Annotated in this window: 70 protein-coding genes and 1 rRNA gene (1 of these 71 only partly in view); 48 read left to right on the top strand and 23 right to left on the bottom strand. The window is 49.8% G+C overall.

From position 1 onward, the window contains the following. Window positions 1-330, top strand: the final stretch of a protein-coding gene (locus tag L4D19_RS13750; protein WP_428452925.1) for a DUF1338 domain-containing protein. The gene continues 465 nt to the left of window position 1, outside the view; only the last 330 of its 795 coding nucleotides appear in the window; the start codon falls outside the window, past its left edge; the stop codon is at window positions 328-330. Window positions 331-406: 76 nt separating this feature from the next. Here the strand turns inward: L4D19_RS13750 and L4D19_RS13745 are convergent, their stop codons facing one another. Both L4D19_RS13745 and crp read right to left on the bottom strand, forming a co-directional pair. After that, window positions 407-601: a hypothetical protein gene (locus L4D19_RS13745; RefSeq protein ID WP_160657743.1), complete on the bottom strand. Its 195-nt coding sequence runs from the start codon at window positions 599-601 to the stop codon at window positions 407-409. Between the two features lie 248 nt (window positions 602-849). Then, window positions 850-1,482, bottom strand: coding sequence for a cAMP-activated global transcriptional regulator CRP (gene crp / locus L4D19_RS13740; RefSeq protein WP_036801200.1), 633 nt, complete (start codon window positions 1,480-1,482; stop codon window positions 850-852). A gap of 272 nt (window positions 1,483-1,754) precedes the next feature. Between crp and L4D19_RS13735 the strand changes: the two genes are divergently transcribed. Next, on the top strand, window positions 1,755-2,159 hold the full coding sequence (locus L4D19_RS13735) for an OsmC family protein (protein WP_428452924.1): 405 nt from the start codon (window positions 1,755-1,757) through the stop codon (window positions 2,157-2,159). A gap of 90 nt (window positions 2,160-2,249) precedes the next feature. Here L4D19_RS13735 and L4D19_RS13730 read toward each other — a convergent pair whose 3' ends face one another. The 4 genes from L4D19_RS13730 to L4D19_RS13715 form a co-directional block, all read right to left on the bottom strand. Next, a complete protein-coding gene (locus L4D19_RS13730) occupies window positions 2,250-3,119 on the bottom strand; it encodes a phosphoribulokinase (RefSeq protein WP_160657704.1) in 870 nt (289 codons plus the stop codon). A 130-nt stretch (window positions 3,120-3,249) separates the two neighbouring features. Continuing rightward, the gene (locus tag L4D19_RS13725) at window positions 3,250-3,468 is read right to left on the bottom strand and encodes a YheU family protein (RefSeq protein WP_160657706.1); all 219 of its coding nucleotides are present in this window, start codon (window positions 3,466-3,468) and stop codon (window positions 3,250-3,252) included. A 119-nt stretch (window positions 3,469-3,587) separates the two neighbouring features. Beyond that, window positions 3,588-4,559: a hydrolase gene (locus tag L4D19_RS13720; protein WP_428452923.1), complete on the bottom strand. Its 972-nt coding sequence runs from the start codon at window positions 4,557-4,559 to the stop codon at window positions 3,588-3,590. Between the two features lie 19 nt (window positions 4,560-4,578). Beyond that, a complete protein-coding gene (locus tag L4D19_RS13715) occupies window positions 4,579-5,979 on the bottom strand; it encodes an aminotransferase-like domain-containing protein (RefSeq protein ID WP_428452922.1) in 1,401 nt (466 codons plus the stop codon). 127 nt (window positions 5,980-6,106) lie between these two features. Here L4D19_RS13715 and L4D19_RS13710 point away from each other — a divergent pair, with 127 nt between their 5' ends. Next, a complete protein-coding gene (locus L4D19_RS13710) occupies window positions 6,107-6,706 on the top strand; it encodes a LysE family translocator (RefSeq protein ID WP_428452921.1) in 600 nt (199 codons plus the stop codon). Window positions 6,707-6,721: 15 nt separating this feature from the next. Here L4D19_RS13710 and L4D19_RS13705 read toward each other — a convergent pair whose 3' ends face one another. Next, on the bottom strand, window positions 6,722-7,186 hold the full coding sequence (locus L4D19_RS13705) for a TIGR02444 family protein (protein WP_428452920.1): 465 nt from the start codon (window positions 7,184-7,186) through the stop codon (window positions 6,722-6,724). A gap of 2 nt (window positions 7,187-7,188) precedes the next feature. Then, complete coding sequence (locus L4D19_RS13700; protein WP_428452919.1) at window positions 7,189-9,114, bottom strand: ABC transporter ATP-binding protein; 1,926 nt, start codon at window positions 9,112-9,114, stop codon at window positions 7,189-7,191. A 238-nt stretch (window positions 9,115-9,352) separates the two neighbouring features. Here L4D19_RS13700 and kefG point away from each other — a divergent pair, with 238 nt between their 5' ends. From kefG to slyD, 4 genes are all read left to right on the top strand, one after another. Then, window positions 9,353-9,922, top strand: a complete 570-nt coding sequence (gene kefG, locus L4D19_RS13695) for a glutathione-regulated potassium-efflux system ancillary protein KefG (protein WP_428452918.1) — start codon at window positions 9,353-9,355, stop codon at window positions 9,920-9,922. Next, window positions 9,912-11,714, top strand: coding sequence for a glutathione-regulated potassium-efflux system protein KefB (gene kefB, locus L4D19_RS13690; protein WP_075762935.1), 1,803 nt, complete (start codon window positions 9,912-9,914; stop codon window positions 11,712-11,714). The genes kefG and kefB overlap by 11 nt, the downstream gene beginning before the upstream one ends. A 53-nt stretch (window positions 11,715-11,767) precedes the next feature. Further along, on the top strand, window positions 11,768-11,977 hold the full coding sequence (locus L4D19_RS13685) for a YheV family putative zinc ribbon protein (protein ID WP_075763042.1): 210 nt from the start codon (window positions 11,768-11,770) through the stop codon (window positions 11,975-11,977). Window positions 11,978-12,112: 135 nt separating this feature from the next. Next, a complete protein-coding gene (slyD, locus tag L4D19_RS13680; RefSeq protein ID WP_428452917.1) occupies window positions 12,113-12,688 on the top strand; it encodes a peptidylprolyl isomerase in 576 nt (191 codons plus the stop codon). Window positions 12,689-12,748: 60 nt separating this feature from the next. On the opposite strand, the gene L4D19_RS13675 is transcribed toward slyD, so the two are convergent. Continuing rightward, complete coding sequence (locus L4D19_RS13675) at window positions 12,749-12,970, bottom strand: SlyX family protein (RefSeq protein WP_160657721.1); 222 nt, start codon at window positions 12,968-12,970, stop codon at window positions 12,749-12,751. A gap of 19 nt (window positions 12,971-12,989) precedes the next feature. Continuing rightward, the gene (locus L4D19_RS13670) at window positions 12,990-13,967 is read right to left on the bottom strand and encodes a WD40 repeat domain-containing protein (RefSeq protein WP_428452916.1); all 978 of its coding nucleotides are present in this window, start codon (window positions 13,965-13,967) and stop codon (window positions 12,990-12,992) included. Window positions 13,968-14,162: 195 nt separating this feature from the next. Here L4D19_RS13670 and fkpA point away from each other — a divergent pair, with 195 nt between their 5' ends. The 39 genes from fkpA to L4D19_RS13475 all read left to right on the top strand — a co-directional run bounded on the left by fkpA (window position 14,163) and on the right by L4D19_RS13475 (window position 37,206). Further along, a complete protein-coding gene (fkpA, locus tag L4D19_RS13665; RefSeq protein ID WP_428452915.1) occupies window positions 14,163-14,966 on the top strand; it encodes an FKBP-type peptidyl-prolyl cis-trans isomerase in 804 nt (267 codons plus the stop codon). 237 nt (window positions 14,967-15,203) lie between these two features. Continuing rightward, window positions 15,204-15,926 (top strand): PAS domain-containing protein, encoded by a 723-nt coding sequence (locus L4D19_RS13660; RefSeq protein ID WP_160657748.1) that lies wholly within the window; start codon window positions 15,204-15,206, stop codon window positions 15,924-15,926. Beyond that, the gene (gene tusD, locus L4D19_RS13655; RefSeq protein ID WP_428452914.1) at window positions 15,923-16,315 is read left to right on the top strand and encodes a sulfurtransferase complex subunit TusD; all 393 of its coding nucleotides are present in this window, start codon (window positions 15,923-15,925) and stop codon (window positions 16,313-16,315) included. The genes L4D19_RS13660 and tusD overlap by 4 nt, the downstream gene beginning before the upstream one ends. Window positions 16,316-16,338: 23 nt before the next feature. Beyond that, a complete protein-coding gene (gene tusC / locus L4D19_RS13650) occupies window positions 16,339-16,695 on the top strand; it encodes a sulfurtransferase complex subunit TusC (protein WP_428452913.1) in 357 nt (118 codons plus the stop codon). 7 nt (window positions 16,696-16,702) lie between these two features. Continuing rightward, window positions 16,703-16,996 (top strand): sulfurtransferase complex subunit TusB, encoded by a 294-nt coding sequence (gene tusB / locus L4D19_RS13645; protein WP_428452912.1) that lies wholly within the window; start codon window positions 16,703-16,705, stop codon window positions 16,994-16,996. 178 nt (window positions 16,997-17,174) lie between these two features. Then, a complete protein-coding gene (gene rpsL / locus L4D19_RS13640) occupies window positions 17,175-17,549 on the top strand; it encodes a 30S ribosomal protein S12 (RefSeq protein WP_004399892.1) in 375 nt (124 codons plus the stop codon). 95 nt (window positions 17,550-17,644) lie between these two features. Then, on the top strand, window positions 17,645-18,115 hold the full coding sequence (gene rpsG, locus L4D19_RS13635) for a 30S ribosomal protein S7 (RefSeq protein ID WP_428452911.1): 471 nt from the start codon (window positions 17,645-17,647) through the stop codon (window positions 18,113-18,115). A gap of 78 nt (window positions 18,116-18,193) precedes the next feature. Further along, window positions 18,194-20,290, top strand: coding sequence for an elongation factor G (gene fusA, locus L4D19_RS13630; protein ID WP_428452910.1), 2,097 nt, complete (start codon window positions 18,194-18,196; stop codon window positions 20,288-20,290). 101 nt (window positions 20,291-20,391) lie between these two features. Continuing rightward, on the top strand, window positions 20,392-21,576 hold the full coding sequence (gene tuf / locus L4D19_RS13625) for an elongation factor Tu (RefSeq protein ID WP_428452909.1): 1,185 nt from the start codon (window positions 20,392-20,394) through the stop codon (window positions 21,574-21,576). 248 nt (window positions 21,577-21,824) lie between these two features. Next, the gene (locus L4D19_RS13620) at window positions 21,825-22,016 is read left to right on the top strand and encodes a (2Fe-2S)-binding protein (protein ID WP_428452908.1); all 192 of its coding nucleotides are present in this window, start codon (window positions 21,825-21,827) and stop codon (window positions 22,014-22,016) included. A 489-nt stretch (window positions 22,017-22,505) separates the two neighbouring features. After that, window positions 22,506-22,817, top strand: coding sequence for a 30S ribosomal protein S10 (gene rpsJ / locus L4D19_RS13615; protein WP_002541412.1), 312 nt, complete (start codon window positions 22,506-22,508; stop codon window positions 22,815-22,817). A gap of 14 nt (window positions 22,818-22,831) precedes the next feature. Continuing rightward, window positions 22,832-23,461: a 50S ribosomal protein L3 gene (rplC, locus tag L4D19_RS13610; protein WP_075762925.1), complete on the top strand. Its 630-nt coding sequence runs from the start codon at window positions 22,832-22,834 to the stop codon at window positions 23,459-23,461. 16 nt (window positions 23,462-23,477) lie between these two features. Next, entirely contained in the window at window positions 23,478-24,080 is a 603-nt protein-coding gene (gene rplD, locus L4D19_RS13605) for a 50S ribosomal protein L4 (protein WP_128786456.1), read from the top strand. After that, window positions 24,077-24,379 (top strand): 50S ribosomal protein L23, encoded by a 303-nt coding sequence (rplW, locus tag L4D19_RS13600; RefSeq protein WP_075762923.1) that lies wholly within the window; start codon window positions 24,077-24,079, stop codon window positions 24,377-24,379. The genes rplD and rplW overlap by 4 nt, the downstream gene beginning before the upstream one ends. An 18-nt stretch (window positions 24,380-24,397) precedes the next feature. Next, complete coding sequence (rplB, locus tag L4D19_RS13595; RefSeq protein WP_428452907.1) at window positions 24,398-25,222, top strand: 50S ribosomal protein L2; 825 nt, start codon at window positions 24,398-24,400, stop codon at window positions 25,220-25,222. A gap of 18 nt (window positions 25,223-25,240) precedes the next feature. Continuing rightward, window positions 25,241-25,519, top strand: a complete 279-nt coding sequence (rpsS, locus tag L4D19_RS13590) for a 30S ribosomal protein S19 (protein WP_005302795.1) — start codon at window positions 25,241-25,243, stop codon at window positions 25,517-25,519. 10 nt (window positions 25,520-25,529) lie between these two features. Further along, window positions 25,530-25,862 carry a 50S ribosomal protein L22 gene (gene rplV, locus L4D19_RS13585; protein ID WP_428452906.1) on the top strand — a complete coding sequence of 111 codons (333 nt, stop codon included), beginning with the start codon at window positions 25,530-25,532 and terminating at the stop codon, window positions 25,860-25,862. A 19-nt stretch (window positions 25,863-25,881) separates the two neighbouring features. Next, complete coding sequence (rpsC, locus tag L4D19_RS13580) at window positions 25,882-26,571, top strand: 30S ribosomal protein S3 (RefSeq protein ID WP_128786454.1); 690 nt, start codon at window positions 25,882-25,884, stop codon at window positions 26,569-26,571. Window positions 26,572-26,582: 11 nt separating this feature from the next. Then, entirely contained in the window at window positions 26,583-26,993 is a 411-nt protein-coding gene (gene rplP, locus L4D19_RS13575; RefSeq protein ID WP_428452905.1) for a 50S ribosomal protein L16, read from the top strand. Further along, a complete protein-coding gene (gene rpmC, locus L4D19_RS13570) occupies window positions 26,993-27,184 on the top strand; it encodes a 50S ribosomal protein L29 (protein ID WP_007469134.1) in 192 nt (63 codons plus the stop codon). Before rplP ends, rpmC begins: the two co-directional genes overlap by 1 nt. Beyond that, window positions 27,184-27,438, top strand: a complete 255-nt coding sequence (gene rpsQ, locus L4D19_RS13565; protein WP_428452904.1) for a 30S ribosomal protein S17 — start codon at window positions 27,184-27,186, stop codon at window positions 27,436-27,438. The genes rpmC and rpsQ overlap by 1 nt, the downstream gene beginning before the upstream one ends. Before the next feature lie 163 nt (window positions 27,439-27,601). Then, window positions 27,602-27,973 (top strand): 50S ribosomal protein L14, encoded by a 372-nt coding sequence (gene rplN, locus L4D19_RS13560; RefSeq protein ID WP_075762918.1) that lies wholly within the window; start codon window positions 27,602-27,604, stop codon window positions 27,971-27,973. A gap of 11 nt (window positions 27,974-27,984) precedes the next feature. Beyond that, window positions 27,985-28,296 (top strand): 50S ribosomal protein L24, encoded by a 312-nt coding sequence (gene rplX / locus L4D19_RS13555; protein ID WP_075762917.1) that lies wholly within the window; start codon window positions 27,985-27,987, stop codon window positions 28,294-28,296. Window positions 28,297-28,313: 17 nt separating this feature from the next. Further along, window positions 28,314-28,853 carry a 50S ribosomal protein L5 gene (gene rplE, locus L4D19_RS13550; RefSeq protein ID WP_428452903.1) on the top strand — a complete coding sequence of 180 codons (540 nt, stop codon included), beginning with the start codon at window positions 28,314-28,316 and terminating at the stop codon, window positions 28,851-28,853. A 15-nt stretch (window positions 28,854-28,868) separates the two neighbouring features. Next, a complete protein-coding gene (gene rpsN, locus L4D19_RS13545) occupies window positions 28,869-29,174 on the top strand; it encodes a 30S ribosomal protein S14 (RefSeq protein ID WP_128786450.1) in 306 nt (101 codons plus the stop codon). A 35-nt stretch (window positions 29,175-29,209) separates the two neighbouring features. Beyond that, complete coding sequence (rpsH, locus tag L4D19_RS13540) at window positions 29,210-29,602, top strand: 30S ribosomal protein S8 (protein ID WP_075762914.1); 393 nt, start codon at window positions 29,210-29,212, stop codon at window positions 29,600-29,602. A gap of 12 nt (window positions 29,603-29,614) precedes the next feature. Next, a complete protein-coding gene (gene rplF, locus L4D19_RS13535) occupies window positions 29,615-30,148 on the top strand; it encodes a 50S ribosomal protein L6 (RefSeq protein ID WP_428452902.1) in 534 nt (177 codons plus the stop codon). Window positions 30,149-30,157: 9 nt separating this feature from the next. After that, window positions 30,158-30,511, top strand: coding sequence for a 50S ribosomal protein L18 (gene rplR / locus L4D19_RS13530; protein ID WP_068330631.1), 354 nt, complete (start codon window positions 30,158-30,160; stop codon window positions 30,509-30,511). A 12-nt stretch (window positions 30,512-30,523) separates the two neighbouring features. Next, window positions 30,524-31,021 (top strand): 30S ribosomal protein S5, encoded by a 498-nt coding sequence (gene rpsE / locus L4D19_RS13525; RefSeq protein WP_075762912.1) that lies wholly within the window; start codon window positions 30,524-30,526, stop codon window positions 31,019-31,021. A gap of 5 nt (window positions 31,022-31,026) precedes the next feature. Beyond that, entirely contained in the window at window positions 31,027-31,206 is a 180-nt protein-coding gene (rpmD, locus tag L4D19_RS13520) for a 50S ribosomal protein L30 (protein WP_005302823.1), read from the top strand. 5 nt (window positions 31,207-31,211) lie between these two features. Further along, window positions 31,212-31,646 (top strand): 50S ribosomal protein L15, encoded by a 435-nt coding sequence (rplO, locus tag L4D19_RS13515; RefSeq protein WP_075762911.1) that lies wholly within the window; start codon window positions 31,212-31,214, stop codon window positions 31,644-31,646. 22 nt (window positions 31,647-31,668) lie between these two features. Next, entirely contained in the window at window positions 31,669-32,994 is a 1,326-nt protein-coding gene (gene secY / locus L4D19_RS13510; protein WP_075762910.1) for a preprotein translocase subunit SecY, read from the top strand. A gap of 29 nt (window positions 32,995-33,023) precedes the next feature. After that, window positions 33,024-33,137, top strand: a complete 114-nt coding sequence (gene rpmJ, locus L4D19_RS13505) for a 50S ribosomal protein L36 (RefSeq protein ID WP_000868186.1) — start codon at window positions 33,024-33,026, stop codon at window positions 33,135-33,137. Between the two features lie 145 nt (window positions 33,138-33,282). Continuing rightward, window positions 33,283-33,639: a 30S ribosomal protein S13 gene (rpsM, locus tag L4D19_RS13500; RefSeq protein WP_075762909.1), complete on the top strand. Its 357-nt coding sequence runs from the start codon at window positions 33,283-33,285 to the stop codon at window positions 33,637-33,639. A gap of 19 nt (window positions 33,640-33,658) precedes the next feature. Continuing rightward, the gene (rpsK, locus tag L4D19_RS13495; RefSeq protein ID WP_005370963.1) at window positions 33,659-34,048 is read left to right on the top strand and encodes a 30S ribosomal protein S11; all 390 of its coding nucleotides are present in this window, start codon (window positions 33,659-33,661) and stop codon (window positions 34,046-34,048) included. A gap of 27 nt (window positions 34,049-34,075) precedes the next feature. Continuing rightward, complete coding sequence (rpsD, locus tag L4D19_RS13490) at window positions 34,076-34,696, top strand: 30S ribosomal protein S4 (RefSeq protein ID WP_428452901.1); 621 nt, start codon at window positions 34,076-34,078, stop codon at window positions 34,694-34,696. A 23-nt stretch (window positions 34,697-34,719) separates the two neighbouring features. Then, window positions 34,720-35,709 (top strand): DNA-directed RNA polymerase subunit alpha, encoded by a 990-nt coding sequence (locus tag L4D19_RS13485; RefSeq protein ID WP_075762907.1) that lies wholly within the window; start codon window positions 34,720-34,722, stop codon window positions 35,707-35,709. A 33-nt stretch (window positions 35,710-35,742) separates the two neighbouring features. Then, window positions 35,743-36,129 carry a 50S ribosomal protein L17 gene (gene rplQ / locus L4D19_RS13480; protein WP_428452900.1) on the top strand — a complete coding sequence of 129 codons (387 nt, stop codon included), beginning with the start codon at window positions 35,743-35,745 and terminating at the stop codon, window positions 36,127-36,129. 87 nt (window positions 36,130-36,216) lie between these two features. Then, window positions 36,217-37,206 carry a glycosyltransferase family 4 protein gene (locus L4D19_RS13475; RefSeq protein WP_428452899.1) on the top strand — a complete coding sequence of 330 codons (990 nt, stop codon included), beginning with the start codon at window positions 36,217-36,219 and terminating at the stop codon, window positions 37,204-37,206. Window position 37,207: 1 nt separating this feature from the next. Here L4D19_RS13475 and L4D19_RS13470 read toward each other — a convergent pair whose 3' ends face one another. The 13 genes from L4D19_RS13470 to L4D19_RS13410 all read right to left on the bottom strand — a co-directional run bounded on the left by L4D19_RS13470 (window position 37,208) and on the right by L4D19_RS13410 (window position 52,332). After that, window positions 37,208-38,683 (bottom strand): SpoIIE family protein phosphatase, encoded by a 1,476-nt coding sequence (locus tag L4D19_RS13470; protein ID WP_428452898.1) that lies wholly within the window; start codon window positions 38,681-38,683, stop codon window positions 37,208-37,210. Between the two features lie 18 nt (window positions 38,684-38,701). Further along, window positions 38,702-39,397 (bottom strand): P-loop NTPase family protein, encoded by a 696-nt coding sequence (locus L4D19_RS13465; RefSeq protein ID WP_428452897.1) that lies wholly within the window; start codon window positions 39,395-39,397, stop codon window positions 38,702-38,704. Further along, window positions 39,394-42,069 (bottom strand): SLBB domain-containing protein, encoded by a 2,676-nt coding sequence (locus tag L4D19_RS13460; protein WP_428452896.1) that lies wholly within the window; start codon window positions 42,067-42,069, stop codon window positions 39,394-39,396. Before L4D19_RS13460 ends, L4D19_RS13465 begins: the two co-directional genes overlap by 4 nt. Beyond that, window positions 42,066-42,845, bottom strand: a complete 780-nt coding sequence (locus tag L4D19_RS13455) for an OmpA family protein (RefSeq protein ID WP_428452895.1) — start codon at window positions 42,843-42,845, stop codon at window positions 42,066-42,068. The genes L4D19_RS13460 and L4D19_RS13455 overlap by 4 nt, the downstream gene beginning before the upstream one ends. Window positions 42,846-42,849: 4 nt before the next feature. Beyond that, window positions 42,850-43,158, bottom strand: coding sequence for an STAS domain-containing protein (locus L4D19_RS13450; protein WP_075762900.1), 309 nt, complete (start codon window positions 43,156-43,158; stop codon window positions 42,850-42,852). Window positions 43,159-43,219: 61 nt separating this feature from the next. After that, window positions 43,220-45,043: a sugar transferase gene (locus tag L4D19_RS13445; protein ID WP_428452894.1), complete on the bottom strand. Its 1,824-nt coding sequence runs from the start codon at window positions 45,041-45,043 to the stop codon at window positions 43,220-43,222. 12 nt (window positions 45,044-45,055) lie between these two features. Next, entirely contained in the window at window positions 45,056-46,132 is a 1,077-nt protein-coding gene (locus L4D19_RS13440; protein WP_428452893.1) for a glycosyltransferase, read from the bottom strand. Beyond that, entirely contained in the window at window positions 46,129-47,571 is a 1,443-nt protein-coding gene (locus tag L4D19_RS13435) for a Wzz/FepE/Etk N-terminal domain-containing protein (RefSeq protein ID WP_428452892.1), read from the bottom strand. Before L4D19_RS13435 ends, L4D19_RS13440 begins: the two co-directional genes overlap by 4 nt. A 2-nt stretch (window positions 47,572-47,573) precedes the next feature. Further along, a complete protein-coding gene (locus L4D19_RS13430; protein ID WP_428452891.1) occupies window positions 47,574-47,912 on the bottom strand; it encodes a hypothetical protein in 339 nt (112 codons plus the stop codon). Between the two features lie 67 nt (window positions 47,913-47,979). Beyond that, a complete protein-coding gene (locus L4D19_RS13425) occupies window positions 47,980-49,146 on the bottom strand; it encodes a glycosyltransferase family protein (RefSeq protein WP_428452890.1) in 1,167 nt (388 codons plus the stop codon). A 1-nt stretch (window position 49,147) separates the two neighbouring features. Further along, entirely contained in the window at window positions 49,148-49,843 is a 696-nt protein-coding gene (locus L4D19_RS13420) for an acyltransferase (protein ID WP_428452889.1), read from the bottom strand. Further along, on the bottom strand, window positions 49,827-51,116 hold the full coding sequence (locus L4D19_RS13415; RefSeq protein ID WP_428452888.1) for an O-antigen ligase family protein: 1,290 nt from the start codon (window positions 51,114-51,116) through the stop codon (window positions 49,827-49,829). Before L4D19_RS13415 ends, L4D19_RS13420 begins: the two co-directional genes overlap by 17 nt. Window positions 51,117-51,210: 94 nt before the next feature. After that, window positions 51,211-52,332, bottom strand: coding sequence for a glycosyltransferase (locus L4D19_RS13410; RefSeq protein WP_428452887.1), 1,122 nt, complete (start codon window positions 52,330-52,332; stop codon window positions 51,211-51,213). Window positions 52,333-52,456: 124 nt separating this feature from the next. On the opposite strand from L4D19_RS13410, the gene L4D19_RS13405 reads away from it, so the two are divergent. Both L4D19_RS13405 and L4D19_RS13400 read left to right on the top strand, forming a co-directional pair. Further along, a complete protein-coding gene (locus L4D19_RS13405) occupies window positions 52,457-53,407 on the top strand; it encodes a glycosyltransferase (RefSeq protein ID WP_428452886.1) in 951 nt (316 codons plus the stop codon). A 452-nt stretch (window positions 53,408-53,859) separates the two neighbouring features. Further along, a 16S ribosomal RNA gene (locus L4D19_RS13400) occupies window positions 53,860-54,147 on the top strand; the annotation flags it as partial.

Here is a 54,147-nt window from a genome sequence, read left to right as displayed (position 1 = left end):
GCGGCGCATGGTTTCGGTGCTAACCACTTTACCGTCAGCATTAATCAGCTGGAGCAGTTCACCGAAATCCAGGAAGTGAATCACCTGCTACGTCACAACGGTTTTGCGATCAATGAGTCAGGCGGGGAAGTCAAGGGTAGTCCGGAGGTGATGTTGGAGCAGTCTTCAACAATGGCCGATCGGGTGCCGGTGAACTTTTCGGATGGCGTACGCGAGGTGCCGGGTGGTTTCTATGAGTTTGCCAAACGTTATTCGACGGCTGATGGTGAACTGTACCGGGGATTTGTCGAGGCCTCGGCGGACAAGATATTCGAAAGTACTAATCAGTAATTACAGTAATTAAGCTAAGTGCTCGATCCACGGCTGCCATGGGTAGCCGTGGTTTTTATATTTTTAGCCCATGTCGCTAGTGCTGGCTGTCCAGCGGAGGTAGCCATGGACTGTCATTGCCCTGATGGCGGCTGGTGGAGTCAAATGTTGTCTGCTGCTCCAGATAGTGGCGCTGGCCGCTAAAGCCCGTCAGCTCAACGGTCGCCGGCAGCGTTTGGATCACGGCGGGTGGTGTGTTGCCGGCATTCGGCGCAAAGCGTTCTATATCCATATAATTGCGTTCCGTATTATCCGAACGGTATCTGACGCCGCTTCCGTTATTGGGGCCAGACTGCGAAGTGTATACAATACACATATGCACAATGTAGCATTGATGGTGGGGATCGCAAGAGGAACAATAGTGAGCGCTGTAGCAAATTATGTCTGAAGCTATTACATTGATGCCCAGCAGGTATACATCGGACACAAAAAAAGCCGCATGATGCGGCTTTTTATCGTTTTGCTTTCCGGGTACCGGGTTTAGCGAGTACCGTAAACTACAATCGTTTTACCGTGTGCCGAAATGAGGTTCTGCTCTTCCAGCATCTTCAGGATACGACCGACAGTTTCACGTGAACAACCGACAATCTGGCCGATTTCCTGACGCGTGATCTTGATCTGCATACCATCTGGGTGAGTCATCGCATCAGGCTGCTTCGCAAGGTTCAGCAGTGTCTGGGCGATACGACCTGTAACATCCAAGAATGCAAGATCACCTACTTTCTGGCTGGTCACCTGCAGGCGGCTTGCCATCTGAGCAGATAGGCGCATCAGAATATCTGGGTTTACCTGAATTAGCTGGCGGAATTTCTTGAAAGAAATCTCGGCGACTTCACAAGGTGTCTTCGCACGAACCCAAGCTGTACGCTCCTGACCTTCTTCGAACAGGCCTAGTTCACCGATGAAGTCACCCTGGTTTAGGTAAGACAGGATCATTTCCTTGCCTTCTTCATCCTTGATCAATACGGCAACAGAACCCTTGACGATATAGTAGAGCGTTTCTGCTTTCTCGCCCGCATGAATCAAAGTGCTCTTTGATGGGTACTTATGAATGTGGCAATGGGAAAGAAACCACTCTAGAGTTGGATCTGTTTGAGGTTTACCTGGAACCATATTACTAACTTCCTCTGCGTTTGTTGCCCAACAACGATATCCTTATTACTTGAAGCTGGGCCTAACAATAGAATTGTTCGCCGTCTAGGATATGCAGTCAACCGCTGGGCTGCAAGCTCACGTGAATAATTAGTTCAGAGTTTATCTTTTTTCGGCGCGTATTTCTTGATATTGATCTATCTGAAATGGGCATTTTGTAGTCATAAGTGTGCACATGATCACACCGTTGTGAGTTAGTGCCAAATACCCCTGTTTTAAGTAAGGAGAAAGCAATGCAATCACGCGTGAAATGGGTCGAAGATATGACCTTTCTGGGCCAGTCAAATTCTGGCCATAGCGTCGTAATGGACGGTAATGGGGGCGAAAAAGCACCAAGTCCGATGGAAATGGTGCTCATGGCTGCGGGAGGTTGTAGTTCGGTCGATGTGGTCGACGGATTAAAGTCTGCCGGCCAGAAGATCACGGCCTGTGAAGCACAGATTTCTTCCGAGCGCCGTGAGCAGGCTCCGCGTATTTTTACTTCGGCAAACTTGCATTTTGTGGTTACGGGTCATGATCTGGACGAGGCTCTGGTCGAGAAAGTCGTAGCCGATTCGCTACAGAAGTATTGCTCGGTTTGCCTGATGCTGGGTGAGGGCGTAGAAATGACCCATTCCTACGAAGTCGTGAAAGCATAAGCGTAGCGTTACGAGAGGCGAGTATCGAGTAAGAGCGGAAAGTATACCTCTCGCACCTCGTTACTCGACTCTTGCTATTGGCCTTTGTTATTACCCGATTTTACCCGTTTCGATTAATTGCTGGATCAGCGGTCGCATGATCAGCTCCATGGCAAAGCTCATTTTTCCGCCTGGTACCACCAGGGTATTGTGGCGCGACATAAAGGAGCCCTGGATCATTGACAGCAAATACGGGAAGTCGACATTTTTGATCCCGCGAAAACGGATCACCACAAAGCTCTCATCCAGGCTGGGAATCGCCTTGGCACTGAGCGGGTTGGAGGTATCAACCGTCGGTACCCGCTGAAAGTTAATATGGGTACGGGAAAACTGCGGGGTAATGTAGTTGAGGTAGTCGTCCATTGAGCGAACGATCGACTCCATGACAGCTTCGCGGGAGTGTCCGCGATCCCGCGTATCCCGGACGATCTTCTGGATCCATTCAAGGTTCACAATCGGAACCATGCCGATGAGTAGATCGACATGCTGGGCGACATTGATCTCGCCGTCGACGACCCCGCCGTGCAGTCCCTCGTAGAACAGGACATCGGTATTTTCCGGCAGATCCTGCCACGGGGTGAAAGAGCCCGGCATTTGGTTGTAGGGAACGGCCTCGTCAAAGGTGTGCAGGTAGCGCCGGAACTGGCCACTGCCGTCATCGCCGTATTGACGGAAAAAGGTTTCTAGCTGGGCGAAGTCATTGGCCTGGGGACCAAAGTAGCTGATATGGCGCCCCTGTTCTTTGGCCTTGCGAATTTCGACATCCATTTCCGGACGAGTAAAGCGGTGAAAGCTGTCCCCTTCTAGCCAGGCGGCGTTAATGCTCATCATATTGAACATTTTACGAAAAGCTTCAGAGGTGGTGGAGGTGCCAGCACCCGAAGACCCTGTTACTGCAATAATTGGATGTTTTGCAGACATGACAAACCCTGTCGTTAACATTAACGGAAAGAGTTATTAACAGGCTGGAGAGGGAAGGTCAAGTATAACTCGGGCTGCAAGGTGAAAAATGATACCGCGGCCCGGTATGGTTAACGGCTGTTGGTTAGGGTCAGGAGTGCAGATCTCGGCGCAGCTTGATGTCGACCGATTCGTGCAGCTCGGAAAAGACAATCACGGCATCACCTGAGGCTAGTTGCTGGCGAACATGTTGCACTTTTTGCTCCATGGTCAGTTCACTTTCACCATAGTCGGTACCTTCGCGCAGAACGAAGTGCTCGATGAGGTTTGTCAGGGTCTCCGGATCGATTTCTTGCCAGGGAATAATCATAGCGGTGTTATCAGCATGTAAGACGGATAGCTGATTATATTGTGAATTTCATAAATTGTAGAGCGGTAATATGGCCCCGCAACAGATCTCAGTAACAGAGCCAGAGTACTCCCGCTTTTTTAGTCTTTGATTACTTTCTCAAACCATTCGGGAACGGTTTTTTCCAGCCAGAAGTTCGGGTTGCGCAGCGAACCGCTGACAAAACCGACGTGGCCACCGTATGGACTGAGATGGTAGTCGATATTCTCGGGCAGGGACTGGGTCGGAATAACGGCCGAGGTCATGAACGGATCATCGGCGGCATGAATGATCCGCAGCCGCGTCTGTATGCGCTGGAGCTTATTGATGCCGCTACAGCGCTGGTAGTAATCGTCGGCGTCTTTGAAGCCGTGCAGCGGTGCGGTCACCTGCTCGTCAAATTGCCACAGTGACCGAATCTCCCCTACCTGGCTGGCCGCTATTGGCATCTTGTCCGGCAGGGCAGCAATTTTACGGCTGAGGTTTTTTTTCATCGAGCCCAGCAGATATTGCTGGTAGACCCGGGAAAAGCCCTGCTGAATCCGTTCTGAGCAGGAAGCTAGGTTCAGGGGCGGGGAGATGACCTGTGCAGCCGTAAGCTCTGACTTATGACTGGTTTCTGCCAGGTAGTTCACCAGCATATTGCCGCCAAGCGATACACCGACGGCAAATATCGGGGTGTCGGGAAACTGCTGGCGTAACCATTTGATAAAAAATGCTGCATCCGTGGTTTCACCGGAGTGGTAGCCGCGAGCCTGGCGATTAATCTCACCGCTGCAGCCGCGAAAATGCATCATAACCCCGAGCCATCCCTGCTGGCTGGCGGCATGCAGCAGTCCGTTAGCATAGGGACTGTGAAAACTGCCTTCCAGGCCATGGAATAAAATCATGATGGGTTTGCTGGCCGGGTGCTGTGCTGCCTGACCTGTCCAGGCCAGGTCGAGAAAGTCGCCGTCAGGGGTTTCTATCCGTTGCTCTACCGGAGTAAATAGCGGCTTGCGGCGAATAAAGCGTGGCAGCAGTGTCTGTAAGTGGGCATTGCGTAACCCGTTAGCGGGTTCAAAGGGCATCATCGGCAACTCCTCTTCCCGGTTACAGGGGAAAGTCATTCATGGGATCTTTTTTTAACAGCTCTGCCAAGATAAGCAAGCCCTGTTCCAGTTTACTATGGGTGAAGGGGGCACTGATCGCGAGTCTGACCGCCGGTGGGATGGTTGCACCCGGCGGGGTAAACATCTCGGCTGACTTTATGATCACCCCCTGTTGCTCGGCTGCCGAGACAAAGTCACTGAGCCGCCAGTAGTCAGGCAGTGTCAGCCAGACATGAAAACTGTCCTGGGTATGCTGAATGGAAAACTCCCCCAGATGCTGCTCCACCAACTGCTGGCGCTGGTTGATATCGTGGTGGATATCTTGCAGCACCCGGTCGGCATCCCCTTTGTGGATGAGTTCGCAGGCCAGCCCGGTAAGTAGAGGACTGATCATCAGGCTGTGGTTGTGAAGTGCGGTGTTGAGTCGCTGTTGCAGATTGAGCGGCACCTGGATATATCCCAAACGTAGCCCTGGTGCGAGGCATTTTGACAGCCCGCCGACATGGATGACCTGTTCCGGATCGAGGTTGACCATCGGGGCCGGGCGCTGCTGTGGCAGCAGACCGTTGACATCGTCTTCAACCAGCAACAGCTGGAACTGGCGGCAGATAGCGAGGATGTCATGGCGACGCTGCTCGCTCATGGTGGCGGTTGTCGGGTTTTGCAGCGTCGGTGTGCAATAGAGCATTCTTGGCTGGTGCTGGCGGCAGGCCGCTTCGAGACTGGCAGGAATGATCCCCTCATGATCAAGGGCTACAGGCTTGACGTTGACTTGTTGCTGCCGGGCGAGGCTCAGAAAACCGGGATAGGTCACCTGTTCGACCAACACGGTATCTCCCTGGCGGCAAAATGCAGACAGGATCAGCTGGGCGGCATGCTGGCCCCCTGAGGTGAAATGCATGCGCTCGGGGTCGATATTCAGGCCTTTGGTTTGCAGCCAGCGGGCAACGACGTTGCGGTGGGTGTCCATCCCCTGCGGATCATGATACAGCATCATCTGATTGAGTTGCTCGGGATGGCGGGACAGATTTTCCATGGCTTGCTTCAGCATCCCGGCACGGTCAATACAGGGGGGAATATTGTGGCCGAGGTTGCAGGCCTCTTCTTCCTGAGCGGAGTAGCTATAGACCCAGCTCGGTGCATCCTGCTGACAGACAAATGTACCGGCTCCCACCCGTGCCTCTACCAGCTCTCGTCGTTCTGCCTCGGCATAGGCACGGGTGACGGTTCCTACGGTAACCTTAAGTTGATCGGCGAGGGCGCGATGGGTTGGCAGCTTGTGCCCGGCAGGCAGTTCGCCTGATGTGATTTGCTGCTCGATGGCATCGGCGATCTGGCGATAGAGGGGCTCGGCCTTGTGATCGTCTGTCGAGGCTGTGAGTACAATATTTATGATTGTCATGGTGACAATAAACCTTTTGATCTTAATTAATCTCACTGTTAGGGTTCATTTTGTGCGTTTAATCAAATTAAAGCAACATTAATCCAAGATTGTATCGGTACAATTTTGTCAAAGAGGAGTTCTAACCGTGTGGGAGTGGCAATTTATTATTTCTCTGGCTGCGTTTGCTGCCACGATGACCGGGACGCCGGGACCGAACAATTTAATGCTCACAGCCTCCGGGGCTAATTTTGGTTATTGGCGGACTTTGCCGCATATGATGGGGATTGGGCTGGGGCTGGTATCGATGATAGTCCTGGTGGCGGCAGGACTTGGGGTGGTATTTACTCGCTTTCCGCTATTGCATGAGCTGCTTCGCTGGTGTGGAAGTGCTTATCTGCTTTACTTAGCCTGGAAGATTGCCACGGCTAGCTCTGCTCCCCGAGTTGAACAGCAAAACAATCAGCCGATGACGTTCTGGGCGGCGGCGATGTTCCAGTACGTCAACCCGAAAGCCTGGATGATGTCCGTCACGGCAATCAGTACCTTCACGGTAGCCGGAGAACTCTATTGGCAATCAGCGACACTTGTTGCAGGGGTATTTTTTCTGGTCTGTTTTCCGAGTGTCTCAGTTTGGGCTGGCTTTGGGTCTATGATTGGACGTTGGCTGCACAGCAGCAGAGCTCGTCGGCTATTCAACGGTGTGATGGGCGCGCTGACGGCAGGTTGCGTGGTAATGATTTGGTAGAAGACGATGCCTGTACTACTTGGCCTGAAGTTGAGACAGCTGCGAGGAGGCACCAAGTTTCTGGCAGTAACGGGCCAGATTGTTGCTTGTCACTGTTCCTGCTGCAGGGGCCGGTAAAGGCAGTAAAAGGTTAAGTTGCTTGAGCAGCTCATGCTGCTGGCTCTTTTCCAATTCCAGTTCGAAAGTGAGCAACTGCTGGTAGCCCGCCTGGTCCAGCTGGGGTTTTAGCTGCTGGCGCATGGTGCGATATTGTTGCAGTTGCTTGTCGCTGATGACAAGGCTGGCTGTCAGGGCATGGATTTGCTGATCGGCCAGCTCAATATGCAGGGTATCCAGCCAATGCAGTAGCAGGGCAAGGTTCACATTGCCCTGATAGGTGTTTTGCAGTGTCAGGCAGGCTTGTTCGACGCCAGCCCGAGCATAATGGCTCAGGCTGAACTGCCAAAAATCCTCTGCCGAGAAAACAGCAGGCCGAGGCATTATTAGCTATTGCCCTGGAACTGGGATTCCATGGCTTCCAGCTCTTCCTGCAGCTCCATCCACTCCATCTCGATCTCTTCCAGTGACGACTTGGCATCCCCTTGGCGCTTGAGCTGCTCGTTCAGGCGCACTTTGTTCTCTGCTTCGTAGATCGCCGGATCGGACAGTTCGGTTTCTGCCTGCTCGACTTCGGCAGCCAGCTTTTCCATTTGCTTGTCCAGCTTGTCAATTTTCTTGCGCAGTGGGGCCGTTTGTTTGCGGAACTCGGCCTCAAGACGTTTCTGCTCCTTGCGCGAGGCTGCACTGTTGTCTTTGGTGGTTTCTGGCTTGGCAGCCTGCTGTTCCCGACGTTCGTTACGTTGCTGTTCGGTGAGCCACTTATGGTAATCATTCAGATCACCGTCGAACGGCATCACCTGGCGGTCATGGACCAGATATAGATCATCGGTGGTGGCACGCAGCAGGTAGCGGTCGTGGCTGACGATGACCATGGCCCCTTCGTAAGACTGCAAGGCTAGTGTCAGTGCCTGACGCATATCCAAATCCAGGTGGTTGGTCGGTTCATCGAGTAGCAACAGGTTTGGCCGTTGCCATACAATGAGTGCCAGTACCAGGCGGGCTTTTTCGCCGCCAGAGAACGGGCCGACTTTATCGAGGGCTTTGTCACCGACAAAACCAAAGCTGCCGAGATAGTCCCGAAGTTGCTGTTCGGTCGCCTGCGGGGCAATACGCGCCAAATGCTGAACTGGCGTGTCATCAAGTCGCAGGGTCTCTAGCTGGTGCTGGGCAAAGTAGCCGATCTTGACGCCTTGCGAATAGGTCAAGTCGCCAGCCTGGGCCGGTAGTTCGCCAGACAGTAGCTTGATTAGGGTCGACTTACCGGCACCGTTCCGCCCTAACAGGCCGATGCGGCTGCCCGGAACAAGGTTGAGGCGGATTTTTTCCAGGATCAGGTTGTCACCGTAACCGGCCGCGACCTCATCCATCATCATTATCGGGTTGGGCAGGGCAGACGGCTCGCGAAACTCGAAGCTGAACGGGTTATCAAACTGGGCCGGCAGCACCTTCTCCATTCGCTCCAGTGCCTTGATACGGCTCTGTGCCTGACGGGCTTTGCTGGCTTTGTAGCGGAAGCGGTCGATATACGACTGCATGTGCGACATTTGTTTCTGCTGCTTCTGGTACATGGCCTGCTGCAAAACCAGTTTTTCTGCACGCTGGTTTTCAAACGACGAATAGTTACCGGTGTAGCTGTTCAGGGTCTGGTTTTCGATATGGATGATGCGGCCGACGACCGGATCAAGAAAGTCACGGTCGTGGGAGATCAGTACCAGGGTGCCACGATAGTTTTGGAGCCATTTTTCCAGCCACATCACGGCATCCAGATCCAGGTGGTTGGTTGGCTCATCGAGCAGCAGCAGATCGGAGCGGCAAAGCAGGGCCTGGGCAAGGTTCAGGCGCATCCGCCAGCCACCGGAGAACTGGGTCAGGTTCCATTGCATCTGCTCCTGGGAAAACCCCAGGCCATCAAGCAACTCGGCGGCTCGGGCATTGATACTGTAGCCGCCGATGGTATCAAGCTTGCCGTGTAACTCGGCGACTTTATTGCCGTTGTTGGCTTGCTCAGCCGCGGCTAAGTCTTGCTCTAGCTGACGGTATTCGCGGTCACCGTCGATCACATACTCAATCGCACTACGCTCCAGTGCCGGGGTCTCCTGGGCGACCCAGGCCAGCTCCCAGTTGGCAGGGAACTGGCAGGTGCCTGCATCTACACTTAATTCACCTTTCAGTAAGGCAAATAAGGTAGATTTACCACAGCCGTTTTTGCCTACCAGGCCGACCTTGTCGCCGGGATGGATGGTGGCAGTGGCGTTCTCGAGAAGGGCTTTACCGCCTCGTAGTAGCTGAATGTCCGAAAAGGTAATCATCGACAGTGTCGGGGTAGCCCCGCTCCGCAAAATAAAGTGCACGAAATGAGCGGCAGTCTATACCAAACGGCCTCTGACTGCTAACTCGATGATAATCGTCGGGCTATATTGAGAAAGATGCGGTTATGAATTGAGATTCAGGTGATCCGCTGCCGGTACAATTATGTATGATGTGTATAGAAATCATGATAGACGTTGCGCCTGAGGGAATAATCCGCAGGTTATTGTAAGGGACACTATGACCAAACAAGGACGGCCAAAGATTTTGGTAGTTTATGCCCACCCGGATCCGCAGGAGTCGGTGGCTAACAATGAGATGCTCAAGGGAATAGAGGATCTCGAGCATGTGACGATACATGATCTGTATGCCGCTTACCCCGATTTTTTCATCGATATAAACCATGAACGGGCGCTGATCCGCAGTCATGACATTATTGTTTTCCAGCATCCCCTCTATATGTATTCCTGCCCGGCTTTGCTCAAGGAGTGGATGGACGTGATATTGAGCAAGGGGTTTGCGCACGGCGATGGCATCGAGACCAAAGGTAAATACTGGCGCTCGGTGATCACCACCGGCGGTGCGGCGGAGGCTTATACCCCGGACGGATATAACCGCTGTAGTATTGCGGAGATCCTAAAGCCTTTTGAGCTGTCAGCCGATTTATGTCAGATGACGTGGCTTGAGCCGCTGGTATTGCACTGGGCAAGGCGGATCCCGGCGCAGGAGCTTGAGCAACACGTCCAGAATTATCGTCATTGGCTCAGCGATCCGCTGGCTGATGGCAAGGAGGCTGACTATGGCCAGTGATGTACTTTCCGTCAGTGTTGTCTTTCTGGCGGCTGCCGTTGTGGCCGTACCGATTGCCCAGCGCTTGGGGCTAGGTTCGGTGCTGGGTTATTTGCTGGCCGGTATTGCCATCGGTCCCTGGGGACTGAGGCTGATCTCCGATGTCGACGCGATTTTGCATTTCTCCGAGTTCGGGGTGGTTTTGCTGTTGTTTTTGATCGGTCTCGAACTGAACCCCAAGAAACTGTGGCAGATGCGCAAGCCGATCCTCGGGCTGGGAGGCAGCCAGGTCGTGGTGACCAGCATTGTGATTGCCGCCATTGTAATGGCCTGCCGGCCGTTTCTTCCCGACATCAGCTGGCGTGATGCCGCAGTGGTCGGGATGGGGTTGGCGCTCTCTTCCACGGCCATTGCGCTACGGGTGATTGAGGAGCAGAACCTCGACGGCAGCGAAACTGGTCAGTCGGGGTTTGCAGTATTGCTGTTCCAGGATATTGCGGTGATCCCGATGCTGGCTGTGTTGCCGGTATTGGCTGGCGGCGGCGGGGGAAGCTGGCTCGATTTTGCCTGGATGATCGGTGGCATACTGGCGTTGCTGGTAGGCGGACACTTTCTTCTGCGTCCGCTGTTCCGCTGGGTGGTCTTGAGTGGGGTCCGGGAACTGTTTAATGTTGCCGCGCTGCTGCTGGTGATCGGTATTGCGCTTGGTATGCAGTCGCTGGGGCTGTCGATGGCGCTGGGAACATTTCTTGCCGGGGTGCTGCTGGCCGAGAGCGAGTATCGCCATGAGCTGGAAATTGCTATCGAGCCGTTCAAGGGGTTGTTGCTCGGACTGTTCTTTATCTCGGTCGGTATGGCGGTCAATCTCGGGCTGCTGCTGGAGTACCCGTTACAAATTCTGTTGGCCGTTATCGCCCTGATCTGTGTTAAGGGACTGTTGCTGTATGGACTGGCCCGCTTGTTTGGGATCCGGGCCAAGTCACGCAGCCAGATGGCCGCAATTCTTAGCCAAGGCGGTGAGTTTGCCTTCGTACTGTTCACGGCGGCATTGGGTGAGGGACTGCTCGGCAAAGAGCTGTCGGCTTTCCTGTTGGTGGTGGTGAGTATTTCGATGATGACCACCCCGCTGATCCTGTTGCTTCAGGACAAGTGGTTCATCCGGACATTCAAGGCAGAAGAAGAGTCGCTGGAAAGCGATGTGATTGACCGTGAGCCGCGGGTGATTATTACCGGTTTTGGCCGCTTCGGTCAGGTCGTCGGGCGGTTGCTGTTTGCCAACAAGATCCGGGTAACGGTGCTTGAGCGGGATCCGAGCCAGATCCAGTTCCTGCGCAAGTTCGGCTACAAGGTGTATTACGGTGATGCCACTCAGCTTGACTTGTTGCGGGCAGCAGGGGCCGATAAGGCCGAGGCGATAATCATCTGTACCGACGAGCCCGACGAGGTGATGGAGGTCGTCACTCTGTGTCAGCAGTATTTCCCCAATCTTAAAGTGCTGGCACGGGCAAGAAGCCGGGTTGAGGCCCATCAGCTACTTAGCCATGGGGTCGAGTGTTTTTCCCGTGAAACTTTTGCCGGCGCCCTTGATTTAGGCCGCCAGGCCCTCATATCTCTGGGTATGCACCCGTACAAAGCCAAGCGGGCCGAGGCACATTTCCGTAAACTGGATACAACAGCGCTACGGGATTTGCTGCCGCAGCATTCCGAGGATGTGCATCTGGCATCGCGGGCCAAAGAGGCCCGGAAAGAGCTGGAAGAGATTTTCGATCGGGAAATGCGCGGCGAACGTGAGCGGCACAATGGTTGGGACTAGTCGGGTTGTTATGAATGTTTGTCATAACAGCCAGTTGTAAGGGAATGGGTAACATGGCAAAGAAACGATTTATTGCCGGTGCGGTGTGTCCTGAGTGCAAAAAACAAGACACTTTGCGCTGGTGGCAAGAGAATGACGTCGAGATGGTTGAGTGCGTGGAGTGCCATCATACCGACCGTCGGGTGCCGCAATCTGTAGCGGAAAGTGAACAACTTTCCCCGCAGACCAAGCAGCAAGTAATTGGGATCTTTAAACCCGAATAGCGAGCAGATATTGGCATCAAGGTGCCTTTATCCGTTATTATGCGGGTGAGATTTATATTGAGTGCCGTTTCATCGTGATTGTGCGTCTGCAAGATAGTCACAATGAAACGGTACTATCTACCTATCGGAGTAAACATGAAAGTCACTAAAGACATCGTAGTAAGCCTAGCTTATCAAGTGAAAACTGAAGAAGGCGTGGTTGTTGACCAGTCAACAGCGGATGCACCACTGGATTACCTTCACGGCCACAATAACCTGATTGTTGGTCTTGAGAAGGCTCTGGAAGGTCGTGAAGCCGGTGACAAATTTGAAGTGACTGTTGCTCCTGAAGATGCATACGGTGAGCACATGGCTGAAATGGTTCAGCGTGTACCTGCAGATGTTTTCCAGGGTGTTGACGAGATCACTGTTGGCATGCGCTTCCTGGCGGATACTGACCAGGGTCCAATTCCTGTAGAAGTAACGGAAGTTGATGGTGACCACGTTGTTGTTGACGGTAACCACATGCTAGCGGGCCAGACGCTGACATTTAACGCTGAAGTGGTTGCACTGCGTGCTGCAACAGAAGAAGAGATCGCTCACGGTCATATCCACCAGGGCGGTGGTTGTTGTGGTGGCGGTAGCTGCGGCGACGACCACGGTCACGAGCACAAAGAAGAAGGCGGTTGCTGTGGTGGCGAAGAGAAGGGCGGCTGCGGCTGTTCTCACTAAGCCCAGCGCTTAATCAGTAATAGAAAACGGGAAGCTCAGGCTTCCCGTTTTTTTGAATCATCAATAATGCGGTGGCGGCGTTTCTTCGGATTCGCTGGCCATATTGGATGGCTCTATGCCTTTCACCTTACCGACCATATATTTCAGCTGAACTTGCATTTCGTCGATCAAGAACTGCTGCTTGGTCAGTGCCTGGTTCAGATCTTCTATGGTCTGCTCCTGGAAAGCCTGTTTCATTTCCAGCTCGTCAATTTGAGCCTGTAGTTTGTCGATGTCACTCATAGGGCGAATGTGTCCGCGGTTAATCTGTGGTCCAGGCCTGGGCAATACCGGCGGATGTGCCGGATATAACCTGTCCGTCAGGGGTAATGGCCACATCATACACCACTGCTGCCGGTGGTCGAGTATCTTGTTGCGCTGCCGCTTCCCAGCGGCCGAGGTTCCCGCCCGTCTTGCTGTCCCACAGTTCGATGCGTCTCGCCGGAGTGCCTGTTGCAAGCTGGGTGCCGTCATCCGAGAACCGAGCGCTGGACAAGTTTTGCTGACGCAGACGAACAGCCAGCTCGGCCTGTTTCTCGCCGCTGCTGAGATCCCAGATAAACACATCGTTGCCGCCATCGGCGGTGAGCGCCAGTTTACCGTCCCGCTGAAGGGCGACCCGGCTGATCCGCGAAGTATGCTCGAACTGATAGATGATTTGGCCGTTGCGGGTATCCCACAGGTAGGCGTAATAGTCATTGCCGCCAGACAAGGCAAACTGTCCGTTGGCCGACAGGGCAACAGAATTCACTTTTTCTCGATGGGCAAGGAACTCTAGCCGCCGTCCGCTGCCCAAGTCGATGTACAGTGCCTTGCCATTAGAGAGTCCCAGCAGAATATGCTGGCCGTTGCTGGCAATATCGACATCGCGGATGATCCCGTCCGATATGGACCAAAGCCCGTCTGAGCGACCCCATGCCAAGTCCCACACCGCAAAATTTTGTGCCGTGGCGGTAATGGCGTAGCGGTTGTTGTCGGAAATACGGCTGGTCAGAACGGTATTGTGATATGGGTCTTGAGAACCAAAGTCGGCTAACTTTTTGTTTTGCTGTAAATCCCATAGCACGATACCTTGTTCCGTTGAGTGCAAAATGGCAAAGCGGCCGTCTCGGCTGAGGCTAAAGCTGGTGGCACCTTCGGGAGCAATAGACCAGCGCTTGACCTCTGAGCCCGAAAAAAAGCAGCCAGTCAGGGTAATCAGTGCCAAAATAATGCTAAAGGCTTGTATTTTTTTATGCATTAAGGTCTGGTTCCGGTTTGTTTTGCTAAGAGATAAAATGTGGCCAAGCGTATTAAGTCACTGATTAAAAATGATAGTTAGGCAGTGACTTAATACGGTTGGTATTAGTATATTGATATAGCGCGCTTTTCACAGCAATGGTGAAAAGCCGATTATAAAAATGAGGCATTCCCTCATCGATTGATGGAGAAATACATGAAACCTGTTCTAAAGATGTCTGTTTTGGCTGCTACGATCCTACTTGCTGTAGGCTGCCAAGATGAAAAAGCGGCTGAAGCAAAACCTGCAGAACCTGCAAAGGTAGAGCAGGTAGCATCTGAGGCAGCGCCGGCAGCATTTGCTTCCGAGGACGAGAAAGCCGCCTATGCGATCGGCGCATCACTGGCGCAATATTTGTCGGCAAACCTGGACCAGCAAAAAGAGCTGGGTCTGGAGCTGGACCGCGAGCACGTACTGGCTGGTGTTAGCGATGTATTTGCAGGCAAGAGCCGCATGACACCGGAAGAAACGCAGCAGGCGCTTCAGGATCTGGACAAGCGTGTGTCTGACATCGTGGCAGCAAAAGCGCAGGCAGAATCCGAGAAGAATATTAAGGCCGGTGAAGAGTACCGTTCCGAGTTTGAAAAGCTGGAAGGCGTGATGAAGACAGACTCTGGTCTGCTTTATCAGGTAGAAACACAGGGCGAGGGTGACAAGCCGGCAGCTACCGATACTGTTAAGGTTCACTATAAGGGTACCCTGACTGACGGCACCGAGTTCGACAGCTCTTACAAGCGCAACCAGCCGGCGACATTCCCGCTGAACCAGGTGATCCCGGGCTGGACTGAAGGCGTGCAACTGATGCAGGTTGGCTCTAAGTTCAAGTTTGTTATTCCGCCAGAGCTGGCATATGGCTCTCAGGCTAACCCGAGCATTCCTGCAAACTCAACCTTGGTGTTTGAAGTTGAACTGCTTGATATCGTCAAGGCTGAAAAACCAGCGACAGAAGTAACACAGTAAACAATTGTTTGCTAAGGCTTAATATGCCAAAAGCGAATAATCAGTAGACAAAACCCGGCCTCTGCCGGGTTTTTTGCTTTATACTGCTAGTTGAATATCCAGATAAAAGTTCAGGCTACTGTCAAAATTCTGATAAACTTGCAAGCAAGATTTGAAATTTTATCCGTTCTATTTATTTTCACGATCTTCGATGACGGTGAAACTAAATAAAATGGTTTGAGCAAGGAAGATATGACAGTGGTATCTACAGATAACTTTGGCTCTGAAGTCATGATCGAGAGTGATTTGATTGAGCCGCGCGCGTTTAGTGAACATGATTATATCATCTTACGCTCCTACGAGGCCGTGGTAGATGGCTTGGCTGCGCTGATAGGACCGTTCTGTGAGATTGTGTTGCACTCACTGGCTGATTTGAACACATCGGCGATCAAAATTGCCAATGGTGAAAATACCGGGCGTAAAGTCGGCTCGCCGATCACCGATCTGGCGTTGCGGATGTTGCGCGATATTGAAGGCTCGGAGCGTAACTTCTCCCGTGCGTATTTCACCCGTGCCAAGGGCGGCGACCTGATGAAGTCGATCACCATCGCGATCCGCAATGGCGAGGATCGGATCATTGGCCTGCTTTGTATCAACGTTAATCTGGATGCGCCTTTCTCCCAGATCCTGCAATCCTTTATGCCGACCGATGAAGCCAAGCAGGCCGCATCAAGTGTTAACTTTGCCAGCGACGTCGACGAGCTGGTCGATCAGACGGTCGAGCGAACGATTGAAGAGATCAATGCCGACAAGAATGTATCGAACAATGCCAAGAACCGCCAGATTGTCATGGAGCTATACGACAAGGGTATCTTCGACATCAAAGATGCAATCAACCGTGTGGCGGAGCGACTGAACATATCCAAGCACACGGTTTACCTGTATATCCGCCAGCGCAAGACTGAGGACGGCGAAAAATGAGCCTGAATTATGTGCTGGTGGTTGACGGGCCGGCATATGGTACCCAGGCAGCCCGCTCGGCTTTTCAGTTTGCCGAGGCCCTGATTGAACAGGGGCATCGGCTGTCGCGGGTGTTTTTCTATCAGGACGGTGTCCATAACGGTTCATCGCTGTCGGCACCGGCATCGGATGAGTTTGATCTGGTTGCTGGCTGGCAGCAGTTGGCAAAGGCGAATCAGGTTGAGCTGCAGACCTGCGTAGCGGCAGCACTGCGCCGTGGGATCGTCAGCGAACAAGAGGCGCAGCAAAACACCCTGCCGGGGCATAATCTGGCCCCGGGTTTTGAGCAGGCCGGGCTCGGCGGCCTTGCCGAGGCAATGCTGACAGCCGATCGGGTTATTCAGTTTTAAGTCATTACCATTCAAGAGAACCTATGAAATCGCTAGGCTTTGTATTTCAGAGTGCTCCTCATGGCAGCAGCAGCGGTCGTGAAGGGCTGGATGCCGTCTTGGCGACATCGGCATACAGTGAAGATATCAGTCTGTTTTTTATCGGCGACGGTGTCTTCCAGCTGTTAGCCAACCAGCAGCCAGGGCAAATACTGTGTCGTGACTATATTGCGACTTTTAAGATGCTGGACCTTTATGATGTCGAGAATATCTATGTTTGCCGTCAGTCGCTGTCCGAGCGTTGTATCGAAGACAGTGAGCTGGTAATAGAGGTCGACATAGTTGATCAGGCGGACATTACTACTAAACTTCATCAGTGTCAGCGAATTCTAAGTTTCTGAGGCCGTTATGCTCTACACCATCTCAACATCTCCCTTCCAGACTCAAGATCTGCAACGTTGCCTTCAATATTTGCGCCCAGATGATGAAATTCTGCTATTACAAGATGCGGTTAGTGCCGGAATTGAAAAAAATAGCTGGTGCGAGGCAATAAAAAAGTTGGGTGTAAAAATTTATTTACTGGAAGCCGATCTCGCGGCAAGAGGCTTGACCGATAAAGTTGATAACAGCATGAATGTTATTGATTTTAAAGGGTTTGTTTCGCTCACTGAACAGCATGAAAGTCAGCTTAAATGGGGCTAAAGCCAACTAAGAAGTTACATGATATTTGGCTTTTTCCAACTGTTTAAGAAATGATCATTTGATTGATCGCTGTATATATCTTGACACCCATTAGTGCGATGCCTAAAATTTCGCGTCCTCCTGTTGTTGGGAGGCGGATTTTTCACATTTACGAAAGTAATATTTCAGGAGCTATTTAATGGCAACTATTAACCAGCTGGTACGCAAGCCACGTGCAAAGCAAGTTGTTAAAAGCAACGTGCCTGCGCTAGAAGCGTGTCCACAAAAGCGTGGTGTATGTACTCGTGTATACACTACTACTCCTAAGAAACCAAACTCAGCACTACGTAAAGTGTGCCGTGTTCGTCTAACAAACGGTTTCGAAGTAACATCATACATCGGCGGTGAAGGTCACAACCTTCAGGAGCACTCAGTTGTTCTTATCCGCGGTGGTCGTGTTAAAGACCTTCCGGGTGTTCGTTACCACACTGTTCGTGGTGCACTTGACTGTGCAGGCGTTAATGACCGTAAACAAGGTCGTTCTAAGTACGGTGTGAAGCGTCCTAAGTCTTAATGGATTCCGTTAAGTAAGGCCAAACACTAAAATTATTTAATTTTGAAGAAACTGAAAAGTTTTGGATAACCTGAAGAAGACAACGGAGAATATCCATGCCACGTCGTCGCGTAATCGGTCAGCGTAAGATCCTTCCAGATCCAAAGTTCAAATCTGAGCTGCTGGCAAAATTCGTTAACATCCTAATGGTTGACGGTAAAAAATCTACTGCTGAGAAAATTGTTTACACTGCACTTGATGCAATGGCTGAGAAGTCAGGTGAAGAACACCTATCAGTATTCGAAAAAGCTCTTGAAAATGTACGCCCTGCGGTAGAGGTTAAATCTCGCCGTGTTGGTGGTTCAACTTACCAGGTGCCTGTAGAAGTACGTCCAGTACGTCGTAACGCACTAGCTATGCGTTGGTTGGTTGAAGCTGCGCGTAAGCGTGGTGAAAAATCTATGGCTCAGCGTCTTGCTGCAGAAATGCTAGACGCGGCTGACAACAAAGGTTCTGCTGTTAAGAAACGTGAAGACGTTCACCGTATGGCAGACGCGAACAAAGCGTTCGCACATTACCGCTGGTAATACCGACTGGGCGCAGCAAGCTAGGCTTGCTGCGCCTAAACCATACTCTAAGGTTAACCTTAGTAAGAGGATACAGCCGTGGCTCGTAAAACGCCTATCGAGCGCTACCGTAACATCGGTATTTGTGCTCACGTTGACGCCGGTAAAACAACAACTACCGAGCGTATTCTGTTTTATACAGGCCTATCTCACAAAATTGGTGAGGTTCACGACGGCGCTGCAACCATGGACTGGATGGAGCAGGAGCAGGAACGTGGTATCACTATCACATCTGCTGCTACTACGACATTTTGGCGTGGTATGGAAGCTCAGTTTCCAGAGCACCGTATTAACATCATTGACACCCCGGGACACGTTGACTTCACTATCGAAGTAGAACGTTCTTTGCGTGTACTTGATGGTGCAGTTGTAGTTTTCTGTGGTTCTTCGGGTGTTGAGCCTCAGTCTGAAACTGTATGGCGTCAGGCTGACAAGTACGAAGTACCGCGTATGGTTTTCGTCAACAAGATGGACCGAGCTGGTGCCGACTTCCTTCGCGTAGTTGACCAGATCAAGGACCGTCTTGGTGCGAATCCAGTGCCAATCCAGCTTAATATTGGTGCTGAAGAAGAATTTAAGGGTGTCGTTGACCTAATCAAGATGAAGACCATCAACTGGTCGGAAGAAGATCAGGGTACAACGTTCACTTATGAAAACATTCCAGCAGAGATGCAAGACCTCGCTGATGAATGGCGCATGAACTTAGTTGAATCAGCTGCCGAGGCATCTGAAGAGCTAATGGATAAGTACCTTGAAGAAGGTGAGCTGTCTGAAGAAGATATCAAGGCAGGTCTACGTCAGCGTACACTAAACAACGAAATTGTTCTGGCAACTTGTGGTTCTGCATTCAAGAACAAGGGTGTTCAGGCAGTACTCGACGCGGTTATCGATTACCTACCATCTCCGACGGAAGTGAAAGCTATTCGTGGTGAAGATGAGCTGGGTAACGAAGTTGAGCGTCATTCAAGCGATGAGGAACCATTCTCAGCGCTTGCGTTCAAGATCGCAACCGACCCATTCGTTGGTAACCTGACATTCATGCGCGTTTACTCGGGTGTTGTGAACTCTGGTGATTCAGTCTACAACTCTGTTAAAGAGAAGCGTGAACGTTTCGGTCGTATCGTACAGATGCACGCGAACAAACGTGAAGAGGTCAAAGAAATTCGTGCCGGTGATATCGCCGCTGCGATTGGTCTCAAGAACGTCACTACTGGTGACACGCTATGCGATCAAGATAACAAAGTAATTCTTGAACGTATGGAATTTCCGGAACCAGTAATTCAGATCGCGGTAGAGCCACGTTCTCAAGCTGATCAGGAAAAAATGGGTATTGCACTAGGTAAACTAGCTGCTGAAGATCCATCTTTTCGTGTTGAAACCGATAATGAGTCTGGCCAGACACTAATATCTGGTATGGGTGAGCTTCACCTAGACATCATCGTTGACCGTATGAAGCGTGAATTCAGCGTGGAATGTAACGTGGGTAAACCTCAGGTTGCATACCGTGAAACCATTCGTGGTGTCACTGAAGTTGAAGGTAAGTTCGTACGTCAATCGGGTGGACGCGGTCAGTATGGTCACGTATGGCTTAAGATCGAGCCGTCGGAGCCTGGTGAAGGCTTTGTCTTCGTTGATGATATTGTGGGCGGTGTCGTACCGAAAGAATATATTGGTGCGGTATCTAAGGGTGTCGAAGAGCAGATGAACAATGGTGTTCTGGCCGGTTATCCGGTACTGGACGTCAAGGCGACTCTGTATGATGGCTCTTACCATGATGTTGATTCCAACGAAATGGCGTTTAAGATCGCAGGTTCAATGGCATTCAGGAAAGGTGCGCTAGATGCGAACCCAGTTATTCTTGAGCCAATGATGAAAGTTGAAGTAACCACACCAGAAGATTGGATGGGTGATGTTGTTGGTGACCTTAACCGTCGCCGCGGCATGATCGAAGGTATGGATGACGGACCTGCAGGTCTGAAAATTATCCGTGCTCTAATACCGCTCTCTGAGATGTTCGGTTACGCAACAGATCTTCGTTCTGCTACTCAAGGTCGAGCTTCTTATTCTATGGAATTCAGCGACTACGCTGAAGTGCCAAAGAATGTTGCTGACCGAATTATTGCAGCACGCTCTTAATTTGAATATTGCGTCAACTGCCGTTGACGCATAAAATACAAACTTCGGACGCGTCCCCTAACCTAGTAGGGGGCGTATCTTAACTAGGAAGGAACACGATTGTGTCTAAAGAAAAATTTGAACGCGTAAAACCGCACGTTAACGTTGGTACAATTGGCCACGTCGATCACGGTAAAACAACTCTAACAGCTGCTATCTGTACTACACTTGCGAAAGTGTACGGTGGTCAAGCTAAAGACTTCGCTTCTATCGATAACGCTCCAGAAGAGCGTGAGCGTGGTATCACAATCTCTACTTCTCACGTAGAGTACGATACTCCAACTCGTCACTACGCACACGTTGACTGCCCAGGACACGCCGATTACGTTAAAAACATGATCACTGGTGCTGCGCAGATGGATGGCGGTATCCTAGTTGTTGCTGCAACTGATGGTCCTATGCCTCAGACGCGTGAGCACATCCTTCTTGGTCGTCAGGTTGGTATTCCTTACATCATCGTATTCATGAACAAGTGTGACATGGTTGATGATGAAGAACTACTAGAACTAGTAGAAATGGAAGTTCGTGAACTTCTATCTGAGTACGAATTCCCAGGTGATGACTGCCCAGTAATCATGGGTTCTGCTCTTGGCGCGCTAAACGGCGAGAAAGAGTGGGAAGACAAGATTGTTGAACTAGCTGAAGCTCTAGATAACTACATCCCAGAGCCAGAGCGTGCAATCGACCTACCATTCATTCTTCCAATCGAAGATGTATTCTCAATCCAGGGCCGTGGTACTGTTGTAACTGGTCGTGTTGAGCAAGGTATCATCACTGTAGGTGACGAAGTAGAAATCGTTGGTATCAAAGATACTACATCTACTACTTGTACTGGTGTTGAGATGTTCCGTAAGCTTCTTGACGAAGGCCGTGCTGGTGAGAACGTTGGTGTTCTTCTACGTGGTACTAAGCGTGACGAAGTTGAGCGTGGTCAGGTTCTTGCTAAGCCAGGTTCAATCACTCCACACACTACTTTCACTTCAGAAATCTATGTGCTTTCTAAAGATGAAGGTGGTCGTCACACTCCTTTCTTCAAAGGTTACCGTCCACAGTTCTACTTCCGTACAACTGACGTAACTGGTACTATCGAGCTACCAGAAGGCGTTGAAATGGTAATGCCTGGTGATAACATCTCTATGACTGTTACACTAATCTGCCCAATCGCAATGGACGAAGGTCTACGCTTCGCTATCCGTGAAGGTGGCCGTACAGTTGGTGCTGGTGTTGTTGCTACAATCGTTGCTTAATTTTAAGTAGCCATTGAACAACTGATAAAAGGGAGCTTAGGCTCCCTTTTTTGTGTCTGGTACTTGACTGTCAAAATTAACCACTATTCTGCTGTGTATAATTAATCATACCCTGTTGTATATATATATTTATCGATATTTTCTTCTATAGCTAATAACAGATCTATCTAAAAACTTTGCAGTTATAAGTGGTAATAGAAACTATTCTCGTTTATATTGCTTTCATCAAATTTAAAGATGGAAGTGAAATGTACGTTTGCCTCTGCCACGGAATTTCCGACAAGAAAATAATGAAGCTGACACAAGAGCACGGGATCACCGATGTTCGCGGCATTCGCCAGATCACGCCTCTCGGCTCATTGTGTGGCAAATGTATCAGAACGGCCAAGGAAGTTATTGAAGAAACCGTTACTGCCACGACCCTCAAAAAGGCCAGCTGAACACGCATCATTTCGGTTCATCATGTTCGACTTGTTCAAGGTAGGGAAGGGGAGCGAATACCGAATAACCGATATTTCTCCTTGACGCAATTTTCTATCGCCTGACAATTTCTCGCATCTCGCATCTCGCATCTCGCATCTCGCATCTCGCATCTCGCATCTCGCATCTCGCATCTCGCATCTCGCATCTCGCGCCATTTGATTATTTTTACAACAGGGGTTGCGCTTAAAAGTGTGATCTGTATAATGCTCGCCACTGCCTGAGACATTAAGTTCTCGTAACTGCAGTTGTGAACCAATAAGCATCGAGGAAGAAACCGAAATATCGGTTTGACAATGTACACTCTGACTTATGTTCGCAGTCATTAAATTGACTGACAATGTATCCAAACGGGATACTACGTTCACATAAATCAATCGGCATTCCCTCGATCTATCGAGTGTGAGTGGCGATATTGTTTGTGTAATTTTTATTTGGAGCTCTGTCTCATGCAGAACCAACGTATTCGTATCCGCCTAAAGGCGTTCGATCACCGTTTGATCGACCAGTCTACTGCGGAAATCGTTGAAACAGCTAAGCGCACTGGCGCGCAGGTTAAGGGTCCAATCCCTCTACCTACTCGTAAAGAGCGTTTCACTGTTCTTATTTCTCCACACGTTAATAAGGACGCACGTGACCAGTACGAAATCCGTACTCACAAGCGCCTTATCGACATCGTTGAGCCAACAGACAAAACTGTTGATGCTCTTATGCGTCTAGATCTAGCTGCTGGCGTTGACGTCCAGATCAGCCTAGGTTAAGGGGAGATAAGAGAATGATTGGTCTAATCGGTCGTAAAGTGGGCATGACCCGCGTATTTACCGAAGATGGCGTTTCTATCCCAGTAACTGTGGTTGAAGTTGAAGCAAACCGCGTTTCTCAGGTTAAATCTGTAGAAACTGACGGCTACAACGCAATCCAGGTAACTACTGGTACTAAGAAAGCTAACCGTGTTTCTAAGCCAGAAGCTGGCCACTTTGCGAAAGCAGGTGTTGAAGCTGGTCGCGGTCTTTGGGAATTCCGTCTAGAAAACAATGAAGAGTTTGCTGTTGGCGCTGAGCTAAACGTTGAACTTTTCAATGACATCAAAAAAGTAGACGTTACTGGTACATCTAAGGGTAAAGGCTTCCAGGGTGGCGTTAAGCGCTGGAACTTCCGTACTCAAGATATGACCCATGGTAACTCCTTGTCTCACCGTGCTCCGGGTTCAATTGGCCAATGTCAAACTCCAGGTCGCGTATTTAAAGGCAAGAAAATGGCTGGTCACATGGGTGCTGAGCGTGTAACAACTCAGAACCTAGAGATCGTACGTGTTGACGCTGAGCGCAATCTGCTTCTTATTAAAGGTGCAGTACCAGGTGCTACAGGTGGCAACGTGATCGTAAAACCAGCTGTTAAAGCGTAACGTCAAGGAGTTAGTAATGGAATTGGTAGTCAAAGGCGCTGATGCGCTAACTGTCTCCGAAACTACTTTTGGGCGTGATTTCAACGAAGCGCTAGTACATCAGGTAGTTGTTGCATACGCAGCAGGTGCTCGTCAAGGTACTCGTGCTCAGAAAACTCGTTCTGACGTTTCTGGTGGTGGTGCTAAACCATGGCGCCAGAAAGGTACAGGTCGCGCTCGTGCAGGTACAATTCGTAGCCCACTATGGCGTACAGGTGGTGTAACTTTTGCTGCTCGTCCTCAGGACCACAGCCAGAAAGTTAACAAAAAAATGTACCGCGGTGCTATGAAGAGCATTCTTTCTGAGCTAGTTCGTCAAGAGCGTCTAATCGTTGTTGATAACTTCTCTGTAGAAGCACCAAAAACTAAAGAGCTAGTAGCTAAGCTGAAAGAGCTTGAGCTTACTGATGCTCTAATCGTAACTGGCGATTTAGATGAAAATCTATTCCTTGCTGCACGTAACCTATACAAAGTAGACGTACGTGATGCAGCGGCAATCGACCCAGTTAGCTTGATTGCTTTCGATAAAGTTGTGATGACTGCTGCTGCAGTTAAGCAGGTTGAGGAGATGCTAGCATGATCACTGAAGAGCGTATTTTAAAAGTTCTACGTGCTCCGCACATCTCTGAAAAAGCGACCATGGCTGCTGAAAACGGTAACACTATCGTATTCAAAGTAGCGATGACAGCAACAAAGAAAGAGATCAAAGCAGCAGTTGAAAAACTGTTCGAGGTTGAAGTTAAGTCTGTAAATACTCTTGTAGCCAAGGGTAAGACCAAGCGTCAAGGTATGCGTGAAGGCCGTCGTAGCGACTGGAAAAAAGCGTATGTTATCTTGAAAGAAGGTCAAGACATCGACTTCGCTGGTAGTGCAGAGTAAGGCTAGGAGCAAAGAAGAATGGCTATTGTAAAATGTAAGCCGACTTCCCCAGGTCGTCGCCACGTAGTTAAAGTGGTTAACTCTGACCTGCATAAGGGTAAGCCGTACGCACCACTACTAGAGAAAAAATCTAAGTCAGGTGGTCGTAACAATAACGGTCGTATCACAGTACGTCACATCGGTGGTGGTAACAAGCAACACTACCGTATGATTGACTTTAAACGTACTAAAGATGGCATTCCAGCGAAAGTTGAGCGTCTTGAATACGATCCAAACCGTAGCGCAAACATTGCTCTAGTTCTGTACGCAGACGGTGAGCGCCGCTACATTATTGCACCTAAAGGTCTTCAGGCGGGTGATACCATCCAGTCTGGCGCAGATGCTGCTATTAAAGTTGGTAACACACTACCAATGCGCAACATCCCAGTAGGTTCAACAGTACACTGTGTTGAACTTAAGCCTGGTAAAGGTGCTCAGCTGGCTCGTTCAGCTGGTGCATACGCTCAGATCATTGCACGTGCAGGCACTTATGTGACTCTACGTCTACGTTCTGGTGAAATGCGTAAAGTTCTTGCTGAAGGTCGTGCGACTCTAGGTGAAGTTGGTAATGCAGAACACATGCTACGTGAGCTAGGTAAAGCTGGTGCTTCACGCTGGCGCGGTGTTCGTCCAACTGTACGTGGTGTTGTAATGAACCCAGTAGATCACCCACACGGTGGTGGTGAAGGTCGTACATCAGGCGGTCGTCACCCAGTTACACCTTGGGGTGTTCCTACTAAGGGTTACAAGACTCGTAAGAACAAGCGTACCGACAAGTACATCGTACGTCGTCGTAACAAGTAATTATAAAGAGGATACGCCATGCCACGTTCTCTCAAGAAAGGTCCATTTATTGACCTACACTTGCTGAAGAAGGTAGAGAAAGCGTTGGAAAGCGGTGACAAAAAGCCTGTTAAGACTTGGTCCCGTCGCTCAATGATCATCCCTCAGATGATCGGTTTGACCATCGCTGTCCATAATGGTCGTCAGCACGTTCCTGTTTTCGTTTCTGAAGAAATGATCGGTCACAAGCTAGGCGAATTTGCACCAACACGTACTTATCGCGGCCACGCTGCAGATAAGAAAGCTAAGAAGCGCTAAGGAGTAGGTAATGGAAGCTATCGCTAAACATCGCTTTGCTCGCATTTCGCCGCAAAAAGCTCGTTTGGTTGCAGATCAACTGCGCGGTAAGCCAGTTGCTCAAGCTCTAGAAATTCTTCAGTTCAGCAACAAAAAAGCTGCTGATCTAATCAAGAAAGTTCTAGATTCTGCTATCGCTAACGCAGAACACAACGAAGGCGCAGACATTGATGATCTTAATGTCGCTAAAATCTTCGTTGACGAAGGTCCTACCATGAAGCGTATTATGCCTCGTGCTAAAGGCCGTGCCGATCGCATCTTGAAGCGTTCTAGCCACATCACTGTTGTTGTAGCAGACCGCTAAGAGATTAGGAGAGAAAGCAATGGGTCAGAAAGTACATCCTAATGGTATTCGTCTAGGCATCGTTAAGCCTTGGAATACCACTTGGTTTGCTAACAGCCAAGAGTTCGCTGACAACCTAGACGGCGACTTCAAGGTACGTCAGTTCCTTACTAAAGAACTGAAAAAAGCGTCTCTATCACGCATCGTTATCGAGCGTCCTGCTAAGAGCATCCGTGTGACTATTCACACTGCTCGTCCAGGCGTAGTAATCGGTAAGAAAGGTGAAGACGTTGAAAAACTACGCGCTCGCGTTGCTAAGATCGCTGGTGTTCCAGCTCAGATCAACATCGCTGAAGTACGTAAGCCAGAGCTAGACGGTCAACTAGTTGCAGATAGCATCGCTTCTCAGCTAGAACGTCGTGTTATGTTCCGTCGCGCTATGAAGCGTGCAGTTCAGAACGCTATGCGTCTTGGCGCTAAAGGTATCAAAGTTCAAGTAGGTGGTCGTCTAGGCGGCGCTGAAATCGCACGTTCAGAGTGGTACCGTGAAGGTCGTGTACCTCTACACACTCTTCGTGCTGACATTGATTACGCAACTTCTTCGGCTCACACCCAATACGGTGTTATCGGCGTTAAAGTTTGGATCTTCAAAGGTGAAGTTCTAGGCGGTATGCCAATTGAAGAGCCTAAGGCTGACAAGCCTAAGAAGCAGCGCAAAAGCCGTAAATAAGGAGTTTATTGATGCTGCAACCTAAACGCACTAAATTCCGCAAGACTTTCAAAGGTCGTAACCGCGGTTTAGCGAACGGTACTGATGTAAGCTTTGGTTCTTTTGGTCTTAAAGCAGTTGGCCGTGGCCGTTTGACTGCTCGCCAGATCGAAGCAGCTCGTCGTGCTATGACTCGTCATATCAAACGTCAGGGCCAAGTTTGGATTCGTGTATTCCCAGACAAACCTATCACATCTAAGCCTCTTGAAGTTCGTCAAGGTAAAGGTAAAGGTAACGTAGAGTACTGGGTTGCACAGATTCAACCAGGTAAGGTTCTTTATGAGATGGATGGTATTCCTGAAGAACTAGCACGTGAAGCATTCAAACTTGCTGCACGTAAGCTACCAATCAAGACTACATTCGTAACTAAGGCGGTGATGTGATGAACGCACAAGATCTGCGCGCTAAAAGCGTTGAAGAACTGAATGCTGAGCTTGTGAACCTGCTACGTGAACAGTTCAACCTGCGCATGCAGGCTGCAACTGGTCAACTACAGCAGACTCACACTCTGAAAGCAGTACGTCGCGATATCGCACGTGTTAAAACCGTTCTGACTGAGAAGGCTGGCGCATAATGAGCGAACAAATTCGTACTCAGCTTGGTCGTGTTGTTAGCGACAAAGGCGACAAGTCTATTGTTGTTGCAATCGAGCGTAAAGTGAAGCACCCGATTTACGGTAAGTACATCACTCGCACGACTAAACTTCACGCACATGACGAAAACAACGAGTGTGGCCTAGGCGACACTGTTGAGATTCGTGAGTGTCGTCCACTGTCTAAGACTAAGTCTTGGACACTGGTACGTGTAGTTGAAAAAGCTCGCGTTTAAGCGAACTTAGCAACTAATTAATACAGCGGCCCCGAAAAAAATTGGGGCCGTTTATTTTTTGTCTACCCATCGGTCGAAAATGGTGTTATTATTCGCCGCCTTTGAAGAAAAGGTCTATCGACCCGAGATGGGTCCAGATGTTTAAAATAAGCGGAGCACTAACATGATCCAAATGCAAAGTACGCTTGACGCAGCCGATAACTCCGGCGCTCGTCGCGTAATGTGTATTAAGGTTCTGGGTGGTTCTCACCGCCGTTACGCACACATCGGTGATATCATCAAGATTACTGTGAAAGAAGCAATTCCTCGCGGTAAAGTTAAGAAAGGTGATGTCCTGAAGGCGGTGGTTGTTCGCACCCGTAAAGGCGTTCGTCGCCCAGACGGCTCTGTCATTCGCTTCGACCGTAATGCTTGTGTATTGTTGAACGACACTACTGAGCAACCGATCGGTACTCGTATCTTTGGCCCAGTGACGCGTGAACTTCGTAATGCGAAATTCATGAAAATCGTTTCACTAGCGCCAGAAGTACTGTAAGGAGTAACAAAATGGCAGCTAAAATCCGTCGCAACGACGAAGTTATCGTTCTTACCGGTAAAGATAAAGGTAAGAAAGGTAAAGTAACTAAGGTCCTAGCAACCGGTAAAGTTATCGTTGAAGGTATCAACATGGTTAAGAAACACCAGAAGCCGGTTCCGGCAATGGGTGTTCAGGGTGGCATCGTAGAGCAAGAAGCTGCGATCGACGCCTCAAATGTTGCAATCGTTAACGGTGAAGGTAAAGCGGACCGTGTAGGCTTCCGATTCGAAGACGACAAAAAAGTTCGTTTCTTCAAATCGACTGGCGAAACTATCAAGTAATTCTGGAGTAGTACACTATGGCGAAACTGCATGATTACTACAAAGAGACTCTAGTTAAAGAACTTTCTGAAAAGTTCGAATACCAGAGTATCATGCAAGTCCCAAGGATCGAAAAAATCACACTTAACATGGGTGTGGGTGAAGCGATCAACGACAAAAAGCTTCTAGAGAATGCTGCTGCTGACATGACTGCTATTGCAGGTCAGAAGCCGCTTATCACTGTAGCTCGTAAGTCTGTTGCTGGTTTTAAGATCCGTGAGGGCTACCCTATTGGCTGTAAAGTAACCCTGCGTGGCGAACGCATGTGGGATTTCTTCGAGCGTCTAATTTCAATTGCTGTTCCTCGTATTCGTGATTTCCGTGGTCTAAACCCGAAATCATTCGATGGTCGTGGTAACTACAGCATGGGCGTTCGTGAGCAGATCATCTTCCCAGAAATCGATTACGATAAAGTAGATCGTGTACGTGGTCTTGATATCACTATCACAACATCTGCGAAATCTGACGAAGAAGCTCACGCTCTACTATCTGCTTTTAACTTCCCATTCCGTAAGTAAAAGTAAGGGTTACAAATGGCTAAAGAATCAATGAAGGCACGCGAAGCTAAACGTGCCAAGCTTGCAGTTAAGTTCGCTGAAAAGCGTGCAGCACTTAAAGCTCTAATTAGTGACGTGAATGCGTCTGAAGAAGATCGCTGGAATGCAGTGCTTAAACTTCAGTCACTACCACGTGATTCTAGTTCATCTCGTCAGCGTAACCGCTGTTGCCAGACTGGACGTCCACACGGCTACCTACGTAAATTCGGTCTAAGCCGTATTAAGGTTCGCGAAGCTTGCATGAAAGGCGAGATTCCGGGTCTACGTAAGGCTAGCTGGTAATTAGTTGCCAATTTAGAATCACGGAGTATTGACTTATGAGCATGCAAGATCCGATTTCGGATATGCTGACCCGTCTTCGTAACGGTCAGGCAGCGAAAAAAGTTGCTGTTAAAATGCCATCTTCTAAGATGAAAGTTGCTATCGCAGCTCTTCTGAAAGAAGAAGGTTTCGTGGCTGACTACACTGTTATCGGTGAAGTTAAGCCTGAGCTAGAAGTTACTCTTAAGTACTTCGAAGCGAACCCAGTTATCGAGCAAATCCAACGTGTATCACGTCCTGGTCTGCGCATCTACAAGAAAAAAGATGCTCTACCATCAGTGATGGGTGGCCTTGGTATTGCTGTTGTATCCACTTCCAAGGGTCTTATGACCGACCGCGCTGCTCGCAAAGCGGGTCTTGGCGGTGAGATTATCTGCTACGTAGCATAATAGGAGTAGGAAATGTCTCGTGTTGCAAAAGCACCTGTAGTTATTCCTGCCGGCGTAGAAGTTAAACTTAACGGTCAGGAAATCACTGTTAAAGGTGGTAAAGGCGAACTAGTTCGCGTTATCAACGAAGCAGTTGTATTGTCCCAGGAAGAAAACACCATCACTTTCGGTCCTCGTGAAGGATTCGATAAGGCTTGGGCACAGGCAGGTACTGCTCGTGCACTAGTTAACAACATGGTTGTTGGTGTTACTGAAGGCTTTACTAAGAAGCTTACTTTGAAAGGTGTTGGTTACCGTGCGAACGTTGCTGGTTCGACTGTTAACCTAACCCTAGGCTTCTCGCACCCAGTTGCGCATGAACTACCAGCCGGTATTAAAGCAGAGTGTCCATCTCAAACTGAAATCGTACTAACTGGTACTGATAAGCAGGTGATTGGTCAAGTTGCGGCTGATATTCGCGCTTACCGTAGCCCTGAACCTTATAAAGGTAAAGGTGTTCGTTACGCCGACGAAGTCGTGCGTACTAAAGAAGCTAAGAAGAAGTAAGGTAACACTATGGATAAGAAAGCATCTCGTATCCGTCGTGCGACCCGAGCACGTCGTAAGATTGCTGAACTGGGCGCAACTCGCCTAGTTGTACACCGTACTCCACGTCACGTGTACGCTCAGGTAATCGCACCAAATGGCTCTGAGGTTATCGCTGCCGCTTCTACCGTAGAAAAAGCGATTCGCGAGCAGGTTAAGAGTACTGGTAACAAAGACGCTGCTGCAGCTGTAGGTAAAGCTATTGCTGAGCGCGCGATTGAAAAAGGCATCTCTAACGTTGCATTCGATCGTTCTGGTTTCCAATACCACGGCCGTGTAGCTGCACTAGCAGAAGCTGCTCGTGAAGCTGGTCTGAAATTCTAAGGTAGGCGGAAGATGGCTAACGAAAAAACTCAATCAGATTTGAATGAAAAGCTGATCGCTGTTAACCGTGTATCTAAGACGGTTAAAGGTGGTCGCATTTTCAGCTTTACTGCACTAACTGTAGTTGGTGACGGTAACGGTCGCATCGGTTTTGGTTACGGTAAGGCACGTGAAGTACCTGCTGCAATCCAGAAAGCGATGGAAAAAGCACGCCGTAACATGGTTACAGTAGCGCTTAACGACGGTACGCTACACCACGCTGTTAAAGGTCGCCACACTGGTTCTAAAGTGTACATGCAGCCTGCATCAGAAGGTACTGGTATCATCGCCGGCGGTGCAATGCGTGCAGTGCTAGAGGTTGCGGGTGTTCGCAACGTACTAGCTAAAGCATACGGCTCAACAAACCCAATCAACATCGTTCGCGCGACAATTGATGGTTTGAGCGGCATGAACTCTCCAGAGATGATCGCTGCTAAGCGTGGTCTTTCTGTTAAAGAAATTCTGGAGTAATCGACATGGCTAAGACTATTAAAGTAACACAGACAAAGAGCTCTATCGGTCGTTTGCCGAAGCATAAAGCTACTTTGCGTGGCTTGGGCCTTCGTCGCATCAACCACACTGTTGAACTTGAAGATACTGCTTGCGTACGCGGCATGATCAACAAAGTTTACTACATGGTTAAAGTTGAGGAGTAATCAGAATGCGTTTGAATACTCTATCACCGGCTGCGGGTTCTAAGCCTTCTGCGAAGCGCGTAGGCCGTGGTATCGGTTCAGGTCTGGGTAAAACTTGTGGCCGTGGTCACAAAGGTCAGAAATCACGTTCAGGTGGTTCTGTACGTCCAGGCTTCGAAGGCGGTCAGATGCCTTTGAAACAGCGTCTACCAAAATTCGGTTTTACTTCTCGCAAGAGCTTGGTAACTGCTGAAGTTCGTCTAGCTGAGCTAGCGAAAGTTGAAGGTGACGTAGTAAGCCTAGAAACTCTAAAGGCTGCGAATGTTATCACTAAGAACATCGAGTTCGCGAAAGTTGTACTTTCTGGTGAAATCGCTCGTGCCGTTACAGTTAAAGGTCTACGCGTGACTAAAGGCGCTAAAGCTGCTATCGAAGCTGCAGGCGGTAAAATCGAGGAATAATTAACTCGAGGATGAGGTACAGATGGCTAAACAACCAGGACAAGATTTTCGTAGTGCACAAGGTGGCCTAGCAGAGCTTAAGACTCGCCTGCTATTCGTATTAGGTGCTATCTTAATTTTCCGAGCAGGCTCTTTTGTGCCTATTCCTGGTATTGACGCTGCTGTACTTGCCGATCTGTTCGAACAGCAAAAGGGCACCGTCATTGAACTGTTTAACATGTTCTCTGGTGGTGCACTTGAGCGTGCTTCCATCCTGGCGCTGGGCATCATGCCGTATATTTCGGCATCGATTATTGTCCAGCTGCTTACGGTAGTTCATCCGGCTTTGGCCGAGTTGAAGAAGGAAGGGGAGTCTGGTCGTCGTAAGATTAGCCAGTACACCCGTTACGGCACGCTTGTTTTGGCAACCTTCCAAGCAATTGGTATTGCAACGGGGTTACCAAGTATGATCCCAGGCCTGGTACATAATCCGGGTCTAGGATTTTACTTTGTCGCGGTAGTGAGTTTGGTTACCGGTACCATGTTCCTGATGTGGTTGGGTGAGCAGGTTACCGAGCGCGGCATTGGTAACGGTATTTCGGTAATTATCTTTACCGGTATCGTTGCAGGTTTGCCACCAGCTATTGGACAGACAGTGGAGCAAGCGCGTCAAGGTGAATTGCACGTACTTCTTTTACTGTTAATTGCAGTACTTTCTTTCGCTGTGATTTATTTCGTAGTGTTCATGGAGCGTGGTCAGCGTCGTATCGTCGTTAACTATGCCAAGCGTCAGCAAGGCCGTCGTGTTTTTGCTGCCCAGAGCACTCACCTGCCGTTGAAAATCAACATGGCAGGGGTTATTCCAGCGATTTTCGCATCAAGTATTATTCTGTTCCCGGGGACGCTGGCTCAGTGGTTCGGTCAGAATGAGAACCTAGGCTGGTTAAGTGATATTTCACTGGCGCTAAGCCCAGGTCAGCCACTTTATGTGATGCTTTATGCTGCTGCGATTATTTTCTTCTGTTTCTTCTATACCGCGTTGGTATTTAACCCTCGCGAGACAGCTGACAACCTGAAGAAGTCTGGTGCGTTCGTACCTGGTATTCGCCCGGGTGAACAGACCGCGAAATATATAGATAAAGTAATGACCCGTCTGACATTGGCAGGCGCGCTCTATATTACCTTTATCTGTCTGATCCCCGAGTTTATGATGATTGCATGGAATGTCCGCTTCTATTTCGGCGGTACATCACTACTAATCGTAGTTGTAGTTATTATGGACTTCATGGCTCAAGTTCAGACACATTTGATGTCTCAACAATATGAGTCTGTTTTGAAAAAGGCTAATCTTAAAGGCAACGGCCGTTAAGACTGGTTATCCATTTACGGAGTTTAGCAATGAAAGTTCGTGCTTCCGTTAAGAAAATCTGCCGTAACTGTAAAGTTATCAAGCGCAACGGTGTTGTGCGTGTAATTTGCAGTGAGCCAAAGCACAAACAGCGCCAAGGCTAATTAGCAGAAATATTTCTTGCAAATTGAAGGTAGGTTGGCTAAATTAGCCAACCAATCTTTTGTGTGTGCAAAAGAATTGTTCCACCGCTGCGTATCCTAAACGGGCTCTGCAGCGGTTATTCTTGAAAAGTACTAGGAGTGAATAGTGGCCCGTATTGCAGGCATTAACATTCCTGATCAGAAACATTCTGTAATCGCTCTAACAGCGATCTACGGCATCGGTAAAACTCGCTCACAGGCTATCCTGGCTGAAGCGGGTATTGCTGAAGATGTTAAGATCAGTGAACTGACTGAAGAGCAGATCGATCTACTGCGTGATGGTGTAGCTAAGTACACTGTAGAAGGTGATCTACGTCGTGAAGTATCCATGAACATCAAGCGTCTTATGGACCTTGGCTGTTACCGTGGTCTTCGTCATCGTCGCAGTCTACCACTACGTGGACAGCGTACTAAAACCAACGCACGTACCCGTAAGGGTCCGCGCAAGCCGATCAAAAAGTAATCGGATAAGGTAGAGTACAATGGCAAAACAACCAACTCGCGCTCGTAAGCGCGTACGCAAGCAAGTAGCTGATGGCGTTGCGCACATCCATGCTTCTTTCAACAACACAATCGTAACCATTACTGACCGTCAGGGTAACGCTCTTTCTTGGGCTACTGCAGGTGGTTCTGGTTTCCGTGGTTCTCGTAAATCTACTCCGTTCGCTGCACAGGTTGCTGCTGAGCGTTGTGGTGAAATGGCCAAAGAATATGGCGTTAAGAACCTGGAAGTTATGGTTAAGGGCCCAGGTCCTGGTCGTGAGTCAACTATCCGCGCTCTAAACGCTGCGGGTTTCCGTATCACTAACATTGTTGATGCGACTCCGATCCCTCATAACGGTTGTCGTCCACCTAAGAAACGTCGCGTATAACGTTTCTAGGAAAACTGGAGAAAGAACATGGCAAGATATTTGGGTCCTAAGCTGAAGCTTAGCCGTCGCGAAGGCACTGACTTATTCCTTAAGTCAGGTGTACGCGCGATTGATACCAAGTGTAAAATCGATAACGCGCCGGGCATGCACGGTGCGCGTCGCGGTCGTCTATCTGACTACGGCGTTCAGCTTCGTGAGAAGCAGAAAGTTCGTCGTACATATGGCGTACTAGAGAAACAATTCCGTAACTACTATCATGAAGCTGCTCGTATCAAGGGCAACACAGGTGAAAACCTGCTTCAGCTTCTTGAAGGTCGTCTAGATAACGTAGTTTACCGCATGGGTTTTGGTGCTACTCGCGCTGAAGCACGTCAGCTGGTAAGCCACAAAGCGATCCTAGTAAACGGTCAAGTCGTAAACGTTCCTTCTTTCAAGGTAGCGGCTAACGACGTTGTTAGCATTCGTGAGAAAGCTAAGAACCAAGCACGCATTAAAGCAGCTCTAGAAGTTGCTACTCAGCGTGAACTACCGACTTGGGTCGAAGTAGACAACAGCAAGATGGAAGGTACGTTCAAGCGTCTTCCAGAACGTTCTGATTTGTCTGCCGACATCAACGAACACCTGATCGTCGAGCTTTACTCTAAGTAAGGCTATAGTTAAGAGAGGACACAATGCAGGGTTCTGTAACAGAATTTCTTAAGCCGCGTCTTGTTGATATTGAACAAGTTAATACGACGCACGCAAAAGTAACTCTTGAGCCACTAGAGCGCGGTTTCGGCCACACTCTAGGTAACGCTCTACGTCGTATTCTACTGTCTTCAATGCCGGGTTGTGCCGTAACTGAAGTTGAGATCGACGGTGTGTTACACGAGTACAGCACCAAAGAAGGAGTACAGGAAGATGTTCTTGAGATCCTTCTAAACCTTAAAGGTCTAGCCGTTAAGGTTGAGGGTAAAGACGAAGTTATCCTTACTCTGAACAAATCTGGTGCAGGCCCTGTTGTTGCAGGTGACATCACCCACGACGGTGATGTTGAGATTGCGAACCCAGAACACGTAATCTGCCATCTAACTGATGACAATGCTGACATCAGCATGCGCATCAAGGTAGAACGTGGTCGTGGCTATGTACCAGCGTCTGCTCGTATTCACACAGAAGAAGATGAGCGCCCAATTGGTCGTCTGCTAGTTGATGCAACTTTCAGCCCAGTTGACCGTATCGCATACGCAGTAGAGGCAGCACGTGTTGAACAACGTACTGACCTAGACAAGCTTGTTATCGATATGGAGACTAACGGTACGCTTGATCCTGAGGAAGCTATTCGTCGCGCAGCAACTATTCTTGCTGAGCAACTGGATGCATTCGTAGATCTACGTGATGTACGTGTTCCTGAAGAGAAAGAAGAGAAGCCGGAGTTCGATCCGATCCTACTGCGTCCTGTAGACGATCTTGAACTAACTGTTCGCTCTGCTAACTGTTTGAAAGCAGAAGCGATCCACTACATCGGTGATCTTGTTCAGCGTACTGAGGTTGAGCTTCTTAAAACGCCAAACCTTGGTAAGAAGTCTTTGACAGAAATCAAAGACGTGCTGGCATCTCGTGGTCTGTCTCTAGGTATGCGCCTAGAAAACTGGCCGCCAGCATCTATCGCTGAAGATTAATAGTTACTGATATCTAGTTAGAAGGATTAGGTCATGCGCCATCGTAAGAGTGGTCGTCAACTCAACCGCAACAGCAGTCATCGCAAAGCGATGTTCAGCAACATGGCTAGCTCTCTGGTACGTCACGAACTTATCAAGACTACCTTGCCTAAGGCAAAAGAGCTACGTCGCGTAATTGAGCCATTGATTACCCTAGCTAAGACAGACAGTGTTGCTAACCGTCGTCTTGCATTCGCACGTACTCGTGATAACGAAGTTGTTGCGAAACTATTTAACGAATTAGGTCCACGTTTTGCTCAGCGTCCGGGCGGTTACACTCGCATTATGAAATGCGGTTTCCGTTCAGGCGATAAAGCCCCTATGGCTTACATCGAGCTAGTAGATCGTCCTGAAGCTCAGGAAGAAGCTGCTGCTGAATAAGCACTAGCGCGTTAAATAAAAAAGAGGCCGAGTCTTAGACTCGGCTTTTTTTTTGCATAACTTTCGGGATACCAGCGAGGGTTATGTATGGTTTATTTATTTGTCGACAGCTCCGGCTTTGGTGGGGTTGAAAGCCACATTCAGCAGTTAGCGCGACTTATTCGCCGTCAATGTGTTGATGTTGAAGTTGTTTTTTTTCGTCGTTATTCTGCCCATCCCCTGTATGCGCTTCTTACCGAGTCGCAGATCCCATTTCGTTTCATCTCGGACTCTACCTGTTCTGCCTTCTTCAGGCGATTAAATGCCGGGGATGTTGTGCATGCCCATGGCTATAAAGCTGCGCTGATTGCAAGGCTGTATCGAGTCTTGTCTTCATACCAGTTGGTTGTCAGCTTTCATGCTGGCGAGGCCCTGTCGGGCAAGCTGGCTTTGTATGAAGGATTAAACCGGGCGACAAGTTTCCTTTCACGCAATATTGCCGTGAGTCAGCGGATCCAGTCACGTATTCCGTTTAACTGCGAATTGCTCCGCAATTTCATTTTTGACCTGCCACCAATGACGCGGCGACAACGACATACCCAGTTGCAGGTTGGCTTTGTCGGCCGATTGAGCTTTGAGAAAGGTATCGATCGCTTTGTTCACTTGAGCAGGCAACTGCCAGCTTGTCGGTTTCATGTCTTTGGTGACGGTAAGCTCAGCTCGATAGTGGAAGGAGTGGGGGAGATTAACTGGCACGGTGCAGTTAAATCCATGGATAGCTATTGGCGGCAGCTCGACTTGCTGGTTATTAGCTCGCGCGCTGAAGGCTTGCCAATGGCGGCGCTTGAGGCGATGGCTCATGGGGTGCCGGTTGTTGCGACAAACGTGGGGGAACTAGCGTCCTTATTGCCATCAAGAAGCCTGGTTGCTGAACCACAGTGGGAGCAGCTAACGGTATTGATCGATGATCTTGATCTGGCCGGGGATGTTGGTTGGCTGCAACTTTCCCAGTATTCACAGCACCGGATCGCTACCCATTTTGCCGCTGAAACTCGCTGGCCACAGTTGGCCCAAATATACCAGTTAGGTGCCAGCTAGGTTAATTTGTCCGCTCTTGCCCATCACGGAGTATGGTCAGCACACTGCAGTCATCGGCTGGATTTTGAGGGACACTTTGCCACAGGTAAGCATGCCGTTGTAGAGTACTAATCGCTTGAAGGTTATTGAGCTGCTCTTGGCACCACTTTCCCTCGAACAATCCATCGCTATAGAAATGCAGGCTATCGTTCGCCGATAGCTGTACTTTCGTACCGACAACGTCAACGGTTTCGAAGAGCCCTAACAGCCCCATACCGCCCTCAATTTCGCGAGCTGTACTCCCCAAAAGAACAGGGTTTGGCATACCGGCATTATAAATTGTAACGGTACTGTCTTTGTCGATATGGATAACTAGCAGACATACCAGGCTGGTTGTCTCGTTGGCGTGATAAAGGTAGCGGTTGAGTGACATAACTAGCTGTTTAGGTGAGATATTATCGTGATACAACAACCCACTGATAAAGCCGAAACATACCGAACCATTGATTTTTGCGGCAAGTCCGTGACCCATCTGATCGCCTAGCACCAGTAACTGTGAACCGTCTTCCAACTGGCGTTGCAGGACAAAGTCACCACCGACTTGCGGTTGTTGGTCTATGAGTAATTGCAAAGGGGAAGGGAGCGGCTGAACAGCACTGTGGCTGTTGTTGGCTGTGATTTTTTGCTTCAGCTTGGCCTCGAAGCAGGCTGATAAGTTGCTGTGCCGTTCGATAACCCTGCCCAGGACGCTGAGCAGGTGTGGCTTGGTGATGGGTTTTGCCAGGAAGTCATCAATGCCCGACTGTGCGGCAGCATTGCGTGTATTGTCTTTTGTATCGCCGGAGAGAAAAACGAAAGGCAGCATTTGATGACGTTCGAGTGCGGCCACCTTGTTTCGAAAGTCAAAGCCGTTGATATTTGGCATGTGAAGATCAGCCAGTACCAGATCGCAGTGGTTCTTGGCCAGCCAGACCAATGCTTCGCTTGCCTGGCTAAACAGTGCCAACTGATAGTCGGGCTCAAGGAAGCTGGCCAATAGAGCCAACTGGCTGCTGCTATCATCCACAATCAGAATTTGTTTACGTGTCGTTTGCCTTGGTAGCCGGAAACGGATCCGGTTATGGGAGGGGGTGATCCGATAGTCAAAATCCGGAAACGTTGCGCGGATCAATGCCAGCCCCATTCCGTTTTCCACTTCACTGCTTGGTAATTCAGCGCTCTGTAGCTGCTCTTTGAGCTCTAGCCATGCAGAGCCGTTGTCTTTAATGGCGAGGTAGTGATGGTGTCCTGAGCGTTCGTAGCTGATCGAAATACTGCTTGCTGGCTCGGCTTGATGATCAAGCAGGTTAGTACAATATTCGCTGCACACCAGCTTGAGGTTTTGAATCAGCTCGGAGCTGAGATCCATAACAGAGGCTTTGTCTGCCAGTACTTTTCGCATCGACTTTAGGTTGTCATAGCTAAGCGTGAACTGACGCTGAAACAGAAGCTGGCTCATTTATGATATTTCCCTGGCTTATTGATACTTACCGAGTAACAGAGGGTTATGCTGCAGGTAGTGGATCAGCCTACGCTTGATTGTGTCGGGTATCCAGCGTGCTTTGCCGTGGAGTACCCGAATGATTTCCTGTGACAGGGAAGGGTTGCTCTTGTCGTTAATCAATGTTCCGAGCAGATGGACTCCCCCCTGCTCCAGTTTTGTCATACTGGTCAAGAGCTCACTCTCTGTTGTTTGCGCAGCCGCCAGACAGAGAATCGATGCATCGCTGATATGGCTGATGGCTGTAATGGGAAGGTTTTGCCAGTTGGCGGTGCTGATGGTGCCGATATCGCAGATGATATAGTGATAGTGTTTCTTCCAGCGCTCCAGTGCGGCGGCGAGTGTTTGCGGCTGGCGAAGATCAAGAATGGTCCTGTGAACGCTGGGCTGGGGTAAAAGATCAAGCTGCTGATCAAGATGGATTAGCACATCTGACTCGCCGGTACCGTCGCTTTGCCATGGCCCGGAAGGGTAACCCTGCCCGGATCCCGACAGATCAAGGTCGATCAACAGCACGCTGTGCTGGTCTTCGGCGCATCGTCTGGCCAGCCACATTGATTGGGTCGATGTGCCGCAGCCCGGGCTGGCTCCTGCCAGGGTGATCACCCGCGCGTCCAGTTGATGAATTTTGTGAAAGAGTTGATCGTACTCTGCACTTAGCCAGGGCTTCATAGTGCGGCTCCCAAGGCAATAAGGGTGAATAGTCCTAAGACATCTCGCAGCCCCTGCCGCCATTGTTCCCCGATAGAGTCACTTTCATTGGGCACATAAACGGTATCGCCGGGACGAAGCAGGGGGAGAGGATAACGGGCCGGGTCGATGACATAGTCACGCAGGTTAAAGGTTTGGGCCTGATCGCCACAGCATGACGTATTCACAATCATGATCCGTTCGATATAGGCTTCGTCTGACGGGCCACCGGCTTCGGCCAGCAGGTCAAGAATGTTCATCTGGTTGTTGAAGGTATAACGGCCGGGCTTGTTGACCGATCCCATCAGGCGTACCACCCGCTCGGCCGGTTTATCGAGCCAGTTTCCCTGCTCCTTGGGGACATAGATAACATCACCGGGAACGACAACGGGCAGCAGGCTTTCGTCACCCGTTTCAAAATAAAGGGAAAGATTTAGCTTGGTCACCTGGGCCTGGCTTTTATCGCGGTGGCTGATCCGGATTTGGCGCAAGTCGGCATCGCCGTTTGGTCCGTCGGCAGCGGAAAGGATGTCGAGAAATCCCAGCTCCCGATTGAAGGCATAGCGTCCCGGTGCGCCGACCTGACCAAAGACATAGATGGAGTCATCGGCTGACTGGCGGATCCAGCTGGCTTTATTATCGGTCGGGTCATGGGGAAGTTCGTCGATGACGATGGTATCACCGGCATCTAGCAGTGGTAGGGCGGCGAAATTGCCCCCTTCATTGATGAAATTCTCCAGGTCAAAGTAGATGACATTTTCAGGAGTGTTCTGTTGTTCCTTGATTAGCCTGATGTTGCTGATATTTGCCTGCTGCTTGGGCCCGCCAGCCATGGCAAGGATATCGAGAAATGTCATGGTATCGTTCCATTTGAATCGTCCGGGGGCGTTGACGGCGCCGATCACCTTGACTGCACGTTCGTCGGCAGCCTTCTCCAACTGTGGGATATAAATGACATCGCCAGGGGCTACATCGGGAATGAGTGACTCATTCCCGGTTTCGAAATAATGCGAGAGGTTAAAGCGGGTGACCTCGGTATCCTTGCCGCTGCGGTGGCTGATCAGGACTTCTTGGATATCCGCTTCGCCGGTTGGTCCGTCTGCTGCCGACAGAATATCGAGAAATCCCTGTTCGTTATTGAAGGCATACCGGCCCGGGGCACCGACCTGGCCGAAAATATATATGGAGTCTCGGGCTGACTGGCGTAGCCAGCTGGATTTATTGTCGGTCGGATCATGGGGGAGTTCATCCACAATCACGGTATCTCCCGCCCTCAACTGCGGGAGTTTACCTTTTGGCTGGCCAGCTTTGGTAAATTCGACAAAGTCGAAAAAGGTCACTCTGGGTTCGTTTTTTGCGACAGATTCGCGGATGATCCTGATATTGCTCAGGTTAGCCTGCTGTTTTGGCCCGCCGGCATGGGCTAGCAGATCCATGAAGCTCATGGAGTCACTCCATTCAAAACGGCCCGGATTGTAGATGGCCCCAATAATTTTGATAGCACGGTCATTGGTGACTTTCAGCCATGACTTTTCGTTGAAGTCGATTTTCTCGGGCACGAAGATAACATCGCCGGGCTCGATCGGGGGGAGCGTACTTTGGCTAGGGTCTTGAGTATATTCGACCAGGTTGATGCTGAGTGGGGCGTTTACATTGCTGAGCAGCTTGATGTGCGTCGTATCGGCAAAACGGGTGGGGCCGCCAGCATTGGCCAGTACATCAATGAAGCCTGTTCCGGGAGAGCTCTCGTAGGCGCCGGGGGCTTTGACCTCACCCATTACGTAGACAGTCCGTGATGTCGTATTGATATCTTCAACTTCAATTGGTGCAAAAATCGTGGTGCCGGGTTTGATTGGCGGCAGGTTGCTGGCATCACCGGTATCAAGATAGGCCTTGAGATCAAACTGGTATGGGATATTGTCGGTAATGACTCGTATCTTGGTGACATCGGCGTAACGGGTGACACCATCAGCCCGCATGAGCGCATCGACGACTGTCATATCCGGCTTGAAGCTAAATGTACCGGGGTTACGCAGTTCACCAAAAATCGTGATCCCTTGTTCTTCGTCGGCATCCCCGCCTTCCCTTAGAGAAGCAGCATCAAAGTTCACCTCGATGTTACCCAGTAAAGGAGAGGCCGGAACAAAGACAGTATCACCGCTCTTGATGGCTGGAAGCTGACCGGGATCGCCAGAATCAAGGTATTGCTTATAGTTGAAGACTTGTGTCTTGTTGTTCCGGATTAACTTGAACTGGTCCAACTGGGCCCCGGGCCTTGCTCCGCCAGCTTCGGCTACGGCCATTTGTATATTGCTACCGGGTTTGAGCGAGACCATACCCGGCTGCTCGACATAGCCGAGAACCTGTATACGGATTAGATGCTCCATGATGCTCAGTTCAAGTTCGTCTAAATTTCGGTAGATAGTACTGAGCCGTTTACGGATCCTCTGCTCGGCTTCGTCGATGCTGAGCCCGGCAACGGTGATAAGCCCTGCTTCGGGTAGCCTGAGCTGTCCTTGGTCATCAATGGTAAAAGGATCGTCAAATGCACTCTCGCCGGGGAGCTGCAGGTACACCCGGTCACCGGGGGTCAGGGTTGTCCCCCAGGCCGGAGCAATAATGAGCAGTAGTACCAACAGCAAGGCTCGACTCATAGCGACTCCCTGACTGCGTGCCAGTCTTGCAGTGAGTAGACCCGGTGAATGGAGCGGGTGTGGTGCTCGACAAGTACTTTGGCGTCTACTTTGCGGTTGCTGAGCCGTTGGGTCCGAGAGCGGGGATCTTCAACAGATAGCTCTTCGCCTGCACTAAAGGTGGTTATCTGATTGGCGTCGACGCCTTGTTCTATCAAGTATCTGCGTACGGCATCGGCTCGTTTCATGCCTAGTTGGTTGTTACTTTCCCGGGTGCCGATGGTGTCGGTATGACCGGTTAGCTGGAGGTGCCAGTGGTTCTGGCGTTTTAGAATTGATGCTGCGCGCCTGAGTGCCTGCTGGTAGTCGGGCAGTAGCTTGGCCCGGTTGAAGGCAAACTGGTTGTCGATACGCATTAGCAGCAGGAATCTATCTCTGAGCTCTATTTCTGAATAGCGGGGATCCAGGCACAGGGTGTGGTACTCCAGCCAGTCCATCTGACGCTGGATCTTGCCAAATTGCGTCTGATATTCCAGTAGCGTGATATCGGCATCATCGCTGAACCCGGCTTTGGCTTCCTGGCGAGCCTTGCTATACAAGTTTTCCAGCTGCTGGTACTGGCCGGGAAGGCAGAGCTTGGCTCCCCGGGTTGCCAACAGCTGCAGCTCGAAGTCATGATGCTCGAGCTCAAGCCATTGATCCCTATCCGGCGGTGTATACGGGTTTTCACCCGATGTGGGCCAGGTTGTACAGCTGCTGATCGCTAAGATCACCAGCAGGATCGGCAGTTTATCCATATCGTCACAACTCCGCTGAGGTGATCATCGGGATCACCTTGTCTATCCGTAACATTTGCATCAGCTGGCGTGGCTGGCCATTGACATTAAGCAGGCGTAATTTTTTATCTCTGCTTTTCAATCGTTTGTATAAGAAAACAATGGCACCAATTCCGCAGGAGTCAATAAATTGTACCTGTGTCAGGTCAAGTATCAGCTCACTTTCCTCGGTTTGGCTGAGTGACTCAAACTCTGGCTCCATTTGTCTGGCAATATGGGCATCAAACTCATCGTGAATGGGCAGGGTAACGACAGAACCTGTTATAGCTTGCATACTAACCTCTTGTCTGAAATTGACTTTTACTTACGGGTAAGTAATACAAGTGATATGCCAACTATTGTCCGCGTTTGGATACCATGATGTAGATAGTTTTAAAAATGATGTAGAAATCCATTCTAAGCCATTGAAGCGGAGAGCCTAATGCGACGGCGTACGCGTGATCCCAGGCTATTTTGTTTTTTACATCATCCAGACAGCTGTCATAGCCCTGGTTGACCTGCGCCAGACCGGTAATGCCGGGACGAAGGCCAGCAGTCCGTTCGAGATAAAAAGGCAATGCATTTTGCAAATCGCCACACATTTCGGGACGCTCCGGTCGTGGACCGATTAACGACATATCTCCCCTTAACACATTGATAAACTGAGGCAGTTCGTCAAGCCGAGTCGCCCTGAGAAAGCGTCCAATACGTGTGATGCGGGGATCATTCTGGGTAGCCCAGACAGCACCAGATTGATTCTCTGCATTCTGGCTCATGGTGCGGAACTTGATGACGTTAAATAGTTCCGCTTTGTCCTCGGTAATTCGACCGACTCTGAGCTGATGGTAGAAGGCAGGTCCTGGCGAGTCGAGTTTGATAAGAATTGCCAGCAATGGCCATAAGGGAAGGGTAAGCAGCATGCCTACCAGGCTGAGGACAATGTCACTGCCGCGTTTGAGGGCCTGGGTTGATTGTGTCTGATAGTTTGCGATAGGAGGCAGGTGGCGCCACCCTTGTCGAAACTGGCCGCCGAGATACCGGAGCATACCGAGCAGGGAAGAGAAGTAGCCGCCAATAAAGTAATGCAGCTTATCGGTCAGGCGACTATGGATACCCAAAAGCGGTAGCAGTGCTAGCAGGTAGGCAACGCTCTGCAAAGCGACCAATCCTACGGCAACCCCGATTCCTTGCCAGGCCATCAAAGTGCTAAGAGCAAAATAGAACAGCAGGATAAAAGGCATAACGGTACGAAGCCCCTTGCCCGATGCAAACAGCCAGTTGGTCTGGTAGTGACGGAACTGGAACAGGAATCGGCAGCGTATTAGCTGCTGAAGATTACCGGCCCCAATACGCTGGCGGCGTTTGTGGTTATGTTGTTCGTCAGTGGGGGTGAGCTCGACGCTATTGATACTTTGGTTAAACACGACATTGTAGCCTTGCTTGATCACTGTCATCGGCAACATGAAGTCATCGTTGATGGTATCTTCCGGAAGTGGAGTAAATAGCTTGGCGCGCATGATATAAAAAGCGCCATTTCCTCCCATTACATTGCCAAGGTGGGATTCGGCATAGCGGATGTTGTTCTGCCATTGCCAGTATTGCTCTTCGCCAAGTGTGGCCTCGGCCAATAGGTAACAGCACGTAATTGCTCCAGTCTGTGGATTGCGGAAGTTTGCCGCGGCTTGCTTCAAGGCATCAATGGAGATCAGGGCAGAGACATCGCTGAGGGCAATAAGCTCGGAGGTATCTTTCGCCTGTGCCATTAGCTGATTTATCCGGGCCAGTTTACCGCGGTTGGTTTCATCCTCTATGACGTGAAGCGCAATGCCCGCGGCGCTAAATTTACCTTTCCAGCTATCAATGATCCTGGCGGTTTGATCGGTACAGCCATCGCAGCAAATCCAGATGGAGAGCTGCTTAGCCGGATAGTCCAGCATCAGCAGGTTAGCCAGCTTGGCTTCAATGCATTGCTCCTCGTTGTGCGCCGGCATGACCAGAGCAATAGAAGGAAAATATTGGTCATGCTTTCCGGCCTGCTCCTCATCCGCTGAGTTGGAACGTGTTGCAGGTTCACTGGCACTGCGATTTCGGCCAAGCCAGATCATCATACTGGTGTAGACCATATGGTGATAAACAATAATCAGGCTAAGAAATATGAGTAAACTCCATTCGAGTGACATGGCTATTTCCCCCTAGTTTGAATGGGCTAATGCTTCGTATGTGGCCGTCATTATCCGGACGTCAGCCTGGTTACGAATGTATTGGGCATTACTTTCACGATAGGTTTCAGCTGCGTCTAATCCTTTCTGTAGTGCTCTGGCCAGATCTTGGGGTTCATCAGGGTTGATAAGTAGGCCGCTGTGTGGGCAAAGCAGGTCCGGAATCCCCCCGACAGCTGTTGCGACGACGCTTTTTCCGCTGGCCTGGGCTTCAAGCAAGGCCAGAGGCAGCCCTTCCTGGCGGGAGGGCATACAGAAAATATCAATCGCCCGGTAATAATTTCGCATGTTGGCGCAATGCCCAAGCCAGTGAACTCGGTGGGAAACTCCAAGCTGTTCGGCTTTTTTAACTAGCGAGGATTGCTCAGGTCCACTGCCTGCGATGGCTAGTCGATGGTTGTCCGGAAGGAAAGTGAGTGCCTCGAGCATGGTATCGATTCCCTTCTCCGGCACTAACCGGCCAGCACAACCAATAATGATCTGATTGGCGGGAAGTTGGAGAACCTGCCTGGCGAGTAGCTGGTTACCGGGCGTAAAGTGTTCGGTGTCTATGCCGTTGACGATGACCTGGCTGGTGGTGATCCCATATTGTTTCAGTTGTTTGGCAACCCGGGGGGCATCGGCGATTAAATGAATATTGGCCCCTTTTAATAGCCAGCGGGTGATGAGTCGCTGTTTGGTGTCGTGCAAGTGCCAGCTGTCATGCTCGGTCTGGATGTGATTAAGGGATAGGCCAATAGTGGCGAGACGGGTATAGAGTAGTGGGCCAAGATGGTGGGAGTGTACGGTGGTCACCTTGAGCTGCTTGATGAGCTGTCGCAATGAAATAACCGTATTGAGATCCCTGCCTTTGGGTTTGCCGAGAAAGAAAAGGCGAGATGCGAACGGTTGCAATTCAGGCCAGGCTGCAATGGCCGAGTGCTTCTCTCCTTCTAGCGAGACAACGTAGACATCATGACTGGGAGAGGAAAAGCGCAGTAGATTGAGAACGAGTCTCTCGATACCGCCTGGACACAGGTGTTGGACGATTTGTAGTGTGACATGCTTCATGATGAACTCCCTGGAAAGTTGGGGATCCTGGCGAGTACCGGTACTCGGGTTAGCCGATTGATTTGGGTTGTCTGGTATAACCGGGTATCTAGTAGCTGTACGGCACAGGCAAGGGACAGGCCTAGCCCGAGTCCAGCCACAATGCCGAGAAGGAAATTAAGCCACCATGGCCAGTTCAGCGGGCGGTGGGGTTGGATTGGGCGATCGATGATCTGCAGTTTGTCGGGTTCCTCAAAACGACCTAGGTGGCCTGTGACCTTGGCCATTTCATAACGCTCCAGAAGCTGGTTATAGATCCTGGATTTGACGTCATAGTTACGCTGCAGGATTTTTAGTTGCTTTTCCAATGTGGCGAATTCGGCCCTTTTACTCTGTAGTTGGGTGGCCTGCGCCTGAAGCAGCTTCAGCTCACCATCCAATGTCTGGATCTGGCTTTCCGCTTGCTGAAGTTTTTCGAACTGGCTGAGCAGTATTGGTTGGTTATTGTTATCACGGCTTTGGGTATGGTTTGCCACGCGCTGCCATAGTTGACTGACTTCCTGGGCGCTGAGGGATTGCTGCTCGTCAACCAGTCTGGAACGTTCTTGCTTCAGGCGACCGAGCTTGCGCAGTACCGCTTTGACCGCTGAGTGGCGGTCGGTATAACTTGCTCGCAGCATTGCTAGCTCGGCCTCGGCTTTGACGATTTCCTCTTCCAGCATACCGACAACCGGATTGGTGCTGGCCAGGCGCTGGAAGAAATTATCACGCTGGGTTTTGGCGTGCAGCAGGGCTAGTTCTGTTTCTTGAATGAGTGAATTAAGGCGGGCATCGTTTTGTACCTTCATTCCCTGTAGCTGGGGAAGGTTATCGGCATGCTCGGCTTTGAACAAAGCCAGTTCGCTTTCGGCCTGCTCGAGATCTTGCTGGGTCGATTCAAGCTGCTTGTGGAGAAAGACTTCAGAACCGTCGACGGAGGCCCGTCCCGGAGCACGGAGCTTGTCGAGAAAAATGTCGGAAACTTTGTTCAAAATCATCGGCATTTCTCTCGGGGTTGGCCAGTTTAGCCCAAGCCGAACCAAATCATTGCCGACTAGGGTAACACTCAGGCTCTGGCTTAGGTTGCTGATGACGACTTCTCTTTGTATTTTGTCTGTGACGGGGGCCAGCTCAAGCTCGGTAGTAACCCGTTCCAATACCGAGTGGCTGTGCAGCAATACCCGTAATGCCTTTATACGCTGTTTCAGGTTCATTGAAATGGAGAGGTCTTCGAGAAACGGATTGAGCATTGCCGCTTCCTGAACCAGGATTGTGGTTTGGGCATAGTAGCGCTTGGCCTTGAGGAAACTGCCTGCTGTCATCAGTAACGGCATGATAAGTACCGGCAGCAGGATCAGGTACCGGTGAACCCACATGGCATGGATTAGCGGATAGAGCTTGGCAAATAACTTGTGCCGCATGGCTATTGTCTCATCAAGGTCAGCGTATCAGCTGTCTGTTTGGGGGCGTATTTCAGCAATAGCGGGATTTCTCGGTCGTCGGAGATCTGGCTGACAGCCTGAATACGTTTTTGTCCCTGGACGAGCGCTTTGAAAGGATCCTCCATCGCCGCCGGTGCAACCAAAGCCGTCAACTGGTGATAGGGGTGGTTGTCGAGAAAGCGGGTTATCTTTCTGTTCTGTTCAGCGGTCAGGGAGGTTTGTTCCGGGCTGAAATAGAGGGTGAGCTCCTGAGGGGTATGAACCGTACTGGCACACCCCCATAAGATGAGACTGCTGCATAGACAAAGGATCCTTTTCATCTGACTACCTTCTCTGTTAACGGGTATATAGAAGTAGTAGCAAAAAAGGTGCCCAGAGTTAGAAAAATTATGACGGGGAGTCTGTTTTTTCGGACATTAGTTTTGAATTTATTAATTCGATAACGGCATTGGCGCGATTCTCCCAGCTTTCATGGGCGATTCGTACAGAGGCCTGCTTGGCATAAGCTTGTCGCTCACTATGGCTCAACTGGCAATGGCTATCAATTGCCTGTAGCCACTCATTTGGGCTGGTGGCAGTTGTTACCAATGGCTGATAGGGATGAACGGCAGGAAAATCAGCGCTGATCACCGGGCAGCCAGCTGCCAGATACTCCCTTAGTTTTAGTGGATTACAGGCTCGGATCTGAGCGTTATCGATGAAGGGTAAAATTGCCGCAGTCCAGTGCTGAAGATAACCCGCCAGCTGGTGGTGGGGCTTTGCAGGCAGGAAATGGATATTTGGAATATGGCTGAGTGCGGTGATATCCGTATTTACCGGACCAACCAGGTAGAAGTTGATACCGGGCCGGGCGTTGGCCAGGAGGGCTAACAGGCTCTGATCGAGCCAGTTATTGATACTGCCATAGAACCCGACGCTGGGTTGTGTCGTCCTGATATCAGCAGGACAAGACGCAGGTTTTGCAAATTGCGATAAGGCGACGCCGTGAGGAAGCAACCAGGTTTTACTGGCCGGAAACTTGTCTTGTAAGGCTGGGCTGCAGGCCAGAATAATGTCGGCCCTGTGAATGAGCTGTTTTTCCATTTCAGTGACATAATGGTGATCAACATCGGCGAGGGATGAGAAATCATCACCGCAGTAATAGATCACAAGATCACTGTCGCAGATATCCAGGTAATCCACAGCGGTGGGTAGCGCCGCCCAGATGATGCGGCGTTTTTGTTTGCGATAAAGCTGCATATTCAGCAATGCATTATTGATTTTTTTGATAAGGGGAGCCTGTGCAACAGGCCACACCAGAGGCTTGATGATTGCGGCTGGAGCCTGGTTGGGATTACACTCTTTGGTGTTACCTGTTTTAACTTGCGAGCGATGGCTAAGCGTTGCGTACAGTTTTTCTTTGACCCTGTTAATGTCACGCCAGCTCAGCTTTGGTTGTCGTAGCCCGATGGAGTTAATCCAAGTCACCTCATAGCGGTCCATGAGCTCAGTTAAAATATGCTGGCTGCTTGAAGGATGCCGTCCCCAGTCTTCGCCGAATACAAGAAATTCCATTTTAATACTCCAAGTTTTTGATCACCTTTGCCGGATTGCCTCCTGCTAGCACGCCCGGTGGGATATCTTTGGTCACCACGCTGCCTGCAGCGATGACGCTACCTTCGCCAATGGTGACACCGGCCATAACCATGACACCGGTGCCAAGCCATACGTCACGGCATAGATGAATATCGCCGATTTGCTGGTCGGTATCCGGTTGGCCGATAGCACGGGCATGGGGTTCCATGGGGTGGCCGGGGAAACCGGCTAAAAAGACTTTTCCGGCGAGGCGGACGTTGTCATCAAGCTGAATTTTGGTACCGACGGCCAGGGTGTTCTGCCAGCCGATGTCCACGTTATCGCCGATGATCAACTGAGGTCGTTGTGCTCCCCATACTCTGCCGCAATATGTTGATACTCCTGAGAGACGACATTGCTCCCCGAGGCTGATATTGAGCTGGCCGAGTATTTGTGGCATGCCGCAATCGAGCTGAAGGCTTTTAGGGCGATGAGCAAGCTGGGAAATAAAGAGCGGGGTGAAATAGCATTTTTGCAATATGCAATGAATCATGTTCTTTGTTGCAAGGTGCAGATGATAGAGCAGTGAATGCAGCAGAGGAATACAGGGCAGGTAGCTTCCCCTGACTTTCTGTAGCAGTTGTTTGATAGAGATAATTTGGGCTGGGCTGAGGTGCTGTTTAACTAAGGTTCGCATGTTTGTCCTCCGGTATCAGTGTTAGCCGGTCAAGCGCCAGGATCAGGCCTATGAGAATATACAGGGGCCAGTTTGTGCCTTGGGTTAAAAAGGTCCCACTGACACAGAATGACAACATGCCAAGCCATAGCCCCTGGGCTAGCGGCTTCATTTCATGGTTGTTCAATCTTTTCAGTAGCCGGTAGCTCACTTTAAGGGCTCCGATAAGCATAAGCAGAAACAGTACCAATCCGGCAAAACCGGTTTCTGCGATGATTTGCATCCAGGTACTGTGGACTGCGTGGTTTTTTCCGTCCCAGTGCGGCGAGTAGAAATAATAGTTATATAAGAAGTTATCGAGTCCGACGCCGGTGAACGGGTTGGCGACAGCCATGTTGAAGGCTGCCTGCCAGGCGTATATGCGCCCCATAGCGGATTCATCAATACCGTCTTCTGCCGCTCCGCCGGAGGAGCGATCACTGATCCCGGCCAGGGCGATCAGTGCGAGCAGGCCGATACTGCTGAAGATGACCGGTACGATAACGGAGCGGCTTTTCAATAATGTCAGTGCAAATATCCCGCTTGCTATTCCTAACAGCCCGCCCCTGCTTTGGGTTGCCAATATACTCATCAATAGGACAATTAGCGTGATGATGGTAAGGCCTCGTTGCCATTTGTTGCCATGAAAGCTATAGGCAAGGGCAAATGAAACGGGAAACAAAAGCACCAGGGCTAGGTCATTAGGGTCGCCCAGAACAGAGCCAATGTCTCGTCCAATGGTGACCCGGGTGCCCTCGACAAGTCCAATACCATTGGCTTTGTTGTACAGAGCCAGGCCACCGATGCAAAGTCCACTCAGTATTAGAAAGAATGGAATTTTCTGTAGCTGGCTAAGTCGGGTTGGTAGCCAGCTAATCGCAAACACCATGATAAAAATCTTGATGAAGTTGCCATTGAAATTGGCAAACGCCTCGGCGCGATTTGTAGCAGCGATGCAGGAAACAAGTACCCAGGCAGTGAATATCACCAGTTGGCTATGCAGGCTTTGCCAAGTGATTGTTTCTCGTTTGAGCCATAATTGCCAACCGAGCCCGGCCAAGCTGGCCAGGGCCAGTAATTGCGGGATACGAAGCGGCTCCAGAATAGGGAAGGCTTCATGGACCCGAAAGTAGGAAAAGATGATGAAGCCTACGCAGACGATGAAAGCCTGACTAATAATGAAAGGTAGAGCAAATAAGACGCCAATCAGCAATACCAGGTTGCCTTGCTGAAACCAGACAATATAGATCATCATGGTGCTACACAATGCGAGAAGTAGCTGTTTACGCCGGCTCATAGGCGTCGAGGCTCAGGCAAGGTGAGAATATTGTGTGAGCGCAGCATCATGCTCAAAGTGCCTCGATGTTTCTCGACAGCAGGGTTGCCTGATGTGAGATGGTGAAGAGGGTCATTACTCGGTTGAAAGCGTAAGCGCGCTGTAAGTTCAGGTCGCTCTTGTTACGCTTTAAGTGAGACTCCATGGCGATGGCAAGAGCATGGGGATCATCTGCCGGAAATAGCTGCCCGCTTTCACTATCTAGGATCTCAATATGAATGGGGAGATCACTTGCTATTATGGGGAGCCCCAGAGCCATCGCTTCCTTGATAATGAAAGCGTGCGTATCATCATTACGATATGTGCTTGCCGTAGAGAGCATGATAAGCGCCTTATAATTGCTGGCATGCTGGTGGTACCAATTAGGCGTCATATTTTTAATACATGAGATCTGGTGATTGAGTGCAAAATTGCCGAGCTGTTTCTTAAAAGGTGAGAGTAGAGAGGGCTTTCCAACGATATCGATACTGATCTCAGAGGAGAGCTGCTCAAGTGCCATAACTAGAGTCCCCAGCTCTTTTGCATCAGCGGTTTGACAGACTAAAAGAAAATCCTTGTGAGGCCGCCAGGCCCGCACTAGAGAGCTGTAGTTGTCCTCGTACACACCGAATGGAATATGATAGATGGGTTGCTCAGTTGCAAGTTGCAGTTCGTTCTGCATTTCTTTCGTTATTGCACAGATAAAATCAGCCGCTTGCAGGCTGTAGCTCAGGCTCTTGGCATCGCTGCCCACCACTGAAATGGGAATATTGAGTATTTTTGCCGCAACGATCGCTGTTGCGGCATGATGACTGGATAAGTGAGTATGCAGGTGTTCGCAGCCATCTTGCTCTGCTAAGTAGGCGAGCTGTAGTCCCTTCCGCAGTAAAGGCAGATACCCCATGGTTTGTTGCTTGAGAATAAAGGAGTGGCAGCGATAGGCTTTCCATATATTGAACAGTGAATAGATAGGAGCGTCTGAAAGCGAGATGCAATTAAACCCTAAGTAAGCATCAATGGGGTGGAATAGCATCTTGTCATCGAAAGCATAGGGCTTTACTTGATGGCCAAGAGTCATCATGGCTCGAATTTCAATACCGATAAAGGACTCTGACAATGCCGGAGAGTTGGGAATAACGTAGCCAATCTTTTTCATTCTGCCCCCAGTCCATACGCAGCAGTTTGTCGTTCTATTCTTGAGTATCAATATTGATGCCAAGATTGATACTTATGTTGATTGGCTTGGGCCTTGCATAGAGTCCGCTGGATAAAGGATTGTAATGCTGCGGGGGATAGATTTGGAGAAGGCAATTAAGCTTAGTGTCGTAATAGTGAACAATAATAGCCTTTCTACCTTGCCAAGAGCGATTGATAGTATTCGGGGGCAGGGCTGCAATGTAGAAATTATTATCGTTGATGACGGTTCGGTCGATGGTTCTCGTGAGTGGTTAGCGCTGCAAACGGATATAAAAGCGATATTTACTCATCGGGTTGGCGTGTCGAAGGCTAGAAATGTAGCCATTCAGCATTGTAGCTGTGACATGATAGCGTTTCTTGAGCCTAGTGATTATTGGCTGCCTGGAAAGTTAACCCGTCAGTTAAATCTGCATGTACTCTACCCGGAACTGAGATTAAGCTTTACTGATTACATGCATATATCAATATCAGGAAAAGAAATTATTACCTGTTTTAACTTTTGGTCTAGGTTTAAAAGAATTATCGGCCAGCGCTATCCTCTTATTATCTTCAAGAATTTCACTCCACTGATATTTACCGAGAATATGATTGGTACAAGTACGGTTGTGGTTAAGAAGTCGGCTTTGGTTGAAGCTGGTGGGTTTGAGCCGACGTTATCATTTGCTTCGGATTGGGAGCTGTGGCTTAAAGTTGCTCAGCAAGGAGAGGTCGGTGTGTTGAACCTACCGCTTTGCCACTATACCCATGAAGTAGGTGGCTGGGCGAATCAGGAGTCGAAAGAGCGACTAGGTGCTATGAAGTTTATTTTGAAGAAACATGCCAGCGCTGTTAAAGCACACCCTTTTACTTTAATTAGGGGATATCTCCGCTTGATCACGTATAGAGCTGAATATAATCGGGAGCAACATGCCTATGTTTTATCGATACTTCATGAATTATTTGCGTTTTGCTTTCAGCCTCAATGGTGTCGTGTAAGAGCGGTTGGGGGAGATATACTGAGAATATTGTCTCTAAAACAAGCGAAGATGAATTAATTGGTGGTATGTTGTACGAACGTGAATTTTTTTTATATTTAGGCTTGCTAACTTTAAATTAGTCTCTATAATGCCGCCTCACCGACACGGAGAGCGGCTTCTTAAAGTAAGAAAGCAGGCAACGAGTTGGTGTGGTGAGAGCCTTTGAAAATAAAGTTTCAAAAAGTGTTTGACACTTTACGCTGAACCTTTAGAATGGCGCACCTCCTCAGAGCGAAAGTGAATGAGGAATTGTTCTTTAACAATTTGACCATGCAATCTGTGTGGGCACTCGTGAAATGAATAGTCAAAAAAGATTATATCAATGAACTGAGTGACCAATACAATTTAAGTTTACTGCTTCGGTAGTGAAAATAAATTGGCACAGTCAATTCGAGTTCTCGTTACTAGCTTCTAGTAATGGAAACTCAATCAGTATTCATTGAGCCGTATCGAAAGATACAACAAAACTTTAATTGAAGAGTTTGATCATGGCTCAGATTGAACGCTGGCGGCAGGCCTAACACATGCAAGTCGAGCGGCAGCGACATAAACAATCCTTCGGGTGCGTTTATGGGCGGCGAGCGGCGGACGGGTGAGTAATGCCTGGGAATATGCCCTGATGTGGGGGATAACCATTGGAAACGATGGCTAATACCGCATAATCTCTTCGGAGCAAAGAGGGGGACCTTCGGGCCTCTCGCGTCAGGATTAGCCCAGGTGGGATTAGCTAGTTGGTGGGGTAACGGCTCACCAAGGCG

It is taken from the genome of Photobacterium kasasachensis (assembly GCF_050336885.1).
GTDB classification, from domain to species: Bacteria; Pseudomonadota; Gammaproteobacteria; order Enterobacterales; family Vibrionaceae; genus Photobacterium; species Photobacterium kasasachensis.
This window is presented reverse-complemented; position numbering and strand designations above follow the sequence as displayed.

Coding starts and splice junctions, on each gene's coding strand:
- L4D19_RS13715 (WP_428452922.1), bottom strand. CDS start 5,979: ATGACAATCATAAATATTGTACTCACAGCCTCGACAGACGATCACAAG.
- L4D19_RS13460 (WP_428452896.1), bottom strand. CDS start 42,069: ATGAGTCGAGCCTTGCTGTTGGTACTACTGCTCATTATTGCTCCGGCC.
- rplD (WP_128786456.1), top strand. CDS start 23,478: ATGGAATTGGTAGTCAAAGGCGCTGATGCGCTAACTGTCTCCGAAACT.
- rplF (WP_428452902.1), top strand. CDS start 29,615: ATGTCTCGTGTTGCAAAAGCACCTGTAGTTATTCCTGCCGGCGTAGAA.
- rpsH (WP_075762914.1), top strand. CDS start 29,210: ATGAGCATGCAAGATCCGATTTCGGATATGCTGACCCGTCTTCGTAAC.
- L4D19_RS13405 (WP_428452886.1), top strand. CDS start 52,457: ATGCTGCGGGGGATAGATTTGGAGAAGGCAATTAAGCTTAGTGTCGTA.
- L4D19_RS13675 (WP_160657721.1), bottom strand. CDS start 12,970: ATGAGTGACATCGACAAACTACAGGCTCAAATTGACGAGCTGGAAATG.
- rpmJ (WP_000868186.1), top strand. CDS start 33,024: ATGAAAGTTCGTGCTTCCGTTAAGAAAATCTGCCGTAACTGTAAAGTT.
- rpsE (WP_075762912.1), top strand. CDS start 30,524: ATGGCTAACGAAAAAACTCAATCAGATTTGAATGAAAAGCTGATCGCT.
- rplE (WP_428452903.1), top strand. CDS start 28,314: ATGGCGAAACTGCATGATTACTACAAAGAGACTCTAGTTAAAGAACTT.
- L4D19_RS13455 (WP_428452895.1), bottom strand. CDS start 42,845: ATGGATAAACTGCCGATCCTGCTGGTGATCTTAGCGATCAGCAGCTGT.
- L4D19_RS13445 (WP_428452894.1), bottom strand. CDS start 45,043: ATGTCACTCGAATGGAGTTTACTCATATTTCTTAGCCTGATTATTGTT.
- rpsL (WP_004399892.1), top strand. CDS start 17,175: ATGGCAACTATTAACCAGCTGGTACGCAAGCCACGTGCAAAGCAAGTT.
- rplX (WP_075762917.1), top strand. CDS start 27,985: ATGGCAGCTAAAATCCGTCGCAACGACGAAGTTATCGTTCTTACCGGT.
- rplR (WP_068330631.1), top strand. CDS start 30,158: ATGGATAAGAAAGCATCTCGTATCCGTCGTGCGACCCGAGCACGTCGT.
- L4D19_RS13475 (WP_428452899.1), top strand. CDS start 36,217: ATGGTTTATTTATTTGTCGACAGCTCCGGCTTTGGTGGGGTTGAAAGC.
- rplV (WP_428452906.1), top strand. CDS start 25,530: ATGGAAGCTATCGCTAAACATCGCTTTGCTCGCATTTCGCCGCAAAAA.
- rpsC (WP_128786454.1), top strand. CDS start 25,882: ATGGGTCAGAAAGTACATCCTAATGGTATTCGTCTAGGCATCGTTAAG.
- rpsQ (WP_428452904.1), top strand. CDS start 27,184: ATGAGCGAACAAATTCGTACTCAGCTTGGTCGTGTTGTTAGCGACAAA.
- L4D19_RS13670 (WP_428452916.1), bottom strand. CDS start 13,967: ATGCATAAAAAAATACAAGCCTTTAGCATTATTTTGGCACTGATTACC.
- L4D19_RS13735 (WP_428452924.1), top strand. CDS start 1,755: ATGCAATCACGCGTGAAATGGGTCGAAGATATGACCTTTCTGGGCCAG.
- kefB (WP_075762935.1), top strand. CDS start 9,912: ATGGCCAGTGATGTACTTTCCGTCAGTGTTGTCTTTCTGGCGGCTGCC.
- L4D19_RS13415 (WP_428452888.1), bottom strand. CDS start 51,116: ATGATGATCTATATTGTCTGGTTTCAGCAAGGCAACCTGGTATTGCTG.
- L4D19_RS13465 (WP_428452897.1), bottom strand. CDS start 39,397: ATGAAGCCCTGGCTAAGTGCAGAGTACGATCAACTCTTTCACAAAATT.
- secY (WP_075762910.1), top strand. CDS start 31,669: ATGGCTAAACAACCAGGACAAGATTTTCGTAGTGCACAAGGTGGCCTA.
- L4D19_RS13425 (WP_428452890.1), bottom strand. CDS start 49,146: ATGGAATTTCTTGTATTCGGCGAAGACTGGGGACGGCATCCTTCAAGC.
- L4D19_RS13700 (WP_428452919.1), bottom strand. CDS start 9,114: ATGATTACCTTTTCGGACATTCAGCTACTACGAGGCGGTAAAGCCCTT.
- slyD (WP_428452917.1), top strand. CDS start 12,113: ATGAAAGTCACTAAAGACATCGTAGTAAGCCTAGCTTATCAAGTGAAA.
- rplB (WP_428452907.1), top strand. CDS start 24,398: ATGGCTATTGTAAAATGTAAGCCGACTTCCCCAGGTCGTCGCCACGTA.
- rpsN (WP_128786450.1), top strand. CDS start 28,869: ATGGCTAAAGAATCAATGAAGGCACGCGAAGCTAAACGTGCCAAGCTT.
- rplW (WP_075762923.1), top strand. CDS start 24,077: ATGATCACTGAAGAGCGTATTTTAAAAGTTCTACGTGCTCCGCACATC.
- L4D19_RS13685 (WP_075763042.1), top strand. CDS start 11,768: ATGGCAAAGAAACGATTTATTGCCGGTGCGGTGTGTCCTGAGTGCAAA.
- crp (WP_036801200.1), bottom strand. CDS start 1,482: ATGGTTCCAGGTAAACCTCAAACAGATCCAACTCTAGAGTGGTTTCTT.
- L4D19_RS13435 (WP_428452892.1), bottom strand. CDS start 47,571: ATGCGGCACAAGTTATTTGCCAAGCTCTATCCGCTAATCCATGCCATG.
- rpmD (WP_005302823.1), top strand. CDS start 31,027: ATGGCTAAGACTATTAAAGTAACACAGACAAAGAGCTCTATCGGTCGT.
- rplN (WP_075762918.1), top strand. CDS start 27,602: ATGATCCAAATGCAAAGTACGCTTGACGCAGCCGATAACTCCGGCGCT.
- rplC (WP_075762925.1), top strand. CDS start 22,832: ATGATTGGTCTAATCGGTCGTAAAGTGGGCATGACCCGCGTATTTACC.
- L4D19_RS13620 (WP_428452908.1), top strand. CDS start 21,825: ATGTACGTTTGCCTCTGCCACGGAATTTCCGACAAGAAAATAATGAAG.
- L4D19_RS13725 (WP_160657706.1), bottom strand. CDS start 3,468: ATGATTATTCCCTGGCAAGAAATCGATCCGGAGACCCTGACAAACCTC.
- fkpA (WP_428452915.1), top strand. CDS start 14,163: ATGAAACCTGTTCTAAAGATGTCTGTTTTGGCTGCTACGATCCTACTT.
- tusD (WP_428452914.1), top strand. CDS start 15,923: ATGAGCCTGAATTATGTGCTGGTGGTTGACGGGCCGGCATATGGTACC.
- kefG (WP_428452918.1), top strand. CDS start 9,353: ATGACCAAACAAGGACGGCCAAAGATTTTGGTAGTTTATGCCCACCCG.
- tusB (WP_428452912.1), top strand. CDS start 16,703: ATGCTCTACACCATCTCAACATCTCCCTTCCAGACTCAAGATCTGCAA.
- rpsJ (WP_002541412.1), top strand. CDS start 22,506: ATGCAGAACCAACGTATTCGTATCCGCCTAAAGGCGTTCGATCACCGT.
- rpmC (WP_007469134.1), top strand. CDS start 26,993: ATGAACGCACAAGATCTGCGCGCTAAAAGCGTTGAAGAACTGAATGCT.
- L4D19_RS13730 (WP_160657704.1), bottom strand. CDS start 3,119: ATGTCTGCAAAACATCCAATTATTGCAGTAACAGGGTCTTCGGGTGCT.
- L4D19_RS13410 (WP_428452887.1), bottom strand. CDS start 52,332: ATGAAAAAGATTGGCTACGTTATTCCCAACTCTCCGGCATTGTCAGAG.
- tusC (WP_428452913.1), top strand. CDS start 16,339: ATGAAATCGCTAGGCTTTGTATTTCAGAGTGCTCCTCATGGCAGCAGC.
- L4D19_RS13485 (WP_075762907.1), top strand. CDS start 34,720: ATGCAGGGTTCTGTAACAGAATTTCTTAAGCCGCGTCTTGTTGATATT.
- L4D19_RS13470 (WP_428452898.1), bottom strand. CDS start 38,683: ATGAGCCAGCTTCTGTTTCAGCGTCAGTTCACGCTTAGCTATGACAAC.
- L4D19_RS13720 (WP_428452923.1), bottom strand. CDS start 4,559: ATGATGCCCTTTGAACCCGCTAACGGGTTACGCAATGCCCACTTACAG.
- L4D19_RS13450 (WP_075762900.1), bottom strand. CDS start 43,158: ATGCAAGCTATAACAGGTTCTGTCGTTACCCTGCCCATTCACGATGAG.
- rplO (WP_075762911.1), top strand. CDS start 31,212: ATGCGTTTGAATACTCTATCACCGGCTGCGGGTTCTAAGCCTTCTGCG.
- rpsD (WP_428452901.1), top strand. CDS start 34,076: ATGGCAAGATATTTGGGTCCTAAGCTGAAGCTTAGCCGTCGCGAAGGC.
- rpsG (WP_428452911.1), top strand. CDS start 17,645: ATGCCACGTCGTCGCGTAATCGGTCAGCGTAAGATCCTTCCAGATCCA.
- rplP (WP_428452905.1), top strand. CDS start 26,583: ATGCTGCAACCTAAACGCACTAAATTCCGCAAGACTTTCAAAGGTCGT.
- L4D19_RS13420 (WP_428452889.1), bottom strand. CDS start 49,843: ATGCGAACCTTAGTTAAACAGCACCTCAGCCCAGCCCAAATTATCTCT.
- rpsK (WP_005370963.1), top strand. CDS start 33,659: ATGGCAAAACAACCAACTCGCGCTCGTAAGCGCGTACGCAAGCAAGTA.
- L4D19_RS13745 (WP_160657743.1), bottom strand. CDS start 601: ATGGATATAGAACGCTTTGCGCCGAATGCCGGCAACACACCACCCGCC.
- L4D19_RS13430 (WP_428452891.1), bottom strand. CDS start 47,912: ATGAAAAGGATCCTTTGTCTATGCAGCAGTCTCATCTTATGGGGGTGT.
- rplQ (WP_428452900.1), top strand. CDS start 35,743: ATGCGCCATCGTAAGAGTGGTCGTCAACTCAACCGCAACAGCAGTCAT.
- rpsS (WP_005302795.1), top strand. CDS start 25,241: ATGCCACGTTCTCTCAAGAAAGGTCCATTTATTGACCTACACTTGCTG.
- L4D19_RS13440 (WP_428452893.1), bottom strand. CDS start 46,132: ATGAAGCATGTCACACTACAAATCGTCCAACACCTGTGTCCAGGCGGT.
- L4D19_RS13705 (WP_428452920.1), bottom strand. CDS start 7,186: ATGCCTCGGCCTGCTGTTTTCTCGGCAGAGGATTTTTGGCAGTTCAGC.